Origin of the sequence: Bdellovibrio sp., from assembly GCF_047637665.1 — a bacterium.
GTDB lineage: Bacteria > Bdellovibrionota > Bdellovibrionia > Bdellovibrionales > Bdellovibrionaceae > Bdellovibrio.
In genome coordinates, this window is the sequence record NZ_JBLJBT010000009.1 from 57,672 (window position 1) to 99,730 (window position 42,059).

38 protein-coding genes (1 of these 38 only partly in view) are annotated in these 42,059 nt (G+C 46.2%); 10 read left to right on the plus strand and 28 right to left on the minus strand.

What is annotated here, in order from left to right; translation table 11 throughout:
* The 5 genes in view from era to ACM64D_RS01825 are tightly spaced (each overlapping or abutting the next) and all read right to left on the minus strand, a layout consistent with a single transcriptional unit that may run on beyond the window.
* Positions 1 to 800 carry the 5' portion of a GTPase Era gene (gene era, locus ACM64D_RS01805; protein WP_415061472.1) on the minus strand. It extends 118 nt beyond the left edge of the window, so 800 of the gene's 918 nt are visible here — the first part of the coding sequence; the start codon lies at positions 798 to 800; its stop codon lies beyond the left edge, outside the window.
* Positions 801 to 1,490, minus strand: coding sequence for a ribonuclease III (gene rnc / locus ACM64D_RS01810; protein ID WP_415061473.1), 690 nt, complete (start codon positions 1,488 to 1,490; stop codon positions 801 to 803).
* The gene (mtaB, locus tag ACM64D_RS01815) at positions 1,487 to 2,830 is read right to left on the minus strand and encodes a tRNA (N(6)-L-threonylcarbamoyladenosine(37)-C(2))-methylthiotransferase MtaB (protein WP_415061474.1); all 1,344 of its coding nucleotides are present in this window, start codon (positions 2,828 to 2,830) and stop codon (positions 1,487 to 1,489) included. The genes rnc and mtaB overlap by 4 nt, the downstream gene beginning before the upstream one ends.
* Entirely contained in the window at positions 2,815 to 3,897 is a 1,083-nt protein-coding gene (gene mnmA, locus ACM64D_RS01820; protein WP_415061475.1) for a tRNA 2-thiouridine(34) synthase MnmA, read from the minus strand. Before mnmA ends, mtaB begins: the two co-directional genes overlap by 16 nt.
* Positions 3,890 to 5,095, minus strand: coding sequence for a cysteine desulfurase family protein (locus tag ACM64D_RS01825; RefSeq protein WP_415061476.1), 1,206 nt, complete (start codon positions 5,093 to 5,095; stop codon positions 3,890 to 3,892). Before ACM64D_RS01825 ends, mnmA begins: the two co-directional genes overlap by 8 nt.
* Before the next feature lie 187 nt (positions 5,096 to 5,282).
* Between ACM64D_RS01825 and ACM64D_RS01830 the strand changes: the two genes are divergently transcribed.
* The 4 genes from ACM64D_RS01830 to ACM64D_RS01845 all read left to right on the plus strand — a co-directional run bounded on the left by ACM64D_RS01830 (position 5,283) and on the right by ACM64D_RS01845 (position 9,635).
* Positions 5,283 to 6,656: a hypothetical protein gene (locus ACM64D_RS01830; RefSeq protein WP_415061477.1), complete on the plus strand. Its 1,374-nt coding sequence runs from the start codon at positions 5,283 to 5,285 to the stop codon at positions 6,654 to 6,656.
* A gap of 14 nt (positions 6,657 to 6,670) precedes the next feature.
* Positions 6,671 to 8,335: a protein-arginine deiminase family protein gene (locus ACM64D_RS01835; RefSeq protein WP_415061478.1), complete on the plus strand. Its 1,665-nt coding sequence runs from the start codon at positions 6,671 to 6,673 to the stop codon at positions 8,333 to 8,335.
* Positions 8,332 to 8,823 (plus strand): hypothetical protein, encoded by a 492-nt coding sequence (locus tag ACM64D_RS01840; protein WP_415061479.1) that lies wholly within the window; start codon positions 8,332 to 8,334, stop codon positions 8,821 to 8,823. Before ACM64D_RS01835 ends, ACM64D_RS01840 begins: the two co-directional genes overlap by 4 nt.
* Positions 8,824 to 8,984: 161 nt before the next feature.
* Entirely contained in the window at positions 8,985 to 9,635 is a 651-nt protein-coding gene (locus tag ACM64D_RS01845; RefSeq protein ID WP_415061480.1) for a thermonuclease family protein, read from the plus strand.
* Here the strand turns inward: ACM64D_RS01845 and ACM64D_RS01850 are convergent.
* The 17 genes from ACM64D_RS01850 to ACM64D_RS01930 form a co-directional block, all read right to left on the minus strand.
* Positions 9,609 to 12,389: an ATP-binding protein gene (locus ACM64D_RS01850; RefSeq protein ID WP_415061481.1), complete on the minus strand. Its 2,781-nt coding sequence runs from the start codon at positions 12,387 to 12,389 to the stop codon at positions 9,609 to 9,611. The two genes, ACM64D_RS01845 and ACM64D_RS01850, sit on opposite strands and share 27 nt — an antisense overlap.
* Positions 12,389 to 12,622 (minus strand): hypothetical protein, encoded by a 234-nt coding sequence (locus ACM64D_RS01855; protein ID WP_415061482.1) that lies wholly within the window; start codon positions 12,620 to 12,622, stop codon positions 12,389 to 12,391. The genes ACM64D_RS01850 and ACM64D_RS01855 overlap by 1 nt, the downstream gene beginning before the upstream one ends.
* Before the next feature lie 16 nt (positions 12,623 to 12,638).
* On the minus strand, positions 12,639 to 13,022 hold the full coding sequence (locus tag ACM64D_RS01860; protein ID WP_415061483.1) for a response regulator: 384 nt from the start codon (positions 13,020 to 13,022) through the stop codon (positions 12,639 to 12,641).
* 28 nt (positions 13,023 to 13,050) lie between these two features.
* Positions 13,051 to 13,497 carry a tRNA (adenosine(37)-N6)-threonylcarbamoyltransferase complex ATPase subunit type 1 TsaE gene (gene tsaE / locus ACM64D_RS01865; RefSeq protein WP_415061484.1) on the minus strand — a complete coding sequence of 149 codons (447 nt, stop codon included), beginning with the start codon at positions 13,495 to 13,497 and terminating at the stop codon, positions 13,051 to 13,053.
* The gene (locus tag ACM64D_RS01870; protein ID WP_415061485.1) at positions 13,497 to 14,222 is read right to left on the minus strand and encodes a pyridoxine 5'-phosphate synthase; all 726 of its coding nucleotides are present in this window, start codon (positions 14,220 to 14,222) and stop codon (positions 13,497 to 13,499) included. The genes tsaE and ACM64D_RS01870 overlap by 1 nt, the downstream gene beginning before the upstream one ends.
* A gap of 1 nt (position 14,223) precedes the next feature.
* Entirely contained in the window at positions 14,224 to 15,624 is a 1,401-nt protein-coding gene (gene glmM / locus ACM64D_RS01875; RefSeq protein WP_415061486.1) for a phosphoglucosamine mutase, read from the minus strand.
* The gene (locus ACM64D_RS01880) at positions 15,602 to 16,024 is read right to left on the minus strand and encodes a hypothetical protein (protein ID WP_415061487.1); all 423 of its coding nucleotides are present in this window, start codon (positions 16,022 to 16,024) and stop codon (positions 15,602 to 15,604) included. The genes glmM and ACM64D_RS01880 overlap by 23 nt, the downstream gene beginning before the upstream one ends.
* On the minus strand, positions 16,021 to 16,833 hold the full coding sequence (gene cdaA, locus ACM64D_RS01885) for a diadenylate cyclase CdaA (RefSeq protein WP_415061488.1): 813 nt from the start codon (positions 16,831 to 16,833) through the stop codon (positions 16,021 to 16,023). The genes ACM64D_RS01880 and cdaA overlap by 4 nt, the downstream gene beginning before the upstream one ends.
* A gap of 19 nt (positions 16,834 to 16,852) precedes the next feature.
* The gene (gene ftsH, locus ACM64D_RS01890) at positions 16,853 to 18,793 is read right to left on the minus strand and encodes an ATP-dependent zinc metalloprotease FtsH (RefSeq protein ID WP_415061489.1); all 1,941 of its coding nucleotides are present in this window, start codon (positions 18,791 to 18,793) and stop codon (positions 16,853 to 16,855) included.
* Between the two features lie 98 nt (positions 18,794 to 18,891).
* Entirely contained in the window at positions 18,892 to 19,842 is a 951-nt protein-coding gene (gene tilS, locus ACM64D_RS01895) for a tRNA lysidine(34) synthetase TilS (protein WP_415061490.1), read from the minus strand.
* Positions 19,839 to 21,194: an NAD-dependent succinate-semialdehyde dehydrogenase gene (locus ACM64D_RS01900; protein WP_415061491.1), complete on the minus strand. Its 1,356-nt coding sequence runs from the start codon at positions 21,192 to 21,194 to the stop codon at positions 19,839 to 19,841. The genes tilS and ACM64D_RS01900 overlap by 4 nt, the downstream gene beginning before the upstream one ends.
* 61 nt (positions 21,195 to 21,255) lie before the next feature.
* Positions 21,256 to 21,516 carry a hypothetical protein gene (locus tag ACM64D_RS01905; RefSeq protein ID WP_415061492.1) on the minus strand — a complete coding sequence of 87 codons (261 nt, stop codon included), beginning with the start codon at positions 21,514 to 21,516 and terminating at the stop codon, positions 21,256 to 21,258.
* A gap of 13 nt (positions 21,517 to 21,529) precedes the next feature.
* The gene (locus ACM64D_RS01910; protein ID WP_415061493.1) at positions 21,530 to 21,892 is read right to left on the minus strand and encodes a hypothetical protein; all 363 of its coding nucleotides are present in this window, start codon (positions 21,890 to 21,892) and stop codon (positions 21,530 to 21,532) included.
* Positions 21,882 to 22,313: a type II toxin-antitoxin system RatA family toxin gene (locus tag ACM64D_RS01915; RefSeq protein ID WP_415061494.1), complete on the minus strand. Its 432-nt coding sequence runs from the start codon at positions 22,311 to 22,313 to the stop codon at positions 21,882 to 21,884. The genes ACM64D_RS01910 and ACM64D_RS01915 overlap by 11 nt, the downstream gene beginning before the upstream one ends.
* Positions 22,314 to 22,385: 72 nt before the next feature.
* Complete coding sequence (locus ACM64D_RS01920; RefSeq protein WP_415061495.1) at positions 22,386 to 22,682, minus strand: hypothetical protein; 297 nt, start codon at positions 22,680 to 22,682, stop codon at positions 22,386 to 22,388.
* A gap of 42 nt (positions 22,683 to 22,724) precedes the next feature.
* Positions 22,725 to 23,687 (minus strand): class II fructose-bisphosphatase, encoded by a 963-nt coding sequence (gene glpX, locus ACM64D_RS01925; protein WP_415061496.1) that lies wholly within the window; start codon positions 23,685 to 23,687, stop codon positions 22,725 to 22,727.
* Entirely contained in the window at positions 23,666 to 24,076 is a 411-nt protein-coding gene (locus ACM64D_RS01930) for an acyl-CoA thioesterase (protein WP_415061497.1), read from the minus strand. The genes glpX and ACM64D_RS01930 overlap by 22 nt, the downstream gene beginning before the upstream one ends.
* A 50-nt stretch (positions 24,077 to 24,126) precedes the next feature.
* Here ACM64D_RS01930 and pgsA point away from each other — a divergent pair, with 50 nt between their 5' ends.
* Entirely contained in the window at positions 24,127 to 24,687 is a 561-nt protein-coding gene (pgsA, locus tag ACM64D_RS01935; RefSeq protein ID WP_415061498.1) for a CDP-diacylglycerol--glycerol-3-phosphate 3-phosphatidyltransferase, read from the plus strand.
* A gap of 155 nt (positions 24,688 to 24,842) precedes the next feature.
* Here the strand turns inward: pgsA and ACM64D_RS01940 are convergent, their stop codons facing one another.
* Positions 24,843 to 26,135: a TolC family protein gene (locus tag ACM64D_RS01940; protein ID WP_415061499.1), complete on the minus strand. Its 1,293-nt coding sequence runs from the start codon at positions 26,133 to 26,135 to the stop codon at positions 24,843 to 24,845.
* 307 nt (positions 26,136 to 26,442) lie between these two features.
* On the opposite strand from ACM64D_RS01940, the gene ACM64D_RS01945 reads away from it, so the two are divergent.
* From ACM64D_RS01945 to ACM64D_RS01965, 5 genes are all read left to right on the plus strand, one after another.
* The gene (locus tag ACM64D_RS01945) at positions 26,443 to 26,826 is read left to right on the plus strand and encodes a hypothetical protein (RefSeq protein ID WP_415061500.1); all 384 of its coding nucleotides are present in this window, start codon (positions 26,443 to 26,445) and stop codon (positions 26,824 to 26,826) included.
* Positions 26,827 to 27,017: 191 nt separating this feature from the next.
* The gene (locus ACM64D_RS01950) at positions 27,018 to 27,389 is read left to right on the plus strand and encodes a KH domain-containing protein (protein ID WP_415061501.1); all 372 of its coding nucleotides are present in this window, start codon (positions 27,018 to 27,020) and stop codon (positions 27,387 to 27,389) included.
* A 144-nt stretch (positions 27,390 to 27,533) separates the two neighbouring features.
* A complete protein-coding gene (locus tag ACM64D_RS01955) occupies positions 27,534 to 28,289 on the plus strand; it encodes a TIGR02147 family protein (protein ID WP_415061502.1) in 756 nt (251 codons plus the stop codon).
* A gap of 29 nt (positions 28,290 to 28,318) precedes the next feature.
* Positions 28,319 to 29,200, plus strand: a complete 882-nt coding sequence (locus tag ACM64D_RS01960) for a hypothetical protein (protein WP_415061503.1) — start codon at positions 28,319 to 28,321, stop codon at positions 29,198 to 29,200.
* A gap of 86 nt (positions 29,201 to 29,286) precedes the next feature.
* Positions 29,287 to 29,622: a hypothetical protein gene (locus tag ACM64D_RS01965; protein ID WP_415061504.1), complete on the plus strand. Its 336-nt coding sequence runs from the start codon at positions 29,287 to 29,289 to the stop codon at positions 29,620 to 29,622.
* 108 nt (positions 29,623 to 29,730) lie between these two features.
* On the opposite strand, the gene ACM64D_RS01970 is transcribed toward ACM64D_RS01965, so the two are convergent.
* From ACM64D_RS01970 to ACM64D_RS01990, 5 genes are all read right to left on the minus strand, one after another.
* Positions 29,731 to 33,348 (minus strand): beta strand repeat-containing protein, encoded by a 3,618-nt coding sequence (locus ACM64D_RS01970; RefSeq protein ID WP_415061505.1) that lies wholly within the window; start codon positions 33,346 to 33,348, stop codon positions 29,731 to 29,733.
* A gap of 345 nt (positions 33,349 to 33,693) precedes the next feature.
* Positions 33,694 to 36,426 carry a S8 family serine peptidase gene (locus ACM64D_RS01975; protein ID WP_415061506.1) on the minus strand — a complete coding sequence of 911 codons (2,733 nt, stop codon included), beginning with the start codon at positions 36,424 to 36,426 and terminating at the stop codon, positions 33,694 to 33,696.
* A gap of 176 nt (positions 36,427 to 36,602) precedes the next feature.
* The gene (locus ACM64D_RS01980; RefSeq protein WP_415061507.1) at positions 36,603 to 36,905 is read right to left on the minus strand and encodes a hypothetical protein; all 303 of its coding nucleotides are present in this window, start codon (positions 36,903 to 36,905) and stop codon (positions 36,603 to 36,605) included.
* Between the two features lie 234 nt (positions 36,906 to 37,139).
* Positions 37,140 to 40,607: a DUF1566 domain-containing protein gene (locus ACM64D_RS01985; protein WP_415061508.1), complete on the minus strand. Its 3,468-nt coding sequence runs from the start codon at positions 40,605 to 40,607 to the stop codon at positions 37,140 to 37,142.
* 301 nt (positions 40,608 to 40,908) lie between these two features.
* Positions 40,909 to 41,982: an HNH endonuclease gene (locus ACM64D_RS01990; RefSeq protein WP_415061509.1), complete on the minus strand. Its 1,074-nt coding sequence runs from the start codon at positions 41,980 to 41,982 to the stop codon at positions 40,909 to 40,911.
* Positions 41,983 to 42,059 lie beyond the last annotated feature (77 nt).

A 42,059-nucleotide genomic window follows, 5' to 3' on the forward strand; every position in this document is an offset into this window, starting at 1 on the left:
ATTTCTTTACGTGATTCCATGCCGATTTTTTTAATCGCGCTGGCTTCTTTTCCGATCACGATGGCTTTGTGATTCTCTTTGGAAACAATAATCTCTGCGTAGATCTTAGGAAGTGGCCCCTCTTCATCAAATTTTAAAATACGTACCGCCAAAGAGTACGGGATTTCATGATGAAGGGATTCAAAACACTTTTCACGGATGATTTCAGTCACCATCTCGCGAACATTTTCGTTTGTAAAAAGATCGATATCATACAACGGAGCCGGAGACTCAGGAAGAAGCTCCAGAATCTCAATAAGCATGGCTTCACGATCTTCTTGGGCTTCCTTGTCTTTTTTAAGGGCCGCCACGGAGATCGACAAAGCTTTCCCGCCCTTATCTTCGATCATTCGTTTAAGAATCATCAGACGATGAGCCTTTTCAACGATATCTGTTTTCGTAATGACTCCGACCCAGGGCTTTCCACTTCTAGAGACCATCTCGATGACTTTTTCAGCGTCTTCGGGCTTTTCCTCATCAACGCTAATGACTGCCATCAACACATCAGAACTTGCAATCACGTCTTCCGCTTCTTGCGCCAGAAATCCATTTAAGCCCTTATCTGCCTTAATAATTCCAGGGGCATCCACAAAGATAGCCTGCCCTTGATCCGTACTCCAAATACCCAAAATACGACGACGGGTCGTCTGAGGTTTTGAAGAGACGATGGACACTTTCTCGTCAACCAGGAAGTTCATCAATGTGCTCTTCCCTGCATTCGGTTGCCCGATGAGTCCAATAAATCCCGCTTTGTATCCCATTTAGTTCGTCTCCTTATACTTCATTTCAAGAGCGCTTTTTGCTGCAGCCTGTTCGGCATTTTTTTTACTGCGCCCTCGCCCCTGAGCCCAGACTTCTTCTTTCACTCGAACACAAACCAAAAACTCCCGTTCGTGGGGAGGCCCTTCTTCGGCAAGAACCTCATAACGAGGTGTCTCTTTCTGTGACTTCTGTACAAGTTCCTGAAGACGCGTTTTATAATCTCTTTCAAAATCTTCTGTGCCACAGACTCTCTCTGTTAAAGCAGAAAACTCCTGGCGCAGAAATGTTTTAGTCACTTCAAAGCCACCGTCTAAATACAAGGCCCCCACAATGGCCTCAAACGAGGACGCAATAAGGCGAGGTTTCAGAGCTCCACCGGTCAAGGTTTCTCCTCTTCCAAGCTGAATCAATTTATTAAGCCCCATATCCAGAGCCAATTGCGACAAAACCTCTTCATTCACTATGCTCGCTCGTTTTTTTGAAAGGCCGCCTTCGGTGTCATTCGGAAACTTTTCATAAAGAAACTCTCCGACCACCAAATCCAAAACAGCATCGCCTAGAAATTCCAGTTTTTCGTTATGCTCAATGGTGTTTTTAAGTTCATTGGCATAACTCTTATGGGTCAAAGCCCTCTCTAACAAAGCGGCGCTTTGAAACTGGTATCCCAGCCGTCTTTCGAGATCCTTCATGTCAGAACCTCTCCGATCAGATGACCTTCCATGTGCTGTTTATTGGAATGATCATAAGCGGTGATTTTCAAATCCACTTCTTGCCCAGCCCAGTGTTCAAGAAAGCTTTCTGCGCCCAAAATGTCTACGGGCCAATAGTCGTGACTTAGTCCTTGTCCGCCTTTGGCGGCGTTTTTCAAAACCAAAACTTTCTTGGTTGTGCCAATTTGCTTTTTAGCTTCTTGTTCATAGCGAGCCAGACTCAACTCTCGCAGACGCGTTGCTCGTTCTGCGCGAATATGAGGATAGACGGAAACATCCATCGCCGCCGCGCGTGTCCCACTGCGCTCGCTATAAGGGAAAACGTGAATCTTCGTCCAAGGCAATTCTTCCAATGTTTTATAAGTATCTTGAAACTGGTCTTCTGTTTCTGTTGGGAAACCCACAATCACGTCCATGCCGACGAAAGATCCTGGGACTTTATTGGCAATGGCCGTCAGAGATTTACGAACATCGTCCTGCGTGTATTTTCGTTTCATATGGAACAAAACATCGGTATTCGCACTTTGAATGCTCATATGGAAATGCGGGCATAAGCGAGAATCTTGATACAAATCCAAAAGTCGCTCCGAAACCTCCACGGGCTCTAGACTCGACAAACGGAAACGCGGCATTTTGGTTTTAACCAAAAGATTTTCAATCAGATCTTCCATCACATATTTCTTGCCGCCGACTTCATCTTCGTAATCACCGATATGGACTCCGGTCAAAACGACTTCCCGGGATCCTTCCGCGTACAAATCATTAATACGCTGAACAAGGTCAGCCACCGAAATAGAGCGGCTTTTTCCGCGTGCATAGGGAATAATGCAATAGGTGCAAAAGCTATTACAGCCATCTTGAATCTTTAAAAACGTGCGAGTGTGGCTCTTCTCAATACCACCGCCCGCTTCAAGATCTTCTTTCTTAAAGATATTGGACTTAAACACCTTCTCAGTGAGCTCGCCACGGAAATGCTTCGTTAAAAGTTCAGGTAAAGAACTTTTATGAGAATTCGCAACAACCAGATCTGCGCCTGGTAAAGAGGAAAATGATCCCGTATCGACCTGAGCCGCACAACCAGTTACCACCACTGTGCAAAAAGGGTCTTTCACTTTGAGGCGACGGATATAGCGCAAAGCCTCTTTCGTCGCCTCCGCCGTGACCGCGCACGTATTCAGAACGTGAATACGTGCTGTTTTATCACCCGAAATCACAGGTGCAAAGCCGTTGGCGTTGAGATTTTTCTGAATCAAACCCGCATCGTAGGTATTCACCTTACAGCCGAACGTGTGAACTTGATATTTTAGAGAATGATCCATCCGCCCCCCACAAGTTCTTTATCGCGATAAAATACGGCGGCCTGCCCTGGTGTCACAGCTCTTTGAGGTTCTTGAAACTTCAACTTAAATCCCGCATCTGTTTTGAAAACTTGAGCCAGAGAACCTTTGTGCTGATAACGGATCTTCACATTCATCATCTCGCCGTCTTGCACTTTCCCAAGAAGACGAGGTTCAACCACATCCACTTCGCTTGCGTAAAGATACTTTTCATCGCCCACCCAGACTGAGTTGTCTTTCGCATCAATCTTAATCACGAAAAGCTTTTCGTGATGATCCATACCAAGCCCTTTGCTTTGGCCGATGGTGAAGTTATGAATACCGTCATGAGAGGCCATGACCTCACCTTGAGGATAGCGCTTTAAAAGACCTTTTTTTGTCGCCAAGACGCTGGCATCCACTTGTCCCTTGATGAAGTTCTGATAACCTTGATTGCCAACAAAACAGATCCCTTGAGAATCCTTTTTTCGAGCTGTCACCAGGCCACGACTTTCTGAGTAAGCGCGAACTTCTGGTTTCTTCATGTCACCCACGGGGAACAAAAGCTTGGGCACCAACTCGGGATCAATGGTGAATAAGAAATAGGTTTGATCTTTCCAATCATCCGTCGAAGTATGAATGGAGGCCTTGCCGTTTTCATCATAGACGATTTTGGCATAGTGACCGGTCGCCAGATAGTCACACTCAAGCTCTTTCATCTTTCGAACCAAGTGATCAAATTTGAGATACGTGTTGCAGTTCACACAGGGAAGAGGTGTTGAACCTTCTAAATACGCCCTCAAGAAAGGATCAATCACCGCCGCGCGGAATTTCGCTTCACAGTTTAAAACATAAAATGGAATACCCAAACGATCCGCGACAGCGCGCGCATCATCGACATCAATACTGGAACAGCAGGTGCCATTGCCTTCTTCGATATCACAGCTGGAGTAATCCCAGACCTGCATCGTGGCTCCAATGACTTCATAACCCTGTTCGACTAAGAGCGCAGCCGCGGCGGAACTGTCCACGCCTCCGCTCATAGCAACAAGGACACGTCCTTTAGACATGACAAGAATCTCCCTCATCGTTTTTTAAAGATCTCAATCTATTCACAACAACCTTCAAGGCTTCAACAAATCCTCGAATTTCTTCTGAGGTGGTCTCCCACCCGATACTAATACGCAAACTATTCTGTGCTTCCTCACGACTGAGCCCCATGGAAAGGAGCACCGGACTGGGCTCGGGACTTCCACTGGAACAAGCCGCCCCTGTGGAAACCGCATAACCCTTGATATCCAAGGACATCAACATGGTCTCTCCGTCAGCACCTTTAATGACTAAAGAGCTTGTATTGGGAAGACGAGGGGTTTCCGCCGCCGTCACCAGGACTTCTGGAATTTCAGCCAGAATTTGTTTTTCCATTTCATCTCGAAGAGCCGCCATTTCCTGCATCTTCTGAGGAATCAAAGACACTCGCTTTGACACAACTCCCAGACAACCGATACCCAAGGTGTTTTCAGTTCCACCACGGCGATGGCGCTCTTGACCACCTCCGTGAATCAAGGAACTAAAATTCGATCCCTTCTTGGAATACAAGAACCCAGACCCTTTCAGCGAATTGAACTTATGCCCTGAGAACGAAGCGAAATCCACACCCAGTTCCTGCAAATTCACTGGTATCTTTCCAAAACCCTGAACCGCATCGGTATGAAAGAGAGCCCCTTTTCGATGAGCCTTTTCCGCCAACTCTTTAATGGGAAACAAAGTGCCTGTTTCATTGTTTGCCAACATCACTGACACCAACGCCGTTTCGTGACTAAGATGAGCGTCATAGAATTCAAGATCGATTTCCCCACGGCGATTGACGGGAATGAAGTCCACACGAGCACCCAATGCTTTGAGATGTTCCATGGTTTTGATCACGCTGGGATGTTCGACAGAGGAACACATATAGTGCGTGCGCAGTCGCTGCTCTGGAGTCAAGAACTGCGCTGTTTGATAATAATCAAAAAGCCCTTTGATCACGGTGTTATTGGCTTCACTTCCACCCGAAGTAAAAATAATTTCTAAAGGACTGGCACCCACTGCTTCCGCAACCGCCTTACGAGCATCGCGCAAAATATTTTTGGGCTGACGTCCACCCCAATGAATCGAGCTAGGATTCCCCCAGGCTTGGGCAAACTCGGGCATAATCTCAAGAACTTCACGACATACGGGTGTCGTGGCGTTGTGGTCGAAATAGTGGAAGATTTTGCTCTGATTCATAAGTCCGCGCAAGGTAGCATACTTCTTAAGTATTGAAAACTCTTATGAATATTTGGTCTTTTGAGGTGTCCAGCGCGTTAACAGAAGTGGAAAAACTACAAGGCCCAAGCCCCCTCCAGGAAGGGAAAGCTAGACTAGACCTCAGATTTCGTTCAGTTTTTCGCTTCTCCGACCGATAAACAAAGAGATGAGTCATCATACATGGTTTGAACATTTTAAAGAGCAACTTCAAGGACTTACCGAATCCTTTGAACAAAGTGGTTCGCCCTTGAGCCTTTTGGGTTATGCCCTTCAGGAACAGCGCCTCCGCTCTGACGAGTATTTAAACTGGGCGATGACCCATTATAAAATCCCTTTGCTTCAGTCACGATTTTTTACAGAAACTCCCGTGTCCCAGGAAATGTTCGCGAAGTGGGCGACCCATTATCCGTGGTCTGCGGAGTGTCTGCCTGTGGCGGAGTGGGACGGATCCCTCATCGTAGCATGTCTTCAGCCGCCACAGGATTTTCCTTTGAGCCCTGCAAGCATCATCGTGCTGGCAAACTATGAAAACCTGACGGACACCTGGAACAAACTTCACCCTGAAAGAACTGTGGCTCCGGCCGCTGTTGTTGCTGCTGCTGAGGCACCAGAAGGCATAGACCTGTCTGTGGCGACAGTGAATAAGCAAGGTCCTTCAGATAGTTTTTCATTTGATGATCTTCAAGTGGATGGTGCCGACGCGGCAGCATCTTCAGACTTAGACACCCTGTCTTTAGATGAGGTCTCTGAAAAATCCAATGAAGGACTTGATGGGATTTTTGATAGCGTCACCGTGACACGTCTTGAAGCCTTGCCTTCCAGCGAGACTCCGATTGTCGCAGAATCCACGCAATCTACAATTTCCCCCGAATCAACGGCAGAAATCCCCGTCGCCGAAACTTTTACGCTCGACGAGTCCGCCGTTGTTCCTCAGAAAAAGAACATTCCACCTCCACCACCGCCTAAAGCGACGATGCCGCCACCTTTTGAGGAAAGTTTTGGCAATAAAACACTGCCCATTACTCCTCGCCCTGCGGGAGTGGCTAAACCCACAATCAACCCCGTGGCGAATGGACTTTTTGCTCTGGATAAATACAAAAAGAAAAATGCCACTTTATTGAATGAAAAAGTAAAAAAAGTATTGAGCGAAATGAAAGCTCATTTCGAAAAATCGATGATTTTGACTTTGGATGAACAAGAAACCCAACTGACGGCTTTTGCTTGGGATGAAGGTTTTCAAGGAATCAAAGATACCTCGATGCGTGTTTCTTTAGGGACACCGAGTATCTTTAACATTGTGGCGTCCACGCAAAAACCTTTCCACGGATATATCTCTTTAAATGAGATCAACGAAAAGTTTTTTGAGGGCTGGAATCAAGGCCGCATTCCTGACCACGTGACCATCACCCCCATTCTGGTGAATGAAAAAGTCATCGGAATGCTGATGGGCTTTGCTGAAAAATCCGCATACAACAAAGTCTCTTTGAATCTTGCCGAAAAGTTATCCAATGATTTCGTTAAAGGACTGCAAGCCGCCTAATCCGGGAGTCGCCTTTGACACTTTTATATCTTCTTCTGACTCTGACCTTTGCAAAAACTCCGAACGCCTGCAACCAACACAATCCGATGAGCCCCGACGTCCCCGTATGCCCGACCACAGGAAGCACTCTTCTTTCAGAAAACTTCCCAATCATGGCAGCCACGGTTTCAGATCTACAAGGTGGCCCTCAATATGTGAAGGCTTATGTTACAAAGGTTCTTAAAGCCCAAGGGGACAAACCTCCTCAGTTTTTTCTTCACGTCACTTCGGAAACTTTTGATCAAGTTGTTACGGAAATCAAAAAGCAAGCGCCCAATTCAAAAGTCGCAGAACGATGGCTGGCAAGCCTTAGTGTCGTGAAAACGGAAAGCCGCTGGAACTGGCAACAAGACTATTTTGAAAGCTTTTTTGATCCAAATTCTGGAAAACCAGTTCTCAGAGAAGTCGAAGGCTATGAAAGACACGGTGACGCCTTTTACGACATGATCGCTCAAACACAAAAAGATTGTTCTATCAATGAAGGCCCTCTCCTTAAAAACGACGAATACAAGTCGGGTCACAGTGGCGGAAATATCGAAGCCGTAAACGGACTCTGCCTCATTGGGTCTGATCACTTCACTGGAAATGAATGGGACGACTACGCGAAGACAACGTGCAAGAACACTGATATTGCGGTACAAACCCCTTCTAGCTTCCTCAAAGTCGGACATACGGACGAGTTCTTTAAAACACTGAAAGACCCGTCACAGAAGGCGCCATGTGATTTCTCATTGGCTTTTGCAAGTCCTCAAAAAGGACTTGATCTGTTAAGAAAAAACCCAGCTGGTCGAGCTTTTGACTTTTCAAATATACCCGCCGAAGAAATTCCGGCGCGCATGTCAGAGGGATCTTATGCTGAGATCTGCTCCCGCCATTTAGAGCTAAAAAAACGGGAAAATCCCTCACCGAACACTCCTCCAAATGAAAAATCCCGTCGTGGGATATCGCGCCTTTTACTTAATTGGATCCTCCGTCAAGCCAACGCCTCGGCCGAGGACGCAGAAGCTCGCCGCTTAGATAAAACGTTCGACGACTACAACGACATGGAGGGGCGAGGCCCCCTCTCTAAAGAAGACGAACAACGAACGCGCGAAGAAAAGGCAGCTCGTAAAAACCGTGTCCGTCGTCTTATGTTGCAGTCTGGATTTTTAAAGCCGCCACGTTCAAATGAGGACACTAAAGAGTGTTACAACATGACCAATCGGGATCTTCTCAAAGTATTGGAAGCGGATCCCGAGATTAAAGAGTTCAACGCCGCCGTTGAGGCCTCTATCCAAAAATTTAAAACTGACCTTCTAACAAAACTAAAAACGAAATACCCTCAATGCTCGCCAAAAACCATCGACATGCCGGATCTTTTTACTGGCATGATGGATGGAACCCAAACGCCGGCAACCTATGTCATGGCCAGCGGGGACTCGATCTTTCCCAATCCCACCAATGGGGAAATCGTGGGAAATACTTACCTCATTCCCGAGCCCGTCAATCCTGCTTTTAAAAAAGATATCGACACGTCGATCAACGGCCTGGGGTTAAAAACAGATTATGTCGACACGCACTTTGCCCACGTAGCTATGGGCAATCTTCACTGCTCCAGTCATGCGATGAGATACTGTCGTCCTCAAGGAGGAAAAAAGTGAAAAGGATTTTGATATCTCTTATTATTTCTTTTCAAACCTGCTGGGTTTTTGCGAAAGGAAAAGAACTCTATTCTTGCCAACTTTCTGATGCTTGGTTGGAAAAACAAAAATCAACAGCGACTTTAAATGTTCATGATTTAGACCGCGCGGATTTGGTGATAAACTCTCAGTCCGAATCGATCACCTGTCCTATGGCTGTAGAAAGCGCCCAAGACAACTCTTTAGGAAAGATTTCTGAGGTGACCTTCAAAATGATTCCTGAAGCCTGCACCCCACTTGAAAAGGCCTTTAATAAAAACTTGCGTCGTCGAATCAGCTTGCAGATCTCAACTCAGCCGGGAACACCCCCCTCCGCCAAAGTTGCTTGGCGATATCGCGCAGGATACTCGGACTGCAAAGAAATTCAAAATAGCTTAAAAGAGCATGGTATTGGAAGTCGAGTTCATTCACTCAAAACCAAGGACAACACCAAACCCGGCATCAACTGATCAGAACACAGACGTAGATCCGCTATGCAATTTCAATCCCATCTGCATTGACTCCCATTCGGCATGTCTAAGGTTTTGACAATCCAGTATTTCATCCAAAAGAAAGTAGAACCTTTTCGGTCGACTTGATTTCAAGACCTTCCCCCCTTATCACTGGGTCCATGAACACTCTTCGTTTTATATTTCTTTTCCTTATCCTTTCCCCGTCGCTGCTTTTTGCGCAAAACCTTGAACTGAAGATCGTCAGTGTTCATGACGGAGATACTCTGACGGCCGTGGGCACTTTGGATATGAAAAAATATAAAGTGCGCCTTATGGGTCTCGACACGCCCGAAGTTGATTTTTACAGCAACTCTCAAGGGGACGTTGCCCTCAAAGCCCGGGATTCCCTTCGTCGCCTTCTTCCCGAAGGCAGCACGATCACCTTGGCAAGCGATAGTCAAATTGACAAACACGGGCGAGTCTTAGGGCGTCTTCTTAAAGACGGAATGGATATCAACAAAGAGATGCTTCGCCAGGGCTGGGGTGTAATGTACTTTATTTACCCCTTCGAAAAACGCATCGTGAGTGACTACAGCAAAGCAGCCAAAGAAGCCTTTGATAGTCGACGCGGCATTTTCTCAAACGAGTTCAAAGATACGGAAACTCCATATCTTTTCCGCTTAAGAGTCCGAGAACAAGTGGGTCGAAATCCTGTCGGTGATTTGGAACTAAAAAAATTAGTCTTACCTGAGGATGTAGATAAGATTCCGGTCTGGAAAAGAGTCTTTTTTCCGGATTTACAATTAGCCTACAGTGCCGGATATAGATAATACGGGAAACCGCACGATAAATCGTGTATTCTTGGCCCCAACATCCAAGATCAGTTCCCCACCATGATCGCGAATAATTCCGCTGGAGATACTTAATCCCAACCCCGTTCCCTTGCCGACGTCTTTGGTTGAATAAAATGGCTGCATGATTTTCGCAGCCACATCCTGAGGAATACCCAGACCACTGTCGGTGATCTGAAGCTCTATATACTGATCCTTCTTAAAGGCCGCGATATGAATCCATCGTTCTTCTAAAGACTGGATCGCATCATACGCATTATTGAGCAGATTCAATATCACCTGAGAAACCTGCACGGGTCTGCATCTTAAGACAAGTCCCTCGGGAACCTCGTTCTTCACTTCAATCAAGTTGTGCTTAAACTTCTCCTGACAGAAGGAGAGTGTCTCTAACAAAATCTCACGAAGATCTTTATCTTCCATGGGAAGATTGATGTCGGATCTCGAAAAAAGTTTCAATCCCTTGATAATGGCGGCAATTCGATCTGTGACCCCTAACAGTCTCTCAATAGAAAATCTCACCCGTTCAAGATCGGGAGGGTTTTCCATCAGCATGGACTTCATTTGCTCCAGCATCAGATGCATTGTCGTTAGAGGCGAGTTGATCTCATGAGCAATTCCCCCGGCCATTTCCCCTAAAGCTGAAAGTTTACTGGACTGGATCAACTGAGCCTGCATTTCCTGAACTTCCTTCATACGGTGTTCAAGTTGAATTTCCAGTTCTTCCTTCTGGCGTCGCAAAAGATTTTCTTTCTCAATGTGGTAATGAACCTTCTTTTTAAACTCCGAGGGAGACACCTGCAAACTTGAAAGCATCTGCGCATAGATATTCGACAATCTTTTTTCTTCTTGTGAATTAAAGATCTGAGCCGATCGAACTGCGTGATGAGCCGTCGCGGACCCAATAACACCAGCCAGAGATCGTTCAACTTCTGAATTGAGCTCTACCAACTCGCCAATGGAAATTTGTGACATCTCGGGGCTGATATGGGCCTTATCCAAACAACGAGCTAAAACATTTTCAGCTTCCGCTTTATTAAAGTACTCACCTAATAAATTCAAAATAAGATCTTTTTTAGGCAAGATATTAATGTCACGAACCTGATTAATAAAGTCCGCTTTTCTACGCTCTTCGGGCATCAAAAACTCTTCAGCGTGGATCATTTCTTCGGTGCTGGCTTTAAACAACAAAGAGCCGATGATCAAAGCACTGATGTTAAAAACGGAACTCCATAAAAAACCGTGTGATATCGAAGACAGACCTTCTAAATCAAACAATGCTTCTGGACGAAGGAATCTCACCCCAAAAGGCCCCTCACGAAGCCACTCTCCGGGAAGCAGATTGCTCTTCATAAAAGAAGGGATAAAGAGAGTGTAGGCCCAGGTAATACAGCCTGCCAAAATACCACATAAGGCCCCTTTGGAATTCACTTTAGACCAATAAAGACCCATAATGATCGGCGGAATAAACTGAAAGGCCGCCACAAAGGAAACCATTCCGATCACAACCAAAGTAGTGTCAGTCTCTAGGTATTTTTGATAAAGATAAGCTAAGCCCACAATCAAAATAGCCGCTAGCCATCTGATCTTTAAAACATTTCCACGCAAAGACCTTAGCTGCGAATAGGACTCCGCCAAGGGCAACAACAGATGATTGGTGACCATGGTAGAAATCGTGATCACCGACACGGTGATCATGCCAATTCCTGCGGAAAAACCTCCAATATAAATAAAAAGAGCCAGAAGATTGTTTCCGTGCATAAGAGGCGCTTCTAAAAGAAGACTGTCCCGATGCCCAAGAGGCACCCCCGATTTGAGTCCATAGATCGCAATCGGCAAGATAAAAATATTGCTCAAGAAAAGATATAAAGGGAATAACCACTGCGCGGTTTTGACATGCCTCTCGTCCCCATTTTCAATAATCGCCACGTGAAACTGTCGCGGCAAAAATATCACGGCCACACTGGCTAAAAACAACCAGCTCAACCATTCAAATAGATCCGGCATGTTCGTAAAACCGACGTGAGTGTAAGGCTGTCCTGCTACACTCTGAGGCAGAGACTCTACCAGCTCTTTGATTCCTCCAGAAAGGCCATAGACAACGAAAAAGCCCCCGGCAAGAACCGCCACCAATTTTACAATACTCTCAATAGCCAGGGCAGAAATCATACCCGGATGACGTTCCGTGGGATCCAGGCGACGCAAACCGAAGACAATAATAAAAACAGAAATCACCGCCAGAATGATCCACTCCAACAAGAGATGAGGGGCATTGCCATGACTGATGGAGTTCGGCAGCATAATTCGGGTCGTGGACATGATGGATCTAATCTGCAAGGCATTGTAAGGAATAAATCCAAAAATAACAAAAACCGCTAAAACCATCCCGATACCGACGGACTTATTATAGCGGGCCGAGATAAAGTCGATAATACTGGTGATGCGGTACTTATTTTTAATTCGTATGAGTTTCTTTAAAACAGGTCCCCACAGAATAGCACCAATCGTAGAACCAATATGAATCGTCACAAACAGAAATCCACTGTGAGAGGCATTGCCGATACTTCCGTAATAAGTCCAAGAGGTGCAATATATGGCAAGAGAAAGACTGTAAAAAAGGCCGTTATTTGAAAAATGCTTCCCGCCGTGAATCTTTTTTTCGGCAAAGTAGCCCAGGAACAACAAAGACAATAGATAAAGAGCAAGAACACCCAAAGTGACCGAGGACGGCAACATCAGTCTTCCCCCTCTGATTCCTCAGAAAACGACAACAAAAAAAGAATAAGAATCAAAAAAACCCAGGAACCATAAATAAAAAGATAGAGGAACCAAGGTTTTTCTAAATTACGATAGGCTACAAAAGGGTACGCATTGATCACGACAAAAAGCAGCGCCAGAAGAACACGAAACTCAATAGCTCGGCACAACCGTCCTAACGCCGTTTTACAATCGTAAAAGAACCCATTCATTTGACCGCCCTCCAGTTCAAATCGTTTTCGGAGAATATGGCGTACCTTTAAATACAGAGGCCACTGTATCGAGAAGCTCTTTTGGCGTAAACGGTTTGGCTAAAAAGCCTTTCAAATTCTTTGTTTGGGAATAGTCGACATTCTCTTTACCGGGATAACCGGACATAAAAAGAACTGGCACAGGAGGAGGAGCCAACGCTTCAAGACGCGATAACAAACCATGTCCATTGCAAACGGGCATTTGCACATCGCTCACGATCAAATCGGGATGCCACGATTTGGTTTTTTCAAACCCCTCAAGGCCATTTTCCGCAGTCTCCACTTGATAACCTTCTTTTTGCAAAAAGTAGGTCACCAACATACGAAGATCCTGCTCATCATCAATAACAAGTATTTTCATACCGTCTCCTCGAACCACTATATCCAGATTAAATAAGACGGCAAGAGATCTTACGCTCTTCAGACGACGTTTTTTCGAACTTCACTTCGACTCTTTGCCAATTCAGCGGCAAGTAATCAAAGTCCAATCGATTGGCCCATTCGATAACGACCAGGGACTTTTTCTGCGCGAATAAATCCCAAAAACCAGAACTTTCCAGATCATCATCGTCTTTAAGGCGATACAGATCTACATGGTCTAACGTTTTACCTTGGGCATTTTCATAACGAAGATGGATTGCAAACGAGGGCGACTGAACGTCTTTCATCCCTAAAGTTTCTGCGATCATTTGTACGGAGGTGGTTTTTCCAGCCCCGACCTCCCCGCTCATCAGAAGAATACAGCGTTCATTGAGGTGAGGCAAAAATTCAGTCCAGAACTCTTTGAGCTCAATGAGATTCCTCACTGTTCTTTCAGAGTTCAGGATCGTTGCCATTACTTTAAAATCTTTCGCATTTTACGAACAGAGGATTCAAGCCCCTCTTCCAAAGCATAACAAATCAAAGAATGTCCAATATTTACTTCCTGAAGATAAGGAAGTTTATTAATTAATTTGGAATGATGATAATCCAGTCCATGTCCTGCATGCACATTAAGGCCGAGGTAGTTCGCCCACTCTGCAGCCTCCACCAGGCGCGACCATTCTTTTTCTTTTTTTGACCCAGTTAACAAAACCCATTTTCCTGTGTGAAGCTCAATCGCATCAGCACCAACTTCATAAGACGCTTCAACTTGCTCTAAGGAGGGTTCGATAAACATAGAGATCTCAATACCGATTCTTTGAAGTTTCTCTACCATGGGGGCCATTTTCTTAAAGCCCTTCTTGACGTCTAAACCACCCTCGGTCGTTAATTCAGCTCTTTTTTCGGGAACAAAACAAACCCAATCAGGACGGTATTTCTTGGCATAACTCACCATCTGAGGAGTCGCTGCCATTTCCAAATTCAAAGGCACAGGACAAGACTTCGAGAGAAGCTTTAAGTCTTCCAACTGGATATGCCGGCGATCTTCTCGCAAGTGAATGGTGATCTGCTCAGCCCCACCCTTCACGGATTTTTTTACCATATCAACAAGACTAGGATAAGAAGTGGTGCCGCCGCGAACCTGACGAAGCGTTGCCACGTGATCCACGTTTACACCAAGACGAATTTTATGTTTCATATTATGATAACTCTTTTTCCAAGAAAGATGCGATTTCTTCTGCAAACTGACTGATCTGCGTTTTATCTGGCCCCTCAACAAGAACTCGAATCACCGGCTCCGTTCCTGAGAATCGCACAAACACGCGGCCATCGCCATTAAGCTTCTTTTCAATACTGCAAATCAGATCATTATAACCCGCAAGCTCATGCAGCTCCGTACGGCGTTTCACGCGGCAGTTAATTAAAATCTGCGGTACGTCTTCAAAGACGTGATTGAGCTCGCTCATTTTTTTGCCCGTTTGCTTCATCACCGCCAAAACACTGAGTGCGGCAATACAGCCATCCCCTGTGGTGGTGTGATCCAAAAAGATGATATGGCCAGACTGTTCACCACCTAAATTGTAACCATTTTTTCTCATCTCATCGACGACGTACTTATCCCCAACGCCCGTTTTGATAACCTTGATTCCGGCTTCATTCATGCGTTTTTCAAGGCCGAAGTTGGACATCTGAGTCGCCACAAGAGTGTCTCCCTTGAGAAGGCCGCGCTCTTTCATATGCAAAGCGCAGATCGCCAAAATGCGATCTCCATTCACCACTTCACCTTTTTCGTCGACCATGATCACGCGGTCCGCATCCCCATCCAAACTGATGCCCACGTCTGCGCGATATTGAATCACCGCTTCGGAAAGCTTTTGAGGATACAGCGCCCCCACCTTGTCGTTAATATTAATTCCATTGGGCTCATCACCAAGTTGAATCACTTCCGCACCCAGTTCTTGGAATACAGAAGGGGCCACCTTATAGGAGGCTCCGTTCGCGGTATCTAAGACAATGCGCATACCGTCCAAGGTGTACTCCAAAGGGAAAGTCCCTTTGACATAAACGATATACCGACCTTGAGAGTCTTCAATACGACGAGTTCGTCCTATGTCCTTGCTTGGCGGTAAAAGCTGCATCAGGTCTTCTACCAAAACCAGACGCTCAATTTCTTTTTCCATGGCTTCTGAGATTTTAAAGCCATCCGGACCAAACACTTTAATACCGTTATCATGGAAGGGATTATGAGAGGCTGAAATAACAATCCCGGCCGCAGCCCGCATTGTTCGAGTCAAATAGCCGATTCCTGGAGTCGGAAGAGGACCCACCAACTGAACAAAGATACCCATCGAATTCAAGCCACTGGCCAAAGCCTGCTCAATCATATAACCCGATAGACGCGTGTCTTTTCCAATAACGACTTTTCGTGAGTGACCTGCCGTCCCCTGCATTTCCTTTTGCAAAAGATAACCAATGGCTTGTCCAATTTTCACCACGGTTTCTGGAGTCATCGGCCACTGATTCGCGGTGCCTCGAATCCCATCTGTACCAAAAAGTTTGGTCGTCTTTTTTTCCACTTTAGTTACCTTTTTGTTCGTCATGGGTCGCACCTTTCGCTTTTACAACTTCCACCTGAATCTGATTCGGGCGAACCCCCAGAATCCTTACACCGATGGGGACCTCAATCTTATTTAAAGGAATGTCGACATAAACAACGCCTTCACCTTTTTGTGAAATATCAAGCGTGATACTCTGCGACAGTGAGCTTTCTAAAAACTTTTTCAAGGAAGAGCGGGGACCTGAAACCTTCACTTTAATATGATCGGTCGTTTGCGCCACAATCTGCGTCCCCGGCGCCGTCACCAAATCAATGTCGATATTCTTACTAAGAACAAAGTCGCGACGCCCGAGAATGGTCAACCACAAGATAAGAGAGATGAACAACGCCACCACTTTATAACTGAAATTTTCGGTCACGATTCCTGACCAGCGCCGCTTCATAACACCTCCCCTTGCTGAGAGAAGGCTTTGTATTTGAGACCAAAGGTCTCATAGAGGGCCTTACGGATATCACCTAATTCCACGTTGGGGCTGAAGTGTCCCCCCTGCACAATACCGATAGATTTATTTTCTTCAGATACGACAAAAACCAAAGCATCGGTTTCTTCTGTCAAACCAATGGCCGCGCGATGGCGTGTCCCAAGATTTTTATCCAAAGCTGGATTTTTACTAAGCGGCAAGAAACATCCCGCAGAATGAATCTTTCCGTTACGAATCAAAACAGCCCCATCATGCATGGGGCTTTCAGGATGGAAGATCGAGGCAAGAAGTTCCGCAGAAACTTTGGACTCCATCTCCGTTCCAAATTCGATGTGGTAATCAATCACAATTTCGCGTTCAACCACCACCAAGGCGCCGAAGCCCTTTTGAGCCGTGAGAATAATTCCTTTGGCGATCTCTTCGATGACTTGAGTTTCTTGGACCGTGGAAGCGTCATTAAAGAAAGGATTGCTTCCGATATGTGCCAAAGCTCGACGAATCTCGCCTTGGAACAGCACCACCACAATCACAAATAAATTTGAGAAGAATTTTTCAAGAATCCAATTAAAGGTAAAGAGTTCCAACCAAATACTGAGAATATACCCAATAGCCAGAACCCCAAGACCAGAGAGCATTTGGATGGTGCCGGTTCTTTTGATAAGAACCAAAATACGATAGACCACCATCCAAACCAGAAGCATGTCGATCGCATCCTGCACGCGCAGATGCTGTACGATGAAAAACAAGTTGTCGACAAACTGCTGCAACATCAAGATGCCTCGTTAATTATTAAATCGTCACCGGCCCTGTATTGCCCACGGGATCCCCAGAGGAATCTTTCTTCGTGGCAACCGCAACTCCCAAACCACCGTCTTTTTTGCTGTTACGATACTTTTCGATCTCCGTCACAGCAGCACCGTTTACCAACATTTCAACTTCATGACCGTCGATGGTTTCATATTCCAGAAGAGCCAACGCCAATCTCTCTAAAGCATCCTTGTAGTCCGTCAAGATTTTCACTGCGAGAGTGTAACCTTCATTGATGATCTTAGACACTTCCACGTCGATTTCTTCCGCCTTCGCTTCAGAGTAATCTTTATGACCTTGGTGACCATACTGCATCCCCAAGAAGACTTCTCCACTGCGTTTTTCAAAGGCCAAAGGACCGAGCTTACTCATGCCCCATTCACACACCATGCGGCGAGCGATGTCTGTGGCGCGCTCAATGTCGTTTCCAGCGCCCGTCGTAATATCTTTAAAAATCACTTCTTCCGCAGCACGTCCGCCGAACAAGAAGGCAATCATGTTTTCAGCTTTGTTCTTAGACAAAGAGACACTTTCTTTTTCCGGCAAGGTTTGAGTCACCCCCAAGGCCATGCCCCGAGGAATGATTGTCACCTTATGGATAGGATCCAAGCCGACAAGTTTTTTACCCACCAGCGTGTGTCCCGCCTCGTGATAAGCCGTTACTTTTTTATCTTCATCCGAAATAACCATGGATCTTCTTTCAGAACCCATGATGACTTTGTCTTTGGCTTTTTCAAAGTCTTCCATCTCAAGATATTTCTTATCCGTGCGAGCAGCAACTAAAGCCGCTTCATTCACAAGATTCTCAAGATCCGCGCCCGAAAAGCCTGGAGTTCCCCGCGCGATCTTAGATGCATCCACATCAGGACCCAATGGCGTCTTGCGCATATGAACGGCCAAAATCTGCTCGCGGCCTTTCAAGTCCGGCTTATTAACCACCACGCGACGATCGAAACGACCTGGACGAAGAAGTGCTGGATCCAGAACGTCAGGACGGTTGGTCGCAGCGATCAAGATCACACCTTCTGAAGATTCAAATCCATCCATTTCCACAAGCAACTGATTCAGAGTTTGCTCACGTTCATCATGACCACCGCCCATTCCGGCACCACGATGGCGACCGACAGCATCAATCTCATCGATAAAGATCAAACAAGGAGCATTTTTCTTACCCTGTTCAAAAAGATCACGAACGCGACTGGCCCCTACACCCACGAACATTTCCACGAAGTCAGAACCAGAAATTGTAAAGAAGGGCACACCAGCTTCCCCCGCCACCGCGCGAGCCAGTAATGTCTTACCTGTTCCCGGAGGGCCCACTAAAAGAACCCCTTTAGGAATGCGTCCACCTAATTTCGTATATTTTTTAGGATCTTTCAGGAAACTCACGATCTCTTGCAGATCTTCTTTCGCCTCATCGACGCCAGCAACCTCTTTGAAGGTCACGCGATTTTTATGCTCCGTCAGAAGACGAGCTCGGCTTTTGCCAAATGACATGGCTTTACCGCCACCCACTTGAACCTGGCGCATAATAAACAAGAACATCGCCACGATTAAAATCAAAGGCAACCAATTCACGATAAATGTCTGAAAGAAACCACCGTTATCAGCGCGTTCATAGTTTGGCGTAATGCCGTGCTGCTGAAGGAATTTATACCCCTCATCTTGAGTGTTTCCCACGATCACAAAGTGAGTTCCGTTATATTTCTTTTCAAACTCGGGTTTCATTTCCCCGATCACTTCACTGCTATCCTGACGGAAGGTCACAGTCGCAACTTCACCGGCTTTTACCGCCTCAGTGAACTTGGAGTAGTTCAAGTCAGAAATCATTCTTTGGTGCTTACTCTCATAGGCTTGAAATAGAAAAACAGCCATGATGATCAGGAAAAACCAGAGAGCCAGCGTTTTCTGAGTAGATCGCATTTCAGTTCCTTTCATTCGAAGGTCAAGTCACCCTCAAGGGTAGCATGGATACTATCTCAAAAAAAGAAACTTCGCATAGCTTGAAGGTCCCTCTCAATTCAGGACTGGACCTTGATTTGCTCCGCGTTAACTTCCCAGTAACATCCAGCGACTTTAAATGTGATCACTTTTTGCGACTTGTCCAGGCGCTTTTGAATTTCTTCAAGATGAGACTGCGAAAAATCCTTTTTCCCGAGGGAAAAAAGATACTGCGCCAACATTCTTTTCTGCTCAAAAGGACTTAAGGTGAGATAAAAACCTCGAGAAAGGCCCTGTGTCTTATAAGCCTCATTTTGACTCAAGAGATCTCCCCAGGGGCGATTCTCGATTTCTTGCGCTATGGTCTCCAAAGAACGCGCTAATGCCGCCGTCGCTCCTCGCGAACGACGCTCTAGAGCTTTCAGCCACTCTTGGCGCAACCAATTACGCAAAGGGTCCAAAGACTCATTCGAGGGATCTTCAAATACGCGGATTTTCTCTTCTCGAAGATATTTTTTAAGTTCTCTTTTCGACACTTCCAAAAGAGGACGAAACAACCCCTCTTTCAACACCAACATTGCATGAAAACCCTGCGCCCCGGTTCCCCGAATCAGACGCAACAGTCGCGTCTCTAAAAGATCGTCACGATGATGCCCTGTTGCGATGTAGTCGAACCCTTCTTCTTGTTTTAGACGCATCATAGCTTCGTAGCGATACTCTCGGTACTCCGCCTCCGATTTTGCCAATGCGTGAGACTGCAGCGGGTAAAATTGCACCCCCAACTTGGCGCACAGTTTTTCACAAAACACCTGGGCTTCTTTGCGGTACTCCTGATTGGAGTCTTCGCCGTGATGAAAATAGCACGCCCCGAGACGATCTTTTTTGTGAATTTTCGAAAGAACCCGAAGCAAGGCCACTGAATCCGTCCCACCAGAAACAGCCACTAAAATTCTTTTGTTCTGCAATGAATGAAGCTTAATCAACTTCCAAACGTGATGATCCAGATCCTGCTTTACTCTCGATAAATTCACGAAATGTCTCCCGCAACTGCCACCGTTTTAATATTCACAAATTCCAAAATTCCAAAGTGACCCAACTCACGCCCATACCCGGACTCTTTAACGCCGCCAAAAGGAAGATGTGGATCTGACTTCACTTGATCATTGACCACGACAAATCCTGCCTGCAACTCTTTTTCCACTAACTCTTTGCCTTTTTTAATATCCTTCGTAAAGATCGCGCCCCCCAAACCATAGGGCGAGGAGTTCGCCAACTCAAAGGCCTCTTCGGCACTCTTCACAATGAAAATCGAAGCCACAGGCCCAAAGATCTCCTCCCGGTGAAGGTCAGGGTGACTCTTTTCAAAAACCACCACGGTCGCAGGATAGAACGCGCCTCCCCCTTGAGGAGCCGTCCCACCCAAGATCACTTTTCCTCCTAGGGACTTCAACTTTTCAACTTGCTCAATGATTTGATCCTGAAATCGTTTGCTCGCCAAAGGAGCTAACTCGGCCCCTTGCATTTCCTGCACATATTTTACGATAAAATCTTTCGAGACGTCTTGATGAACGATAAATCTTTTCCCTGCCACACAGCTTTGTCCGGCATTGACTAGACGCGCTTTCACGCAAGTCTTCGCCGCCAACTCAACATCGGCATCCGGCAAAACTAAATACGCATCACTCCCGCCGAGTTCTAACACGATCTTTTTGAGATTCTTTGCCGCCTCCATGGCCACCGCGCGACCACCCCGACTGCTTCCCGTGAACGTCACACCTTGCACATGAGGATCGGCAATAATCTGGGCTGCCACCTCGTGATTGACATGCACATTACGCAAAAGACGAACCTTCGAAGTTAATACAGAAAAAACTTTCCCAATCAGCTCTGCCGTCCCCGCCGTCAGATCGGCATGTTTTAAAATAACCACATTCCCCGCCATAATCGCCGGAGCCGCAAAACGAATGGTCTGCCACAGAGGAAAGTTCCACGGCATGATGCTAAAGAGGACCCCCAGAGGTTGAAAGCTGACTTCAGCTAACGCGTAGGGCGACGAGGTGACTTCTTGATTGCGCAACATTCCTGGAGCTTCTTTGGCATAGTACTCACAGGTCACCGCACACTTTTCGACCTCGGCCTTTCCTTCCGAAAGAAGTTTCCCCATTTCCTGATTCATGATTTGTGCAAACTCGGTTTTATGCTCTCTCAACACCCGCGCCAAGTGATGAAGAATCTGAGAACGCTCCTGATGAGAGGTTTTTCGCCAGATTTGAAAGTCGTGATGAGCGGACCTTAGCGCCAGTTCAGCCTCTTCCCAAGAAACATATCGATAACTTTTTAGAACTTCGCCGGTCGCGGGATTGACTGTGGAAAATGCGCTCATAACAACCTCCACCAAGAAGGCTGCCATAAACAAAGCGCAACGTAAACTGAGGAAAGAAATATTAGAGAGCCGTAAAGACTTGATGGAAAGAAATCACCAATCCCACCAAAAACACGCCCGTCATGGTTCCCCATGCTGCGGACTTATAGAACTTGCCAAGCTGCATCGCCGGCCGAGCATAGGGTCTTTCCGTCGACAACAGAGGAATGGGAGCCAACACAGATTTGATAAACTGATGGCAGCAACCACAAAAAAGAATGACCGAAATAAGACTTAGAATCTCTTGTTCCATGTCTTTCTTTTCGGTCACAAGACGTCTCAACTTGAGATCGCCCTTAGTCTGGTTTTGTGGGGTCTTTTTTGACGATATCGATTTCAGCGGTGATTTTAAATTTGTGCGTTTCCGCAAACTTAGAGGCCTCTTTGACGAAATCAATCTTTTGGATGATGCCGACAATTTCTTTTGTCACTCGTTGGGTCATTTCATCCTTGGATTTATTCGCACCCTGAATTAACAAATTCAAGGCTTCCTTCGGAAGTTTTAACTCCGACACATAGGCGCGAAGATTTTCTTCCGTCATAAAAGCCGCACTAACCCCGGCCGTAAAAACTTTTTTTACAGTATCACCGAGAAGTCCTTTAAGGTCTCCACTGAGGTGCTCTTTATCATCTTTTTTGTGACTGTCGTCAGACGCCATAGAGCTGCTTCACTCTCTTTTGGTAACTGCTAATCATATTCGGAAGATTCACACTGACCAAGGCATTTGCAATAGGCCCGGGAACAAACATATTGAAAGTCGCTTCCACCGTATAAGTGGCTCTGGTTTTTCCCGCTTCGTTTTCAAGTTTCCAAGAGCCTACAGAGGTCTTAAAGATATCTCCGGAAGCAAACTCCCAGGTAATGCTTTGCGAAGCCGTTTCCGTCATCCACAAAGAATATTTAAAGGATTTCATCACCTGAACATGATATTCAACGAGCTTACGATTGCCTTCGCTTTTAAGAACTTTGCATTGTTTCACTTCAGCAAGAAACTCATGATATTTTTCGTAGTCAGAAATGATTTTAAAAAACTGTTCCGGTGTGCAGTTAAAAACTTCGGTCGTTGATGCTTTTGCCATAGGCTTTTAGTGTGTCTTTTCATAAACACTGAGTCAACGCAGGCCTAGACCATTGAAGTATTATGTTTCAAATTATTGAGGTTTTTTAAATAGCGCTTCTGCCGCCGCACGAAGGGCCGCCGCCTTATCAACCGCCCCGGCGCCCCCCTTGCGAGGAGTGAAATAGTCACAGAAGTTCGCACGATCTTTTTCACGAACCACGTCTGCCGCCGTTTCACGACATTCGTTATAAACCTTAGGATCATAGTGCTCACAGTTCTTACACACATGCACATCCGAACGACAATGAGGACACTCCTCTCGCCGTCCGATCAGGCCAGCAAAGGTCAATTCTTTGTTGCAGTTAAAACAAATGAGCTTCGTTTCCATGATCCCTTCCATTAGGCACCTGGGAGACAGGCACCTTCCGAACTAACCTTTAGGCTTTCTTGTTAAATCATGATGAGCTTCGATGGTGCGAATCGTGCCGGTGGCAGATCTCATCACCAAAGAATGGGTTTTTGCTTTTCCATCAGCCATGAAACGGACACCCTTCAACAAAGCCCCATCCGTTACACCCGTTGCGATAAACATCACGGAACCCGTCGCCAACTCGTCCATCGTAAATTTCTTTTCAGGGTTGGCAATACCCATGCGTTTGGCGCGCTCGATTTCTTCTTCGTTTCTAAATTTCAAGCGACCTTGGAAGTCTCCGCCCAAACACTGCATTGCCGCTGCCGAGATCACTCCTTCAGGAGCCCCACCAACGCCGATTAACAAATCAATCCCTGAATCCGGCCAAGCTGCCGCCACGGCTGCGGAAACGTCTCCATCACCAATAAGGTGAATGCGTGCGCCTGTCTTACGGGCCTCTGTAATCAATGATTCATGACGAGGGCGATTCAAAATCACGACGGTCAGATCGCTAACAGGCTTACGCAAAGCCTCAGCCACCGCATGAATATTTTCAGTCGCGGATTTATCGATATCAATCTTACCGCGAGCTTCTGGACCACAAGCAATTTTATCCATGTAGGTGTCTGGCGCATGCAAAAACTTTCCTTTTTCTGCAACCGCGATCACAGAGATCGCGCCAACTCCGCCAGTCGCACAAATGGTGGTGCCTTCGAGTGGATCTAAAGCGATATCCAGAGGGGGAGCATCTTCCGCTTTTGTTCCCACTTTTTCGCCGATATATAACATAGGAGCTTCATCACGCTCGCCTTCGCCGATCACGACAGTTCCGTCCATACGAACAGAGTCGAAAGCCTTTCTCATCGCATCAACGGCCGCCGCATCCGCCGCCTTTTCATCTCCACGACCCATCCAACGAGCAGACGCCAACGCCGCCGCTTCCGTTACACGCACAAATTCTAAAGCCAGGTTTCTATCCATTTTTCACTCTCCATGGCGGCTTTCATATCAGCCGGAAGTCTTAATAATTTTAAATCAGGTCCTAACGCCACATGCACCGTTTTTGCCACCGAACAAATCTCTCCACCGCGCCCTCGCAGTCGATATTGAAAAATGATGCGATTGCCTTCCGTTTTTCCCTGCACCTCAATCTCGAGATCATCTCCGAAAAAGGTCGGTTTCATATGCTTTACGTGAGTTTCATAAACCGCGAAATGACTTGCCGATCCCGGCGTTTGATAGTCAATCAGCCCTTTACCATGGGCCCAGGCTACCCGCGCTTCTTCGTAAAAACGCAAATAGTTGCTATGGTGAACTATACCCATCAGGTCGGTTTCATAAAACTGCACTTTGTGGCGATGAATAAACATTGATTATTTCTAGACTAAACTGGTACGTTGAAGCAACTAAAAGGACGAAAATGACGGCCACGGAATTTCAAAAAAAACTCGCCATGCGCATCACACTCAGTCGCATCTTTATGGTGCCCGTTATTGTGGCACTCATGTGGCCAGATACACTGACGTGGAATATTGTTGCCGCGATCTGTTTCATTTTAGCCTCAATCACAGATTACTATGACGGGTATTACGCAAGAAAATACAACGCCGTTAGTAATTTCGGAAAATTCATGGACCCCATCGCCGACAAAATCCTAGTCACTAGTGTCTTGGCAATGCTTCTAGCGCAAGGAAAGATCGACGCCTGGATGGTGATCATCATCCTAGCCCGGGATAACTTTATCGGGGGCATCCGCTCCGTTGCCGCGGCAGATCAAATCATTATTGCAGCCAAACCCGCGGGAAAATGGAAGACGGCCATGCAGATGATCGCTATCCCCATTGTAATTATTGGAAATATGGACCCTTATCTCCCGTATTTGGACAAAATTGGCTACGGAGTCTTGTGGGTTAGCGTCATTTTGAGTATAACCAGCGGTATCGAATACTATTTAGGATATCTTAAAAGCCGTAAGGCTTAATGGACGATGTATGCTTTTGTACCTCTCTCCCAGTAATTGGTTTTTTATTTTCTTAGCGTTGCTCCTCAGCAGCTATTTGAAGATTGCCTCCGCGAAAACTCAAAAGCCTGTGATTTTCGCCAGCTCCTCTTTTGCGCAGATCCTTCGTTAAAGCTCTACTCCCATTGCGCAAGTTTTTTCCCCGTACTGAGTTCTAGATTTAAGATCGCTTCGATAGCACCCATTTTCGCATTCACGGCTCCGGCTTTAGCCCGATAAAGCTCCGCCTCTGCATCTAAAACATCCGTATTGGTTCGCGCCCCTGCCTTAAGCCCCTCTTCAGCAAGACGGACACTTTCTTCTGATTTTATAATGTCATTTAAACGTGAATCATAGACGGCACAATAATAGAGATACTTCTTCTGCCAAAATTCTAGATCCCTTTTTGCTTTCAATTCCGACTGACGAAGAGTCCTGTCTGCCTGATATCTTTGCTCGATGCTTTGTTTGGATTTTGCGATGGAGGTCATTCCGTCAAAAATATTCCAGGTCAGCATAATTCCATAGTTATAGGCATCTCGAAAATTATCGTAGTCATCAAAACGATCATTGCGATTGTTGTAGTACTGATATTGACCAAAGAGAGAAACCCGCGGGACCCAGTATCTTTCTGCGGCATCCTCCTGGTACTGAAAACCCTCGGACTTTTTTTGCAAGGCCACCAAGTCCTTCCGCTCTGCTTTTTCATAGCTCTTCAGATCACGGACCCATTCCGTTTTTAACTGCGGAAGCCCTCCACTCACACCCGAAATATTCTCATCTTCACCCAAAGCTTCACTCAATCGTGCGCGTGACAGTTCCACATTGTCAGCGGCATTTAAAAACTCGGTCTGCGCCTCACTGAGCTGAACCTCCACTCGTAGGACATCATAGTGAGTCGAGGCCCCGACCTTTTTTAGCAACCGAACATTTTTCAGATGATCTTGTAAAGCTCGCAAGTTTTGCACCGCCACGTCGTTGAGTTCTTTGGCTGCGACCACCTTAAAAAATAGAAGGGTCACTTCGCGCTCAAGCTGAAACGTCACCCAGTCCTGATCGGCTTTTGCGGAGACTTCAAAAGACTCTGTGCTTCGATAACGATTCATACTGGAAAAACCATCAAACAAGGACCACTGCGCCGTGAGATACAAGTTTGTTGTCGGTGTGATTTGCGGAATCGAAAGAGGAGCCCCCCCTAAATTCACGTCCATGAACACATATCTCTTATCGAAAAGATAACTGGCTTGGGCAGACAGTGTCGGCAGAAAGCCTGAATAGGATTCTTTTGTTTTCCAAAGACTTTCACGATACTGCGACTGCGCCCTTTGAATCTTTGGCGAATTCATAGTGGCTTTTTGCAGAGCTTCGTTCAAACGAAGTTCTGTCGCTTGGGCCGACAAAAAAAGAAAAGCCGAGAGCGCTATCAGCATGACAGTCATTGTATGTCGAGAACGAAGCTTCTGAAAACCAACGGTCTCAGGCCTCAAGCTGCTTTGTTTAAGATCATCGTTAGGACCGAGTCTTTTATTGTCGATCCGCAATCGGCAAATGCATTAGTGTAGGTTGAATTTTAAAACCTACACTTCGAAAGGCCTTCAAAGACGGCACTTTGCAAAGTGTTTAAACACCTACTATACGATCAAAACCAATTTATATGTATCACGGACTGGAATGAACATCGCATGTGAGATCTTTAAAGAGATTATGCGCTAAGAAAATACTAAACCAGGAGTCAATATGAAGATTTTCAAAATGATCGCTTACAGCCTACTTCCCATCGTTTTCGCAGGACCAGCTATGGCTGCCTCATCAAGCCAAATCCAGTGTGTTGGCGTTGAATTCAATATCAAATCCAGCGATGTCCCTCGATCTATTGCCTTAAAAGCACAAGAGTCGGAAGACTATATTTTGTTTGAAGGCCAATCCAAGACCGCCCTCTTCAAAGTAAATATTCACAAAGAGACGCTCTCTGTCTTTTCAACTATTGATTTAAGAGATTCTACGACCCTACAGGCAAAAGGCACTTTTAACTCTTCAGGTCACTTCGAAACAGTCAGCATGAAGGGCGGCAACATCATGATGCCAGAAAGCTCCATTTCCATCAGTTGTATGAAAGAGTAGACGACCCTATCCACGAGACCTTCATGTCCAACCCCACGGAGGTCTCTGCATGATGTGATAAATAAAAATTTATTCGCATTTCCCCATTCATCTCAATATCCGTAGGGATATTGTTAAAAGCCACATATTTGAGTCTTGCTCCTCTTTGTCTTCCAACAGAATCGCGGCACACTCGAGATATGAGGTAAGTCATGACTGACGTAGAGACAAAGAGCAAACCGATCATCACGAGAGTACGAAAGACAACAGTGCAGAATACTCCTCAGGAGGAGATTTCTGCAAAAGATGCGCAAGCACAAGAGCCATGTCCAATCCGTGAAGATCTTCGGAAGTATATTGAGCATACTGTGAGAGGCATCACAAGCACACCCGAACAAATTCAAGTCAACTACTGGGTTGGACCTAACACCACTGTGTTCAATATCAGTGTTCCAAGAGAATCCATCGGGCAACTTCTTGGATCAAAAGGAAAGAATATCACCGGAATAAGATCGCTTGCCGCTGCAATGGGCGCACTGAAAGGCATCCGTGTGATTATTGAGGTTCCGTATTTCCCGAAATAAACTTATGTGAGTGTATTGACGCTTCTATTAAAAATTGGTAGTTAGCTCTCCAAAGTGTGTTGCAGGTACTTTTACCTACAGTTTCTGTTTGCACTTGATAGATAACATATGGAATGCCGGAACGTTTTTGTTAGAACATAGTATATGAATGTGCAGATTTTCCTCAACAATGAGTTCAAAAAAAGAAAACACAAGAATGCGCGTTTTTCTCTGCGATCATTTGCACGTTTACTTGAAATAGATGCGACAACGCTGGGAAGAATTCTAAAAGGCCAGGGACTTCCTTCGCGCGAAAGCGTTGAGCGCTTTGCCGCGAAGTTGCGCCTGAATAGCGACGAGCAACGTGAACTTCTTGATGCCTTTCAAGCATCCAAAGAAGAGCAAAAGAAAGAGCAAAAAAGCAAGTCATTCAACCCTATCGACGATGGCATCTTTGAGAATTTCTTTGAATGGTATTATCCTATTATCTTAGAGTCTCTAAGAGCTCATGCAACAAGCCAGAACTTGCCTGAGTTTCTTAATAAAAATCACGTCTCCCAACAGGCTCTCGATCAAGCTATTCAGCAGTTGCTGCATTTAAAACTCATAAAAATGAATGCCGATAATGAACTCACAAAAGTGGGATTCGGATCTACAACCATCAAGATCCCAACCACCTCAGAGAAACGCAAAGAGATTCAGAAAAAATACCTCGAACTCGCCATGAATGCCATTGATGAGGTGCCTTTTTCTCAACGAGAGAACACAACACTCACTGTCGCCCTAAATAAAGACGATCTTTGCAAAATTTCACAGATCATGCAGGCAGCCCGGACTCGAATTGGTCGTCTTTCTGAAAAAAGAAAAGACAAGGGCGATACTGTCTACAATATTACCATGGCTATATATCCCGTTCTTTAAAGAAGGATTTAAAAGTGTTTAAAGATCTTGTGTCACTACTCTTCGCGACTGTTCTCGTCTTGCCGTCTCTTGGTTATTCTCGCGGCGGGGAAGAAACAAACGGAGGGGATGGAGTTGTTGCTGAATTCTATGCCGTCTTTGATCATATCATCGACCTCTTTCCCGAGCAGCTTCACTATTCAGATACGACCGTCTTTACCCGACAAGACCTTCAAAAAATTCGCATGAGTATCGCCACAACCAGCGCTCCAAGTCTTTACCTGAACGACAAGGAAGTGATGGCCATCAACAGACCCTTTACCAATCCCCCCTCGATCGTTATTTCCCAGAAGTCATGGAAAGACTTAAATGCAGACGCCAAACAAAAGTTGGTTCTGCACGAAGTTCTTCCCATTATGGGCTATCACGATCAGGACTATAGCTATTCCAGTTGGATTTCTCAGCGAATCTTTCTACCTGAAACAGACGGCAAGCTCACCAGCCTTCAGGCGTTGCGGGCCTGCCGACGCGAAGCTATTCAGTCTCTCACCTGGGCGCATCTACAAAAACTAACGTCTCAATACTCGCAAAGTGACATTCTGAATGCCGGCCTCTATCAGGGGTGTTCGGCTCTTTATGCTCGCCTGTTTGAAATCGGAATTCCCGCAAACACATGCATTGCCGAGACGTCAGATGAAATGCAGTTTTCAACTGGACTCTCATTCATGATTCGAAAGTTAAAACAGGAGCCGGAGATCTTTTGGGAATCCAACGCCTTTAAGACTTATCTTGAGCGAATGATTCAATTAGGAGCCGACCCAAAGGTGAAGTGTCACGAGAATGATATGAGTGCTTGCGATCACTATAATAGTCTTAAGGCAAAATATCGTCCCGATGACAGCTTTGCTTTTCTTGAGCGCAAGTGCTTCTAGGTCATTTCAATTATTTTGTAGGGCCTAACTAATACAACTACATTGTATTTCCGATTGAAAATACTAATCATTAACCAGGAGGTTCTGTGAAAAGATCACTGCTTGTATTTTCAATTCTAATGTCTAGCTATTCTTCCTTTGCAAAGGATGTGAAGCCGATCTCGGGCCGAACACCTGCCTCGGAAGCTGAGTGCCTTGCTGCCAACAAAGCCCTCGCCGAAAGTATTTTAAAAAACGCTGCAAAGCGAATTGGCTTTCAAGGCACTGAGGTCGCGACAGTAAAGCTGGACTGGATTTCTGCCACGGATGACAGATTTGTCTTTTCTGGCTCTATTTATAAAGCGAATTATGAGATTGTGGTAAAAACTGATAGCAGTTGCTTCCCTCGCGAAGTTGAACTGATTGATACTGCACGAAAATAGTCTTATTGAGCCCATCGGGTGACCTTTGGGCTTTGTTCTGCGGGCCTATCTTGGCCAAATTGATTTTTAAAGAACTTAACGCTTCTCAAAACTTTTAACAGCTAAACATTAACGGAAACAGCAGCGGGAACCGGCAGGATTAGTTACGTAGAGGTTGTTAAACGAATCACAACCCGAGTCACCCATTACTTGCCCATTGGTGCTGGTACCAAGATCGGCCACCCACTCCCAATGGCCTGTCATATTGTTGGGACCAGCTGCGCCGTCAAAACAAGCTGCTGCCCACTCACTTGCCGTACATAACCGCGCTTTGGGGGATTTACTCCTGCATTGGATGTTTGCATTTGCCCATGTCGCACTAGTCTCTTGACTTGAAGAAATACAGAAAGCCTCTGTACTGCCGCTGGTTCCAATCAAAGTAAATCCCGCAGGACAGCTTGTACGACCTCCGCTGGAAGCAGCTTGGCTTACCCATGTTGTACCATTACTGGTTAGAACATTCCCTGATGCTCCTGGTGCTACTACTTGCACAGCACTTGTCCCATTCCCTAGAACGACATTATTTAAGGCCAATGTTGTCGCCCCTGTGCCCCCATTAGCAACAGCAATGGTTCCCGTCACGTTAGCCGCTTTTCCACTAATGTCTCCTGAAATATCCGAACCTAGTGTTGTACCTACAATAATCCAGGCTGCACCGGTATCGTAGTAAACTTTCTTAGTATCACTGGAAATATAAAGTCGGCCTGCAGTTCCGGCAGCCCCTTTAGAGGCATCAGCTCCGGCCTTCAAACTGGGCACCCCACCGCCATTAGCCACGGCATCAGCGATACCATAGCCACTCAGGCTCGTTGGCTTTCCGCTTGTGATCTTAGACCAATCTAACGAAGGGACATCCGACGCTGCCAAAGACGTCACACCAGAAGTTACACGACCTTTGCTATCGGTAGTCACTTTATAATATGTACCAGCTGTGCCTGTCGTCGCCAAAGTCAGAGCCGTGGTGCCGACAGAAGACGTCACATCTCCAGACAAAGCAGGCATTCTCGCCGGAGCTAATGTTCCCGTTGCTTCTGTCGAAGATAAATCTACACTTGATTTTGTGGCAAGTGATCCAAGCCCACTGACTTGCGTGTTGCTGATGGCAATACTCGCGCAACTCATCACGTCGCCCACGGAATTATAGGTCAAGGTCTGACTGGGACCACAGGAGCTTGCAAAAAAATTAGAACCCGTCACCGTTGATCTTAAATCCTGCATTCCAATAAATCCAGGTGCCCACTGGGTACCGTTAAATCTTAAAGCCTGCCCCGCTGTTGTCGGAGCTGCCGTCGAAGCCATAGTCGTGGCACTGCTATAATAGGGAACACCACCGCTGGTGCCGGATGCTAGTCCCGTACCTCCTCGCGCCACAGGCAAAGTGCCTGAGGTGACTTTACTCGCATCATGCGCAGGAATCATATTCACCGACAATAATCCACTGGCATCAAGTTTGGCGATCTTGTTGGCGTCACCGGCGCCACCCGCCGTTCCCGAATTTAAAGTTAAAACAGGCGTCGACGCCCCTGTGGCAACACTAATATCCGTATTTGCGGAAGACACATTTGTCACCGAGCCCGTCGATGCTGTCGCCCAACCTAAATTGCCTGCGCCATCTGTCTTAAGCACTTGGTTTGCTGTTCCATCGGCGGCTGGTAACGTCCATATTTTATTGGCACTGACGGTCCCTGCAGATTTAAATCCGACGTAATTGGATGAATCGGTATCGGCGAAACGAACTTCGTTGGCAGCATTTATTGTCAAAGCTCCAGTCATTGTGTCGCCAGACTTTAAAACATTGTTTGAAGCCGAGCCCGTTAGATTACCCACAAAAGTCGTTGCTGTGACTGTGCCTGCACTAAAATTGCCGGAGGCGTCTCTTTTAACGATTGTGCTCACCGTATTGGCGTTGGTAGCGGCATTGGCGGCATTCGCTCCACTGGCAACATTCACGGCCGTGACCCCACCCACTTGTGCTACCGTTGCCGCAACGGGACCTGTGCCACCGGCGGTCACGTCCCCAGTTAAAGATGTGATTGTACCCGTTGCCGTCCCTGTTGATAAAACATCCCAGGCACTTCCACTCCAGCGATAGATCTTCTTTACATCCGTCGCGACAAAGATCTCTCCGCTTGCGGGAGTGCCCGGCTTACTACCATCCAGTCCCGAAGTGATCTTTCCTGTATTCCCGCCATTAACTACCGCATCGGTAATGCCATATCCACCGAGTGTCGTAGGTTTTCCTGTTGTGACCTTACTCCAATCCAATGAAGGAACATCTGTGCTTGTCAAAGATAGCTGAGTACTTGGAACTTTGCCGGAAGCATTTAACGTGGCCAGACCGTTATTTTGTCCTTTTTGGTTTGTGATACGAGTGTCAACGGCGGTTGTGAAGTCTGTGATGTTGGTAGAATCCAAACTCACGGCACCGGTTTTTCCTGCGACACTAGATACACCCGCAACGACTGATGCACACTTCCAGCCACCGGCTCCAAGATTTAGAAGCGAGTCGTATTTTAATACTTCGTTATCGGCACAGGCGGTGTTGTTAGGTTTATAGTTAAAGTACTTCATCGCTGCATTCGTTAGTTTATCGATAGATAAACTTGAAATCATCGAATCCGAGAAGGTTCCACTTGTGATTTTAGAAGCATCCAAAGCAGGGACATCTGCACTTGTTAAAGATAGCTGAGCACTTGGAACCTTGCCTGAGGCATTTAGAGTCGCCAGACCGTTATTTTGTCCTTTTTGGTTTGTGATACGAGTGTCAACGGCTCCATTTAAATCCGAAATGTCTGCTGCCTCTAGGGTTACATCTCCGCCTTTGCCCGCGACACTGGAGACCCCACCACCAACGGAAACCCACGCGCCGTCGCCACGAAGATAAGTTGCAGTGCTAGCTGTTCCTGTCGGAGCCATTGTCGCCAAAGGGCCAAGGCCAAGATTGGTGCGAGCGTCCTCAACAGAACTAGCTCCCGTTCCTCCGTTGGCAATACCCACTGTCCCCGTGACATTCGTGGCGGTGGCGGCATTCCCGGTGATATTGATACCTAAGTTTGTTCCCGTTCCATTTGTATTATTAAGTAGCGAATCAAGCTTTGTGAATCTTTCAAAAATGCTTTCGATGTTTTCTTTGGTTACGCCTTTAGCATCGTTGATATTCACAAAATCCGTATCGGTTTTACTATTCAACATTTCGGAGTTCACCGCAAAGGCGACTGCGCGCATATTGAAGTCCGCGACAACATCATCACCTTGGATATTTAACCGCACTCGCAAGACACGACGATCCACATTGGAGGGAACATAGGTCTGATTGCTGGAGATGACATTATTATTAATATCAACACACTTTAAACCTGTTCTTTGTTCCTTATTATCCATCACTTCAGAGATCGACAAAACAGGTGTTGGGTTTTTTCCCAGAGGAGTGCTGGCACTTGCGTCCCCGATAACCAAATTCAAATATCCGTTAGAAACATTTTTACCGGAGTGTTCTTCTTCTCTGAGAACACAATTCGACACGGGATCTAGAATCTGCAAAGTCACGGTCAATCCGCTGGCTGTAGGGAAAGTCCCATCCGGCCTTTTGATCATCGCTTGAAAGTTGATGCCCTTATGCTGAGCCATTGCAAAGCTCGGCAATGAAAACATGAGTAGTGCAAACATGTACGTGAACATCTTACTCATTAAAGCCCCCCCTAAGCTGCGCGTTACTCAGTTCATACTCTCGATATCACAGAGAAAACTCTTAAAAATACTCATAAATCTTCTCGACATCTCACTGTAGGACTTCAAGATTGCACCTACAGAATGTCTCGCAGACTGGACAAACGACGATCAACATTGGATGGAGAAAGAAGAAGAAGCTTAAGTAACATTTTATTCTGGGTCAGAAAGATAGCCGAACATGGATATGTAAAAAATCTTCTCGATATGACCGTAGGGGCCTAAGAAAGCCCCTTCAGGTCGTCTTAACATTAAAACACTCCTACATAGTTCCCATCTTACACGATAGGACGCAGGTACCTGCGCCTACGGGCATTCACCATTGAGGTGTTTTGAGCAGATGTCTTGGAATGTGGCTCGGAGGTGATCTTTGGCACCGTTTAAGCCCATTTCTGTCTTCCATCTTGCGAAGAGCGAAATGTAGTAGGCGACACCACCACTATCAGGCTCTCGGCGCAGATAGGATCGGTAAGCCGCCACGACAATACCTTCATCGGAGTTGGCCATCTCTTGGCGAACGGCCTCTTGGCTGGCTCCAGATGTCATTCGATTTATGAAGTACGCCTTACCTCCTGCATCGGAAGATCGACCTAGGACCTCTCGGTAAAGAGCTTCCACTACCGGGCCATAATCATAAGTCGGCGTCGGTGTTGGAGTCGGGCTTGGTGTTGGGGATGGACTAGGACTTGGGGTCGGTGTTGGAGCTGGCGCTCCCCCGCACTCACCGTTGACATGATTTTCACATATACTAGTTAGATCTCTTTTTGCCCAATCTCGAGCTTCAGAGATGGACGACTGGGCGGCAATATCTTGAATCCTCTTCAAGTAGTACTGAAGCCCCGAAGCATCGGCCTTTCGCTTTAAGATAGAGACATAAAGATCTTGTACATATCTTTCATCAGACGCCTTCAAGGCGTCACGCACTTGATTCAACGTCATGGAGCCTGACTTTAAAAGACCGACGAAGTAATTCAATCCACCTTCGTCTGGTTCGCGTTCTAAGACCTCTCGATAGATTGTTGTCACTTGAATTCTCAAGTCATTGTCATTTTGTGGGGGCTTAGGAGCTTCGCCATTGAAAAGCGGCAAACCAGCTAAAGGCGTGTTGGCAAATCGTGCTTTCACCTCGGGAATCGCCAAGAAGAAACGGACACACTCTCGAGCCGTCAACTGGTCGCGATATATTAGCTTATCGGCCCAGGAGATGGTTTCACCATAGGTTTGTCCTTCAAAATAATTGGTATCCATGATCTTACCAAACATCAGGTAGTACATCGTGGGAACATAGAAATGATCCACGTTGTAGGAGACCGTCGTATTCACGAAAGCCGGTTTCACGCGGGTGTCCATTCCGATCATATTAATGTATTCTTGAGACTCAAACATGGACGTGAAAAAATCTTCCACGGTCGTTTGTTGTCCGCGGATAGCTCGGGCCCAATAATCAAGACCGCCCTGGTCTCCACTTCTCTTAAAGGCAACCGCATAAACACTGTCGACAAAGTCCACCAAGGGATCAATATTTTTAACAGCCGGAATTACACGTCCCGCCCCCAAAGCCTCGCCAATTTTTTGCATATCAAGACGTTTTCCTCCCCGAGTTTTAGAAAGGAATTCGTTCTTCGATGGAGAGTTTTCCAAAATAAAAGATTCAACAGAGGCCGGAGTATAGCTTGTACTTGACTCCTTGAGGTGCGCGATCACATTCCCCACAACACCGGCCATCACAGGTGTTGCCATGGAGGTTCCGGAGAGTCGTTTATAACCATTTCCAAGATGGGTCGACAAAAGTCCCGTGTCGACTTTTTCTGCTCTGCTAAAGTAAACACTTCCAGGCGCCGCGATATCCACATAACTAGGGCTGTAGTTAGAGAACTCACTGATTTGTTCATCCCTGGTGTTCATCGAAGCGACAGTCATAACACCTTGAAGCTGGCCATAGAGAGCGGGCCACATTTTTTGTTGCCCTTGAGCAAAACCAAGCTCCATGCTGTCGTTACCTGCAGCGATGAGGACCACAAGATTGTTATTTAAGGCATCCCTCAACATTTCTGTTTCTAGAGGCTTTTTATCAACCAATACGTCGAAGCTGTACCCTAAGCTGAGGTTGGCAACATCAGCTCCTTCTTTAACGGCCATCTGAATGGCGTTAAAGATAAGTGTGATATCTCCCTTCCCGTCTTTATCTAGGATACGATAGGGAATGATTTCACAGTTATTAAAGCAAGTTCCAGAAACTCCGACACCGTTATTTGTCGAAGCTGCAATCAGCCCAGCCACATGACTTCCATGGCCATGCTCATCGCGCATCTGATTAGTTTGTAAAATAAAGTCCCAGCCCATATTTTGGCCGTCTTTTTTAGCAATCACACGACTGAGATCTGGATGCTCAACACTCACTCCAGTGTCGATCACCGCAACCTTCACCTTATGTTGTGCTGCCACTTCCCGTCCCAAGACGGTTTTATATGCAGCCTCTCCACCAATAGTTTTAAAGTGTTCCTGCGAGGAAATATCAGGATCATTCGTAAAGGCCACTTTGAAGGTGGTATTGTTGGTGATCCCCACAATACAGCTTTCATTTTGCGCAAACTGATCGATCATCTGAGCTGTAACACCAGAGTGGGTCACAGCCCGATAGGCTTGGCGACGAAGAGCCATCGTCGCGTCTTTCACAACAAAATGACTTTTTAAAATATCAGAAACCGTTTTGTTTTTTGCGGCGACACACTGGTTGTCAATAAGGATCGCCAAAGTGACTGTTGATTCGACCTTATCCTGTCCCGAAGCTTTTACATAAACTTGAGAGGCTGAGGCCTTCTGACGGCCCGGCATTTCAATGGGAATAGAGATCTGCACTTTTTGTTTTGCAAACTCTGATTGGGGAGCACTGAGCGTCGGAGTACTTACAATCGAGCTAAGATCCTCTTGATTCATGGCTTCAAATCCGGATCTTCCGCAGTTATTAAACGATAAAGAAATACCCGTTGCCGCAAGTATAAACACCGTCGTTCTTAACGATTTCGGATAGAAAACCATATTCCCCCCCCAAGGCCTGTGCTATACCATCGGCTTGCCGACGTAGGCTTTTAAGACAGTCCCTACAGAATCCCTCAGAAAAACGGAGTGTCTCAAATTGGAAGGGTCCAAGCCCCGCATGATCTTTAAGATTCAGGCCATGCAAGGCTGGATTTAATGCTGAATTGAATTAAGACCTATTTTTCGATGCAACACAAAGAGCCTTTGAACGGATATGCGTAGGTTTTGAACAGGTACGCATATCCCTTGCTCTTACATTGACTATCGTAATCCATCAACCCCTCCGTCCCCATGGATCCTTGAGAGGTTTGCCCCTCAGGGCTTGTCAAATTGAACGATGGGAGGCTCGGATCAAAAATAGTCAAAGACCACTGTTTAGAAGATGATGAGCCCCCCGTGGGAATACACTTAAAGTCTTGAGAATACGCCGCATGAGCGATAGATCCAGCAGATAGCAACAAGAGTAAAATTATTTTCATGAAATATCTCCTTTATCACAAAATGTAACGTCATGATGAAGAATGCTTCCTCCCACAACGAAGTTGCATCCGAATCTCTTGCCGCATTTATGCCACTTCAAATTCTTTGTATTTTCGAATTGAAGCCCCAAAACTTGCGCAAAAACTTTACGGGTGCCGGAGATACGCACCCGTTTGGTTCTTATTAATTATTTCGTGGGAACATGAAGACTGCCTACAGTCGTCTTCCAAAAATTAGAATCTTCGCACACATCGCACTAATGAACTGGTGGTCTTGTTGTAGAAGTCGTCGTAGTAGCCCTGGTGACCATCCGAAAATCGCTGGTACCACGCATAGCTACCGCTATATTCTGTGGACGACCAGTAAAAAGATCCGCTCGTATTCAAACCCGGAATAGATGCTTTATTTGTATAAAACAAATTCAGCTCGTAACGATTTGGCAAGTACCAGTCACTGTAACCACCATACACCAGTTTATCGCAATATCTTGCCGCCGCATGATAGCCTCCTGAAGCGCCATTCGTGATGCCTACAATATTTGTCGTATTCGTACTTCCGTAATCAGCATCGGTATTCGAAGAACCGTAGCCTGTTCCGTTGGAAGTTGTCTTGTTTGTCAAAGCAGGAATATCGTACCAGCTGCCAGTTCCATTATTCCAGAACTTCGCCAAAGCATCTGTTCCAGAGCATGTCGGAGTGAAATCGGCACTAGGATACGCAGATGAACCAGAGCCAACAATCTGTCCTGCGGGGATTTCTCCACAACCACCCGGTGTTGTCATGTATCTATCCGTGCCCGATCCACTTGTGGCACCGGGACTTAAACTTCCCAAGAAAATCGCTCCTCCGACGCATGTTGTTCCCGGCGACGGCGAACTGGAACAGGCATCATTAATACTTGTCCAGCTTACTTCAGCGCTTGAAGCACCTATGTTTCCAAAGGCATCAATCGCCCTAACCAAAACACTATATTGAGTATTCATGGCCAAGCTTAATGATCCCACATCGCTGCCACTGGTATGATTCGCCCAAGCCTTAATCACACTTGAATCAGAAGTTTTAATAATTTGAACTTGGTGGTTAGCAACCGTACTTCCACCAACATCGCTGGCCGCGACATAAGTAATGGTCGGAGAATTTGTTACGTTCGAAGGCACAGAGCCCAGTGTCACCCCAGTTGGCGCCGTCGGTCCCGCGTTGTCGACATTATAACTTGTGGAGGGTCCCACCGCAGGAGCATTATCACCCGTTGTAGATAGAGCCGTATTAGCAGCAATCGAAACATTAACTGTTCCCGTTCCAGAGCAACCATTTATAGTCACCGTGCGAGTAGCCCCTGAACCCGTAACGCTGGCCACAGAGCAGTCCGTTGGTGATGTCCCGCCGATTGTGATATTTCCACTAGCAAGACTGATTGAAGACGTATCAACGCCAGAGCCATAAGTCACATCAAACGTCACCGGACCCGATTTTACTAAAGAGCTACTGGGGGCACCAATCGACAAGCTTGCAAGAACCCCCGATGAAATGTTTGTCCAACTTGTTCCGTTGCAGTATTCCATCTTTTTCGACGTGCTATTATAACGCAAAGAGCCCTCAGTACTCGCATCGCACGAAGCACTTGAGTTGGCAACCTTGATTCGCTCTGCGCTGACCGCTCCACTCACCGTTAAAGTTCCCTGCATGACCACATTATCTATAAATGTTTTCACGCCTTTAAAACTTTGTGCAATTTGATTAACGATTCCGTCTGCAGAACTGCTGGCCGCAGGCATTCTCGCTGCCGCGAGAGTACCACTGACGATATTCGAAGCATTGGTCGCATCTGTCGTGGCTGAAGCCGCAAGCCCTGTCACCTGTCCCGAGGGCAAACTGATATTGGTGCAAGAAAGGTTGTCGGTCGCTGCCGTCCACGTTAACGTCTGATTTGAAGTACAGCCTACCGTACCGCCACCAAATGTTGAAGCTCCAGTCACCGTTGATCTTAAGTCAAACATTGAAATATTATTAGGCACCCAGTTCGTACCATCGAATCGTAACACCTGTCCTGCGGCTGTCGCCGTTGTGCTTACCGTTTGACCTTTAATTTTTTCAACACTCGTGGCGTTTTGCGCCCCAGTGACATCCCCACTCAAACTGCCGCTAAATCCACTGGAAGTTGCGGATGCCCATTGAGGGTTTGCCGCAGGACCTTGCGTTTTCAAAAACTGACCACTCACCCCCGGAGGCAGAACACTCCAGCCAGCAACATCTCGATAAAGAAGACTCCCTTGAGTTGTGCCTCCGGTCATCGAGTCGATCAAAGTAGACAAGGAAGTAGCAACAGGCGCGGCACTCCCCCCGGAAGTATTGGCTAAAATCATCTTGTCGTTGATATTCGCAAGACCCACTGTCACTGATCCTGAGGAGCCTCCGCCAGACAAACCTGTCCCTGCTGTGATTTGAGTGATCGTGCCACTGGCACCACTACTGGCAATCAGGATCCAACTACTTCCATCGTATCTATAAATTTTTTGACTGTCGGTCGCCATAAACACCTGCCCCGTCAGAGGGGAAGATGGCTTCGCGGCGTCTAAACCAGCGGACATTGCCGGGACATTGGTGTTAGCATCACTCCCCGCATTTTGAATCGAATCGGTGATACCATAACCAAGAAGAGTTGTAGGTTTACCGGTGGTGATCTTCGAGTAATCAAGACTGGGAATTTCGCTGGCACTTAAACTTAGCTGCGAACTTGGAATTTTCCCAGAGCCATTCAAAGTAGCCAGACCATTGTTCACGCCTTTTTGTGTCGTGATTCTAGAATCGGCTGCCGTATTGAAGTCGCTCAGGTCACTAGATGTCAGAGTGACGTCTCCCGTTCTTCCCGCAACGCTCGACACAGCTCCACCACCACTCAGCGTCGCCCAGGTTCCGTCACCGCGAAGGTATGTCGTCGCACTCGCTGTTCCTGTCGGACTGAGTGTTGCCAACGGCCCCAGCCCCAAGCTTGTTCTCGCCCCACTCGCAGAAGTCGCGCCCGTTCCTCCGTTGGCAATCGCCACAGTCCCGCTCACGTTCGCCGCCACTGTGGCGGTTGCGGCATTTCCCGTGATATTTGCACTCAATGTCGTCCCTGAAGAATTCGCGCCACTTAAAATAGCGTCTAACTTCGTAAATCGATTAAAAATACTTTCAATATTTGTCTGTGTGAGATTTTGAGCTTCATTGACGCTCACAAACTGGGAATCACTTTTTCCATTCAGAGTTTCCGAGTTCACTGCGTAGGCGACGGCTCGCATATTAAAGTCCGCAATAACTTCATCCATTTGCCCACCAGAAACCCGGGGTATCTTCACTATTAAACGAATCTTTCTTCCATGATAGGTGCTTGGATTATAGACACAGTTAAAACCATTGATGGCCTTTGAATTGTCCATAACTTCTTTTATTGAAAGAGGAGGATTTGGATTCGAACTCAGGGGCGTGGTCGCAGAAGAACTGCCAATCACCAAATTTAGATAACCTTCCGAAATATTTACGCCGGAATGCTCTTCTTCGCGCAAAACACAGCTGTTCACTGGATCTAAAATCTGCAATGTAGCGGTCACTCCCAAGGCAGTGGGATACTGCCCCTCGGGATCTTTTAAAATCGCTTGAAAGCTCATGCCCTTATGTTGTTCGGCTTGTGCGACTGTTGATGAAAGAATCAACAATATCATTATTAAACCGTTCCTAAAGCACATGTGAATCCTCCGAAGAAATAAGGTCCCCTATGTTTTTCGGAGATTAGCTGTAGGCATTTAAATTAGAAGCTACATTTAAGTCTTAAAGTTAATCAATAAAGTCTACATTTAACCCCGACCACGTTCTTCGTTATGAGTGTCTCAAGGTCGAAGACGTCATTGCTTGTAGTGACGTCAGGACTCGACAACGCCCGTTTCAATTTTTGTAGGCTCAGAATAAATCCCTACAGTGGAGTTTTTTGGATCTTTCCTTTCTAAAGTCCTTCCATAACACTCTTTAACTAGGCTTTATTAAATCAAATCTTTCAGCCATTAAAAGGTTATGAGACCGACAGAGGACTCTTAGATTTTGTGGATGATCAACTCCCCCCAAAGCTTTGGGGAAAATATGGTCTATCTGGAGTTGATAAGTGGAGCCACAAGTCTTGCCGTTTCTACTTTTAAACTGACAGCGATGATCCGCGCGGATGAAGAGTTCACGTCGGATATTTAACGAAATATACTGTCGTTTCATTGTTGGGACGACTTTAGCCAATGATTTAGTTTCGTTGTTTACTTTAGGTTCGTTAGCGATCTTAGCTTCGTCACATATTCTTTCGTCCGCATTTATCTTTTCTATCTTCTCAATTATTTCTATTTTTCTTCCTTTATCTATTTTGCATTGCCTATTTATTTCCTCGAAACGGTTTGTCTTCTTAGCGGCGAAGCTCTGCGTTGAATTTTCTTTTGTCGAACCCACCTTGGCTTTATTGAACTTTTTGGCCAAAGTGACAATAATTTCACTCCAAGATCCATTAGGACAAATATGCGAAAGGAGCTCCTTGGCCTTTTGCAACTCCGTATAGTCCTCACCACTGAAAGTAATTTCCAAACGGACACTGTCATCGGCTTGGGGCTTTATCATCTGACTCTTCTGTGGGGGTTGATTAAACTGAAGAGTCAGGATCTTTTGTGTTTCAAAAGTATTCTTGTTTTCGATTTCTTTGAGTATTCTTTGGGTATTCACATTTGAAGGCTTCCCTCCCGAAGTTCGTATTTCTTCCTTGAGGCACTTTTGCACCTGAGTAAGTTGCGATAGATTTAAGGATCCAGATTCCAACTTATCAGCAATAGCCGGAATTTGAATTAAGAGCCGTGCCGATTGCAGGCGGCGGTACGCGCTGGATTCCGAGTAGCCCAATCCTTTGGTCAAATAGGAATACATTCCGTCATAACCCAGATCGGCGTAAAGCCTTCGGGACTCCATTTCGTTGATATGTAGGAGAACCAGATGGGTGATTTTTCTCTCCGTCCGAGCGAGTTTTTCAAGACGCTGAGTTAGTTCTAAGTTGGAGATATTTTTTAGATCCATCGGCGAACTCCTGGCTTTCTTGTTTCTTGTTTCTTGTTTCTTGTTTCTTGTTTCTTGTTTCTTGTTTCTTGTTTCTT

What these genes read in the sequence shown, in the direction of transcription:
- rnc (WP_415061473.1), bottom strand. Translation starts at nt 1,490, where the DNA reads ATGAAGGATCTCGAAAGACGGCTGGGATACCAGTTTCAAAGCGCCGCT.
- mtaB (WP_415061474.1), bottom strand. Translation starts at nt 2,830, where the DNA reads ATGGATCATTCTCTAAAATATCAAGTTCACACGTTCGGCTGTAAGGTG.
- mnmA (WP_415061475.1), bottom strand. Translation starts at nt 3,897, where the DNA reads ATGTCTAAAGGACGTGTCCTTGTTGCTATGAGCGGAGGCGTGGACAGT.
- ACM64D_RS01825 (WP_415061476.1), bottom strand. Translation starts at nt 5,095, where the DNA reads ATGAATCAGAGCAAAATCTTCCACTATTTCGACCACAACGCCACGACA.
- ACM64D_RS01830 (WP_415061477.1), top strand. Translation starts at nt 5,283, where the DNA reads ATGAGTCATCATACATGGTTTGAACATTTTAAAGAGCAACTTCAAGGA.
- ACM64D_RS01845 (WP_415061480.1), top strand. Translation starts at nt 8,985, where the DNA reads ATGAACACTCTTCGTTTTATATTTCTTTTCCTTATCCTTTCCCCGTCG.
- ACM64D_RS01850 (WP_415061481.1), bottom strand. Translation starts at nt 12,389, where the DNA reads ATGTTGCCGTCCTCGGTCACTTTGGGTGTTCTTGCTCTTTATCTATTG.
- ACM64D_RS01855 (WP_415061482.1), bottom strand. Translation starts at nt 12,622, where the DNA reads ATGAATGGGTTCTTTTACGATTGTAAAACGGCGTTAGGACGGTTGTGC.
- ACM64D_RS01860 (WP_415061483.1), bottom strand. Translation starts at nt 13,022, where the DNA reads ATGAAAATACTTGTTATTGATGATGAGCAGGATCTTCGTATGTTGGTG.
- tsaE (WP_415061484.1), bottom strand. Translation starts at nt 13,497, where the DNA reads ATGGCAACGATCCTGAACTCTGAAAGAACAGTGAGGAATCTCATTGAG.
- ACM64D_RS01870 (WP_415061485.1), bottom strand. Translation starts at nt 14,222, where the DNA reads ATGAAACATAAAATTCGTCTTGGTGTAAACGTGGATCACGTGGCAACG.
- glmM (WP_415061486.1), bottom strand. Translation starts at nt 15,624, where the DNA reads ATGACGAACAAAAAGGTAACTAAAGTGGAAAAAAAGACGACCAAACTT.
- ACM64D_RS01880 (WP_415061487.1), bottom strand. Translation starts at nt 16,024, where the DNA reads ATGAAGCGGCGCTGGTCAGGAATCGTGACCGAAAATTTCAGTTATAAA.
- cdaA (WP_415061488.1), bottom strand. Translation starts at nt 16,833, where the DNA reads ATGTTGCAGCAGTTTGTCGACAACTTGTTTTTCATCGTACAGCATCTG.
- ftsH (WP_415061489.1), bottom strand. Translation starts at nt 18,793, where the DNA reads ATGCGATCTACTCAGAAAACGCTGGCTCTCTGGTTTTTCCTGATCATC.
- ACM64D_RS01900 (WP_415061491.1), bottom strand. Translation starts at nt 21,194, where the DNA reads ATGAGCGCATTTTCCACAGTCAATCCCGCGACCGGCGAAGTTCTAAAA.
- ACM64D_RS01910 (WP_415061493.1), bottom strand. Translation starts at nt 21,892, where the DNA reads ATGGCGTCTGACGACAGTCACAAAAAAGATGATAAAGAGCACCTCAGT.
- ACM64D_RS01915 (WP_415061494.1), bottom strand. Translation starts at nt 22,313, where the DNA reads ATGGCAAAAGCATCAACGACCGAAGTTTTTAACTGCACACCGGAACAG.
- ACM64D_RS01920 (WP_415061495.1), bottom strand. Translation starts at nt 22,682, where the DNA reads ATGGAAACGAAGCTCATTTGTTTTAACTGCAACAAAGAATTGACCTTT.
- glpX (WP_415061496.1), bottom strand. Translation starts at nt 23,687, where the DNA reads ATGGATAGAAACCTGGCTTTAGAATTTGTGCGTGTAACGGAAGCGGCG.
- ACM64D_RS01930 (WP_415061497.1), bottom strand. Translation starts at nt 24,076, where the DNA reads ATGTTTATTCATCGCCACAAAGTGCAGTTTTATGAAACCGACCTGATG.
- pgsA (WP_415061498.1), top strand. Translation starts at nt 24,127, where the DNA reads ATGACGGCCACGGAATTTCAAAAAAAACTCGCCATGCGCATCACACTC.
- ACM64D_RS01940 (WP_415061499.1), bottom strand. Translation starts at nt 26,135, where the DNA reads ATGCTGATAGCGCTCTCGGCTTTTCTTTTTTTGTCGGCCCAAGCGACA.
- ACM64D_RS01945 (WP_415061500.1), top strand. Translation starts at nt 26,443, where the DNA reads ATGAAGATTTTCAAAATGATCGCTTACAGCCTACTTCCCATCGTTTTC.
- ACM64D_RS01950 (WP_415061501.1), top strand. Translation starts at nt 27,018, where the DNA reads ATGACTGACGTAGAGACAAAGAGCAAACCGATCATCACGAGAGTACGA.
- ACM64D_RS01955 (WP_415061502.1), top strand. Translation starts at nt 27,534, where the DNA reads ATGAATGTGCAGATTTTCCTCAACAATGAGTTCAAAAAAAGAAAACAC.
- ACM64D_RS01970 (WP_415061505.1), bottom strand. Translation starts at nt 33,348, where the DNA reads ATGAGTAAGATGTTCACGTACATGTTTGCACTACTCATGTTTTCATTG.
- ACM64D_RS01975 (WP_415061506.1), bottom strand. Translation starts at nt 36,426, where the DNA reads ATGGTTTTCTATCCGAAATCGTTAAGAACGACGGTGTTTATACTTGCG.
- ACM64D_RS01980 (WP_415061507.1), bottom strand. Translation starts at nt 36,905, where the DNA reads ATGAAAATAATTTTACTCTTGTTGCTATCTGCTGGATCTATCGCTCAT.
- ACM64D_RS01985 (WP_415061508.1), bottom strand. Translation starts at nt 40,607, where the DNA reads ATGATATTGTTGATTCTTTCATCAACAGTCGCACAAGCCGAACAACAT.
- ACM64D_RS01990 (WP_415061509.1), bottom strand. Translation starts at nt 41,982, where the DNA reads ATGGATCTAAAAAATATCTCCAACTTAGAACTAACTCAGCGTCTTGAA.